The sequence below is a fragment of the Photobacterium alginatilyticum genome (assembly GCF_009910675.1).
In the GTDB taxonomy this organism is placed as follows: domain Bacteria; phylum Pseudomonadota; class Gammaproteobacteria; order Enterobacterales; family Vibrionaceae; genus Photobacterium; species Photobacterium alginatilyticum.
On sequence record NZ_RSEJ01000019.1, the window covers coordinates 1 to 57,671 of the forward strand.

The 57,671-nt window shown below is 51.2% G+C and carries 49 protein-coding genes, 14 tRNA genes, 1 rRNA gene and 1 other annotated feature (1 of these 65 running past the window's edge); of the genes, 9 read left to right on the top strand and 55 right to left on the bottom strand.

Going from position 1 to position 57,671, the window contains the following annotated elements; genetic code table 11:
• From EIZ48_RS17360 to rluD, 6 genes are all read right to left on the bottom strand, one after another.
• Positions 1-374, bottom strand: a 16S ribosomal RNA gene (locus EIZ48_RS17360); the annotation flags it as partial.
• A 370-nt stretch (positions 375-744) separates the two neighbouring features.
• Positions 745-1,413, bottom strand: coding sequence for a tellurite resistance TerB family protein (locus EIZ48_RS17365; protein ID WP_160654081.1), 669 nt, complete (start codon positions 1,411-1,413; stop codon positions 745-747).
• A 212-nt stretch (positions 1,414-1,625) separates the two neighbouring features.
• Positions 1,626-1,997 carry a hypothetical protein gene (locus EIZ48_RS17370; RefSeq protein ID WP_160654086.1) on the bottom strand — a complete coding sequence of 124 codons (372 nt, stop codon included), beginning with the start codon at positions 1,995-1,997 and terminating at the stop codon, positions 1,626-1,628.
• Positions 1,998-2,285: 288 nt separating this feature from the next.
• Positions 2,286-4,859: an ATP-dependent chaperone ClpB gene (clpB, locus tag EIZ48_RS17375; protein WP_160654089.1), complete on the bottom strand. Its 2,574-nt coding sequence runs from the start codon at positions 4,857-4,859 to the stop codon at positions 2,286-2,288.
• Between the two features lie 230 nt (positions 4,860-5,089).
• The gene (gene pgeF / locus EIZ48_RS17380; protein WP_160654093.1) at positions 5,090-5,821 is read right to left on the bottom strand and encodes a peptidoglycan editing factor PgeF; all 732 of its coding nucleotides are present in this window, start codon (positions 5,819-5,821) and stop codon (positions 5,090-5,092) included.
• 1 nt (position 5,822) lies between these two features.
• Entirely contained in the window at positions 5,823-6,797 is a 975-nt protein-coding gene (gene rluD, locus EIZ48_RS17385; RefSeq protein WP_160654095.1) for a 23S rRNA pseudouridine(1911/1915/1917) synthase RluD, read from the bottom strand.
• Positions 6,798-6,936: 139 nt separating this feature from the next.
• On the opposite strand from rluD, the gene bamD reads away from it, so the two are divergent.
• The 3 genes from bamD to pheA all read left to right on the top strand — a co-directional run bounded on the left by bamD (position 6,937) and on the right by pheA (position 9,894).
• Complete coding sequence (gene bamD / locus EIZ48_RS17390) at positions 6,937-7,662, top strand: outer membrane protein assembly factor BamD (RefSeq protein WP_160654097.1); 726 nt, start codon at positions 6,937-6,939, stop codon at positions 7,660-7,662.
• A 391-nt stretch (positions 7,663-8,053) separates the two neighbouring features.
• On the top strand, positions 8,054-8,401 hold the full coding sequence (gene hpf / locus EIZ48_RS17395; RefSeq protein ID WP_075763059.1) for a ribosome hibernation-promoting factor, HPF/YfiA family: 348 nt from the start codon (positions 8,054-8,056) through the stop codon (positions 8,399-8,401).
• A gap of 162 nt (positions 8,402-8,563) precedes the next feature.
• Positions 8,564-8,685 (top strand) — a sequence feature (Phe leader region).
• 33 nt (positions 8,686-8,718) lie between these two features.
• Positions 8,719-9,894 carry a prephenate dehydratase gene (pheA, locus tag EIZ48_RS17400; RefSeq protein WP_160654100.1) on the top strand — a complete coding sequence of 392 codons (1,176 nt, stop codon included), beginning with the start codon at positions 8,719-8,721 and terminating at the stop codon, positions 9,892-9,894.
• A 95-nt stretch (positions 9,895-9,989) separates the two neighbouring features.
• Here pheA and tyrA read toward each other — a convergent pair whose 3' ends face one another.
• Complete coding sequence (gene tyrA / locus EIZ48_RS17405) at positions 9,990-11,117, bottom strand: bifunctional chorismate mutase/prephenate dehydrogenase (protein WP_160654102.1); 1,128 nt, start codon at positions 11,115-11,117, stop codon at positions 9,990-9,992.
• 151 nt (positions 11,118-11,268) lie between these two features.
• Positions 11,269-12,336 (bottom strand): 3-deoxy-7-phosphoheptulonate synthase, encoded by a 1,068-nt coding sequence (locus EIZ48_RS17410; RefSeq protein ID WP_075763062.1) that lies wholly within the window; start codon positions 12,334-12,336, stop codon positions 11,269-11,271.
• Between the two features lie 224 nt (positions 12,337-12,560).
• Here EIZ48_RS17410 and EIZ48_RS17415 point away from each other — a divergent pair, with 224 nt between their 5' ends.
• Together EIZ48_RS17415 and btsR are read left to right on the top strand one after the other, a co-directional pair.
• Entirely contained in the window at positions 12,561-14,276 is a 1,716-nt protein-coding gene (locus EIZ48_RS17415; RefSeq protein ID WP_160654310.1) for a sensor histidine kinase, read from the top strand.
• Positions 14,273-14,986, top strand: a complete 714-nt coding sequence (btsR, locus tag EIZ48_RS17420; protein ID WP_160654104.1) for a two-component system response regulator BtsR — start codon at positions 14,273-14,275, stop codon at positions 14,984-14,986. The genes EIZ48_RS17415 and btsR overlap by 4 nt, the downstream gene beginning before the upstream one ends.
• 36 nt (positions 14,987-15,022) lie before the next feature.
• On the opposite strand, the gene EIZ48_RS17425 is transcribed toward btsR, so the two are convergent.
• Positions 15,023-15,415 (bottom strand): DUF2799 domain-containing protein, encoded by a 393-nt coding sequence (locus EIZ48_RS17425; protein ID WP_160654106.1) that lies wholly within the window; start codon positions 15,413-15,415, stop codon positions 15,023-15,025.
• A 329-nt stretch (positions 15,416-15,744) separates the two neighbouring features.
• Here EIZ48_RS17425 and EIZ48_RS17430 point away from each other — a divergent pair, with 329 nt between their 5' ends.
• The gene (locus EIZ48_RS17430; RefSeq protein WP_160654108.1) at positions 15,745-17,229 is read left to right on the top strand and encodes a carbon starvation CstA family protein; all 1,485 of its coding nucleotides are present in this window, start codon (positions 15,745-15,747) and stop codon (positions 17,227-17,229) included.
• Positions 17,230-17,602: 373 nt separating this feature from the next.
• Here EIZ48_RS17430 and rplS read toward each other — a convergent pair whose 3' ends face one another.
• The 5 genes from rplS to ffh form a co-directional block, all read right to left on the bottom strand.
• Positions 17,603-17,956: a 50S ribosomal protein L19 gene (gene rplS, locus EIZ48_RS17435; RefSeq protein ID WP_075763066.1), complete on the bottom strand. Its 354-nt coding sequence runs from the start codon at positions 17,954-17,956 to the stop codon at positions 17,603-17,605.
• 34 nt (positions 17,957-17,990) lie between these two features.
• On the bottom strand, positions 17,991-18,737 hold the full coding sequence (gene trmD / locus EIZ48_RS17440) for a tRNA (guanosine(37)-N1)-methyltransferase TrmD (protein ID WP_160654111.1): 747 nt from the start codon (positions 18,735-18,737) through the stop codon (positions 17,991-17,993).
• Between the two features lie 21 nt (positions 18,738-18,758).
• Positions 18,759-19,319 carry a ribosome maturation factor RimM gene (rimM, locus tag EIZ48_RS17445; protein WP_175577501.1) on the bottom strand — a complete coding sequence of 187 codons (561 nt, stop codon included), beginning with the start codon at positions 19,317-19,319 and terminating at the stop codon, positions 18,759-18,761.
• Complete coding sequence (gene rpsP, locus EIZ48_RS17450) at positions 19,319-19,567, bottom strand: 30S ribosomal protein S16 (RefSeq protein WP_075763068.1); 249 nt, start codon at positions 19,565-19,567, stop codon at positions 19,319-19,321. Before rpsP ends, rimM begins: the two co-directional genes overlap by 1 nt.
• 169 nt (positions 19,568-19,736) lie before the next feature.
• Positions 19,737-21,104, bottom strand: coding sequence for a signal recognition particle protein (ffh, locus tag EIZ48_RS17455; protein WP_160654113.1), 1,368 nt, complete (start codon positions 21,102-21,104; stop codon positions 19,737-19,739).
• A 212-nt stretch (positions 21,105-21,316) separates the two neighbouring features.
• Here ffh and EIZ48_RS17460 point away from each other — a divergent pair, with 212 nt between their 5' ends.
• Positions 21,317-22,114 (top strand): cytochrome C assembly family protein, encoded by a 798-nt coding sequence (locus tag EIZ48_RS17460; RefSeq protein ID WP_075763070.1) that lies wholly within the window; start codon positions 21,317-21,319, stop codon positions 22,112-22,114.
• A 90-nt stretch (positions 22,115-22,204) separates the two neighbouring features.
• Positions 22,205-23,482, top strand: a complete 1,278-nt coding sequence (locus tag EIZ48_RS17465; protein ID WP_160654116.1) for an HlyC/CorC family transporter — start codon at positions 22,205-22,207, stop codon at positions 23,480-23,482.
• An 88-nt stretch (positions 23,483-23,570) separates the two neighbouring features.
• On the opposite strand, the gene luxS is transcribed toward EIZ48_RS17465, so the two are convergent.
• From luxS to EIZ48_RS17610, 29 genes are all read right to left on the bottom strand, one after another.
• Positions 23,571-24,089: an S-ribosylhomocysteine lyase gene (luxS, locus tag EIZ48_RS17470; protein ID WP_160654118.1), complete on the bottom strand. Its 519-nt coding sequence runs from the start codon at positions 24,087-24,089 to the stop codon at positions 23,571-23,573.
• Positions 24,090-24,161: 72 nt separating this feature from the next.
• Positions 24,162-24,773: a transglycosylase SLT domain-containing protein gene (locus tag EIZ48_RS17475; RefSeq protein ID WP_160654120.1), complete on the bottom strand. Its 612-nt coding sequence runs from the start codon at positions 24,771-24,773 to the stop codon at positions 24,162-24,164.
• 149 nt (positions 24,774-24,922) lie between these two features.
• Positions 24,923-26,488, bottom strand: a complete 1,566-nt coding sequence (gene gshA / locus EIZ48_RS17480; protein WP_160654123.1) for a glutamate--cysteine ligase — start codon at positions 26,486-26,488, stop codon at positions 24,923-24,925.
• A gap of 201 nt (positions 26,489-26,689) precedes the next feature.
• Positions 26,690-29,545: an insulinase family protein gene (locus tag EIZ48_RS17485; protein WP_160654126.1), complete on the bottom strand. Its 2,856-nt coding sequence runs from the start codon at positions 29,543-29,545 to the stop codon at positions 26,690-26,692.
• Positions 29,546-29,559: 14 nt separating this feature from the next.
• Positions 29,560-29,988: a YqaA family protein gene (locus tag EIZ48_RS17490; protein WP_160654128.1), complete on the bottom strand. Its 429-nt coding sequence runs from the start codon at positions 29,986-29,988 to the stop codon at positions 29,560-29,562.
• Positions 29,989-30,053: 65 nt separating this feature from the next.
• A complete protein-coding gene (locus EIZ48_RS17495) occupies positions 30,054-31,013 on the bottom strand; it encodes an NADP-dependent oxidoreductase (RefSeq protein WP_160654131.1) in 960 nt (319 codons plus the stop codon).
• Between the two features lie 184 nt (positions 31,014-31,197).
• Positions 31,198-32,328 carry a sodium ion-translocating decarboxylase subunit beta gene (locus EIZ48_RS17500; protein ID WP_075763077.1) on the bottom strand — a complete coding sequence of 377 codons (1,131 nt, stop codon included), beginning with the start codon at positions 32,326-32,328 and terminating at the stop codon, positions 31,198-31,200.
• A 9-nt stretch (positions 32,329-32,337) separates the two neighbouring features.
• Positions 32,338-34,125, bottom strand: coding sequence for a sodium-extruding oxaloacetate decarboxylase subunit alpha (oadA, locus tag EIZ48_RS17505; RefSeq protein WP_160654135.1), 1,788 nt, complete (start codon positions 34,123-34,125; stop codon positions 32,338-32,340).
• Positions 34,126-34,169: 44 nt separating this feature from the next.
• The gene (locus tag EIZ48_RS17510) at positions 34,170-34,421 is read right to left on the bottom strand and encodes an oxaloacetate decarboxylase subunit gamma (protein ID WP_075763079.1); all 252 of its coding nucleotides are present in this window, start codon (positions 34,419-34,421) and stop codon (positions 34,170-34,172) included.
• A 685-nt stretch (positions 34,422-35,106) separates the two neighbouring features.
• A tRNA-Arg gene (locus EIZ48_RS17515) sits at positions 35,107-35,183 on the bottom strand.
• Positions 35,184-35,279: 96 nt separating this feature from the next.
• Positions 35,280-35,356 (bottom strand) — tRNA-Arg (locus tag EIZ48_RS17520).
• Between the two features lie 53 nt (positions 35,357-35,409).
• Positions 35,410-35,486, bottom strand: a tRNA-Arg gene (locus tag EIZ48_RS17525).
• Positions 35,487-35,581: 95 nt separating this feature from the next.
• Positions 35,582-35,658, bottom strand: a tRNA-Arg gene (locus tag EIZ48_RS17530).
• Positions 35,659-35,734: 76 nt separating this feature from the next.
• Positions 35,735-35,811: transfer RNA gene (locus EIZ48_RS17535), tRNA-Arg, on the bottom strand.
• 94 nt (positions 35,812-35,905) lie between these two features.
• Positions 35,906-35,982 (bottom strand) — tRNA-Arg (locus EIZ48_RS17540).
• A 115-nt stretch (positions 35,983-36,097) separates the two neighbouring features.
• A tRNA-Arg gene (locus EIZ48_RS17545) sits at positions 36,098-36,174 on the bottom strand.
• Between the two features lie 55 nt (positions 36,175-36,229).
• Positions 36,230-36,321, bottom strand: a tRNA-Ser gene (locus tag EIZ48_RS17550).
• Positions 36,322-36,332: 11 nt separating this feature from the next.
• Positions 36,333-36,409 (bottom strand) — tRNA-Arg (locus EIZ48_RS17555).
• Positions 36,410-36,465: 56 nt separating this feature from the next.
• Positions 36,466-36,542 (bottom strand) — tRNA-Arg (locus tag EIZ48_RS17560).
• Positions 36,543-36,590: 48 nt separating this feature from the next.
• A tRNA-Ser gene (locus EIZ48_RS17565) sits at positions 36,591-36,682 on the bottom strand.
• Between the two features lie 11 nt (positions 36,683-36,693).
• Positions 36,694-36,770 (bottom strand) — tRNA-Arg (locus EIZ48_RS17570).
• A 52-nt stretch (positions 36,771-36,822) separates the two neighbouring features.
• A tRNA-Arg gene (locus EIZ48_RS17575) sits at positions 36,823-36,899 on the bottom strand.
• A 21-nt stretch (positions 36,900-36,920) separates the two neighbouring features.
• Positions 36,921-37,012: transfer RNA gene (locus EIZ48_RS17580), tRNA-Ser, on the bottom strand.
• Between the two features lie 227 nt (positions 37,013-37,239).
• On the bottom strand, positions 37,240-37,437 hold the full coding sequence (gene csrA, locus EIZ48_RS17585) for a carbon storage regulator CsrA (protein WP_075763080.1): 198 nt from the start codon (positions 37,435-37,437) through the stop codon (positions 37,240-37,242).
• 97 nt (positions 37,438-37,534) lie between these two features.
• Positions 37,535-38,731, bottom strand: a complete 1,197-nt coding sequence (locus tag EIZ48_RS17590; protein ID WP_160654138.1) for an aspartate kinase — start codon at positions 38,729-38,731, stop codon at positions 37,535-37,537.
• Between the two features lie 58 nt (positions 38,732-38,789).
• A complete protein-coding gene (gene alaS / locus EIZ48_RS17595; protein ID WP_160654141.1) occupies positions 38,790-41,414 on the bottom strand; it encodes an alanine--tRNA ligase in 2,625 nt (874 codons plus the stop codon).
• A gap of 265 nt (positions 41,415-41,679) precedes the next feature.
• The gene (gene recX / locus EIZ48_RS17600; protein WP_160654144.1) at positions 41,680-42,141 is read right to left on the bottom strand and encodes a recombination regulator RecX; all 462 of its coding nucleotides are present in this window, start codon (positions 42,139-42,141) and stop codon (positions 41,680-41,682) included.
• Positions 42,142-42,226: 85 nt separating this feature from the next.
• Positions 42,227-43,273 (bottom strand): recombinase RecA, encoded by a 1,047-nt coding sequence (gene recA, locus EIZ48_RS17605; protein WP_160654145.1) that lies wholly within the window; start codon positions 43,271-43,273, stop codon positions 42,227-42,229.
• Between the two features lie 131 nt (positions 43,274-43,404).
• Positions 43,405-43,896: a CinA family protein gene (locus EIZ48_RS17610; RefSeq protein WP_160654146.1), complete on the bottom strand. Its 492-nt coding sequence runs from the start codon at positions 43,894-43,896 to the stop codon at positions 43,405-43,407.
• 207 nt (positions 43,897-44,103) lie between these two features.
• On the opposite strand from EIZ48_RS17610, the gene mutS reads away from it, so the two are divergent.
• Positions 44,104-46,668 (top strand): DNA mismatch repair protein MutS, encoded by a 2,565-nt coding sequence (mutS, locus tag EIZ48_RS17615; protein ID WP_160654313.1) that lies wholly within the window; start codon positions 44,104-44,106, stop codon positions 46,666-46,668.
• Positions 46,669-46,773: 105 nt separating this feature from the next.
• Here the strand turns inward: mutS and rpoS are convergent, their stop codons facing one another.
• The 12 genes from rpoS to relA all read right to left on the bottom strand — a co-directional run.
• Positions 46,774-47,760 carry an RNA polymerase sigma factor RpoS gene (gene rpoS, locus EIZ48_RS17620; protein ID WP_075763087.1) on the bottom strand — a complete coding sequence of 329 codons (987 nt, stop codon included), beginning with the start codon at positions 47,758-47,760 and terminating at the stop codon, positions 46,774-46,776.
• Positions 47,761-47,816: 56 nt separating this feature from the next.
• Complete coding sequence (locus EIZ48_RS17625; RefSeq protein ID WP_240153011.1) at positions 47,817-48,683, bottom strand: peptidoglycan DD-metalloendopeptidase family protein; 867 nt, start codon at positions 48,681-48,683, stop codon at positions 47,817-47,819.
• Between the two features lie 48 nt (positions 48,684-48,731).
• Positions 48,732-49,391 (bottom strand): protein-L-isoaspartate(D-aspartate) O-methyltransferase, encoded by a 660-nt coding sequence (locus EIZ48_RS17630; RefSeq protein WP_428454166.1) that lies wholly within the window; start codon positions 49,389-49,391, stop codon positions 48,732-48,734.
• Positions 49,364-50,113: a 5'/3'-nucleotidase SurE gene (gene surE / locus EIZ48_RS17635; RefSeq protein WP_160654150.1), complete on the bottom strand. Its 750-nt coding sequence runs from the start codon at positions 50,111-50,113 to the stop codon at positions 49,364-49,366. Before surE ends, EIZ48_RS17630 begins: the two co-directional genes overlap by 28 nt.
• Complete coding sequence (gene truD / locus EIZ48_RS17640) at positions 50,094-51,158, bottom strand: tRNA pseudouridine(13) synthase TruD (protein WP_192928620.1); 1,065 nt, start codon at positions 51,156-51,158, stop codon at positions 50,094-50,096. Before truD ends, surE begins: the two co-directional genes overlap by 20 nt.
• 84 nt (positions 51,159-51,242) lie before the next feature.
• Entirely contained in the window at positions 51,243-51,716 is a 474-nt protein-coding gene (gene ispF, locus EIZ48_RS17645) for a 2-C-methyl-D-erythritol 2,4-cyclodiphosphate synthase (protein ID WP_175577503.1), read from the bottom strand.
• Positions 51,717-51,721: 5 nt separating this feature from the next.
• Positions 51,722-52,429 (bottom strand): 2-C-methyl-D-erythritol 4-phosphate cytidylyltransferase, encoded by a 708-nt coding sequence (ispD, locus tag EIZ48_RS17650; protein ID WP_160654153.1) that lies wholly within the window; start codon positions 52,427-52,429, stop codon positions 51,722-51,724.
• A gap of 89 nt (positions 52,430-52,518) precedes the next feature.
• Entirely contained in the window at positions 52,519-52,791 is a 273-nt protein-coding gene (gene ftsB / locus EIZ48_RS17655) for a cell division protein FtsB (RefSeq protein WP_075763093.1), read from the bottom strand.
• Between the two features lie 250 nt (positions 52,792-53,041).
• Positions 53,042-54,343 carry a phosphopyruvate hydratase gene (eno, locus tag EIZ48_RS17660; protein ID WP_160654156.1) on the bottom strand — a complete coding sequence of 434 codons (1,302 nt, stop codon included), beginning with the start codon at positions 54,341-54,343 and terminating at the stop codon, positions 53,042-53,044.
• 80 nt (positions 54,344-54,423) lie between these two features.
• Positions 54,424-56,064 (bottom strand): CTP synthase, encoded by a 1,641-nt coding sequence (pyrG, locus tag EIZ48_RS17665; protein ID WP_160654159.1) that lies wholly within the window; start codon positions 56,062-56,064, stop codon positions 54,424-54,426.
• 210 nt (positions 56,065-56,274) lie between these two features.
• A complete protein-coding gene (mazG, locus tag EIZ48_RS17670; RefSeq protein ID WP_160654161.1) occupies positions 56,275-57,078 on the bottom strand; it encodes a nucleoside triphosphate pyrophosphohydrolase in 804 nt (267 codons plus the stop codon).
• An 81-nt stretch (positions 57,079-57,159) separates the two neighbouring features.
• Positions 57,160-57,671, bottom strand: the 3' portion of a protein-coding gene (gene relA, locus EIZ48_RS17675) for a GTP diphosphokinase (RefSeq protein WP_160654164.1). It continues 1,714 nt past the right edge of the window; 512 of the gene's 2,226 nt are visible here — the last part of the coding sequence; its start codon lies off the right edge, out of view; the stop codon is at positions 57,160-57,162.

A 57,671-nucleotide genomic window follows, 5' to 3' on the forward strand; every position in this document is an offset into this window, starting at 1 on the left:
TTGTGCAATATTCCCCACTGCTGCCTCCCGTAGGAGTCTGGACCGTGTCTCAGTTCCAGTGTGGCTGATCATCCTCTCAGACCAGCTAGGGATCGTCGCCTTGGTGAGCCSTTACCCCACCAACTAGCTAATCCCACCTGGGCTAATCTTAGCGCGAGAGGCCCGAAGGTCCCCCTCTTTGGCCCGTAGGCATTATGCGGTATTAGCTATCGTTTCCAATAGTTATCCCCCACACTAAGGCATATTCCCAGGCATTACTCACCCGTCCGCCGCTCGCCGCCCAACAAATCTCAATGTTGTCGCTGCCGCTCGACTTGCATGTGTTAGGCCTGCCGCCAGCGTTCAATCTGAGCCATGATCAAACTCTTCAATTAAAGTTTTGTTGTTACCGAAGTAACGGCTCAATGAATACTGATTGTTCTAACTAAGTTAGAACGAATTGACTGTGCCAAATAATAAGTAAACTTAGTATTTGTATTGGTCACTCAGTTCATTGATATAATCTTTTCGACTATTCATTTCACGAGTGCCCACACAGATTGCATGGTCAAATTGTTAAAGAACAATCCGATACGTTGCTGGCTTAAGTTGCCGTGCTCCGTGTCGGTGAGGCGGCATTATAGAGACTTGGATTCCGTTGGCAAGGCTATTTTTGAAATAAATCACCAAAAACAACCCAACCGGACAAATTGTGAACAACAAGCTTAATTTGACACAATAAATCACCAATATTGACGCAGTGATTTATAAGTTAGCCTGCTCTTGGATACGTAGAGCCAGTTCTTGCGGCAAAGAAAGCGCACTCGCCAATTGATCTAGATATGCCTTCTCTAAAAAATGGTCGACATCGATTGCCAGTAGTGAGACTAAGTACACTTCCGATGCCTGCTCGAGATTTGATACCTCAGAAGCAATCACTTGTGGGTCAAGTGGTTCATTTATCCAACGGTTTATCAGCCCTTCCACATCTTGAGCGATATTCTGCTGTTGCAACCATTGCGCTATGGCTTGTTTTTCATTGCTATCAATATGTCCATCTGCTTTCGCCGCAAAAACCATGGCTTTAATCAGTATTTGTGGGTCAACAATCGACGTATGGTTATAAGACAGCGACTCAGATGGCCGGCCTTCCTCGTTGTTTGAGGCCGGCTTCCATTCAACGTTCTCTCCCTGCTGCCATTTTTTATACGCCTGGTAAGCCAGCGTACCAACGACAGCGGTCCCTCCTAGCATGGCAGCTTTCTTCCCATATTTCGTCGCCAGCTTACGGCTTTTTTTATTGCCTAGCACCGCGCCCATTAGCCCACCAGCAGCAGCCCCTTTTAGCAAGTCAGTTTTACCAGACGACGGCTTGGAAGAACTATCGACATATTTACTGGCCTGATTCAACAATTGATCCATAAGGCTTTTCATAGATTCTCCTTACTATTCGCAAACTCCACAATGCTCTCAACCAACAGAGCAACAATGACAACATTGTGACAAAACAGAAATCCCCAGAAATCAAAAGCAGACTAACGCAGTCAAAATGAATCGAATATGAATCTTCAGTAAAGCTAGGTAAAGGAGCGTCAACACTATCGCACCAAGCTCCATTTCACCTACTTCTCATTCAACATGCAGAATTACGGTTGGCACTGTGAAATATCTATAGAAACATGCCCTTTACTGTTCATCAATTCAGTCATGGCGTCATAAGAACCTAAGTACTCACTACTCAGAGTGATCACTAACTGTTCCTCACTATCAGAATCAGCATAATAAGAAAGGCTGACATTGACTGCCGATCTTTCTTCAAAGGCACTACTGGCCATTATCCCCTTCAGGTAATCGACTTTTTGTTTAACGATTTGTCCAGCACTCGAACCTTTTGCATAGTCCTCCAAATAAATTAACGTGACTTGCGCCCCCGAGGCTAAATCACATTTCGCAGCCCAGCCTGTTACTGGCAGCATCCCTATAACAGCGATAAAGCAACATAACCACTTACCAACCATACAAATGACTATCCTTTCAGAACTTTTAACTTTGTCTACGACAATAAGAGTGGGCAAAGTTTCTACGGGTTTAGTGCTTTTCAAAAGAACGACTAGTTATTGTTGCGAGATGATTCCCTTCGCCTTAAAGGTTTATATAAGAAATTTCATGAAAACTGCATAGCACATACAAGATCGCCAGAAATTAACGAACCATGCGGCATAGCTAGCAATAAAAAGCCCCCGCTTTAACTTAAAGCGAGGGCTTTAGATCTCAGTAACGTTCGATATCCATCGAACCATCAGCAGTTATTGCTTGGCTGTGATCCGATCGTTTTCAGCAACCAGATTAATCACTTTCCCCGTTACGAACTTACCCGAGAGAATATCTTGAGCTAACGGATTCTCGATATAATGCTGGATAGCACGTTTTAACGGTCTTGCTCCAAAGACAGGATCAAAGCCCGCCTTAGCAATCAATTCCAACGCACTCTCATGCAACGCAAGCTGGTAGTCTTTCTCTTCCAGCCGCTTAATCAAACGTGTGACCTGAATATTGGCGATATTCTTGATGTGCTCTTCACCAAGCGGATGGAATACCACCGTTTCGTCAACCCGGTTAATGAACTCGGGGCGGAAATGATGGCCGACCACTTCCATTACGGTATTTTTGATCCCCTCATAATCAAGCTCACCAAAGTGCTCCTGAATGCGATCAGAGCCAAGGTTGGACGTCATGATAATGACGCTATTTCGAAAGTCGACAGTTCGCCCCTGCCCATCGGTCAGGCGCCCGTCATCAAGTACCTGCAACAGAATATTGAACACATCAGGATGGGCCTTCTCGACCTCATCAAGCAAAATCACAGAATATGGCCGACGGCGAATAGCTTCTGTCAGGTAGCCGCCTTCTTCATAGCCGACATAACCTGGAGGAGCACCAACCAAGCGGGCAACGGAATGCTTTTCCATAAATTCGGACATGTCGATCCGCACCATGGAATCTTCACTGTCAAACATAAAGTGCGCCAAGGATTTACAAAGCTCTGTTTTACCAACCCCGGTCGGGCCAAGGAATAAGAAGGAGCCTATCGGTCGGTTTGGATCAGAAAGTCCGGCACGACTACGACGAATCGCATTGGCTACCGCCTCGACAGCCTCATCCTGACCAATCACACGTTTGTGCAGTGCCTGCTCCATTCGCAGTAGCTTGTCTCGCTCTCCTTCCAGCATCTTGGCAACAGGAATACCAGTCTGGCGTGATAGTACTTCGGCAATTTCTGCATCGGTAACCTTGTTTTTCAACAAGCTCATCTCCTGCATCTCAGCCTGAGCAGCCAGATCCAGCTGTTTCTCCAGCTCAGGGATTTTGCCGTACTGGAGCTCTGACATCCGGTTGAGATCACCGGCACGACGCGCTATTTCCATATCGGTACGCGCTTGCTCCAGCTCCGTCTTAATATACTGAGTACCAGAAAGAGCGGCCTTCTCGGCATTCCACACCTCTTCCAGTTCAGCATATTCTCGCTCTTTGGTATCCAGCTCTTCGGATAAATCCTTTAATCGTTTCTGGCTTGCCTCATCACTTTCTTTTTCCAGCGCCTGCTGCTCGATCTTAAGCTGGATAATCCGGCGATCGAGGCGGTCCAATGACTCTGGCTTGGAATCAATCTGCATACGGATACTGGAGGCGGCCTCATCGATCAAATCAATTGCCTTATCCGGTAATTGTCTGTCTGAGATATAGCGGTGTGACAAACCAGCCGCAGCAACAATAGCAGGATCGGTAATTTCAACATGGTGGTGAAGCTCATAACGCTCTTTCAGACCACGTAAAATCGCAACGGTATCTTCGACTGTCGGTTCATCCACCAGCACCTTCTGGAATCGTCGTTCCAATGCTGCATCTTTTTCGATGTACTGACGATACTCATCCAGCGTCGTGGCGCCCACACAGTGCAGCTCACCTCGCGCCAGGGCCGGCTTGAGCATATTACCGGCATCCATCGAGCCTTCGCCTTTTCCGGCACCGACCATAGTGTGCAGTTCATCGATAAATAATATGATGTTGCCTTCTTCCTGAGAAAGCTCGTTGAGGACCGATTTTAGTCGCTCTTCGAATTCACCGCGATATTTTGCCCCGGCGATGAGCGCCCCCATGTCCAGAGACAGGACGCGTTTATGGCGAAGTCCTTCCGGTACCTCCCCATTAATAATTCGCTGCGCAAGCCCTTCAACAATAGCGGTTTTACCGACACCTGGCTCACCAATAATCACCGGGTTATTTTTGGTACGACGCTGAAGCACCTGGATTGTGCGCCGAATTTCATCATCACGACCAATCACAGGATCAAGCTTGCCCTGCTCTGCCCGTTCAGTCAGATCAATGGTGAACTTTTCCAATGCCTGACGGTTTTCTTCGGCATTGGGATCATCAACCTTCTGACCACCACGGACTTGCTCGATGGCCTTTTCGATCTTCTCGTCTGTCAGTCCTTTCTGTTTCAACAACTGCCCCAACGGACCTTTGTCGTCAACGGCAGCCAAAATGAATAATTCAGAAGAAATGTATTTGTCTTTACGCTTTTGGGCCAGCTTGTCGCACATGTTCAGGAGCATCCCCATCCCATGAGACAGCTGCACATCACCACCGATACCACTGACTTTAGGCAAGTGATCCAGTAACTCGGACAAGCCAGAGCGTAATTGGGAAATATCGACATTCAGCATTGTCAGCAACGGGCGAATCGTACTGCCATCCTGATTAAGCAACGCCACCATCAGGTGGGTCGGCTCGATATACTGATGGTCTCGCCCTAAAGCCAGCGACTGTGCATCAGATATCGCCATTTGAAACTTGCTGGTAAATCGGTCAAGACGCATAAGTCCTCCATATATCATCCTTTCTCTCGATAGATATGGTGGTACACAAAACACTTTTCAACCAATGAATCCTTTCATTCTTTCTATGTTACGCAGAAATTCACGAGCGTAATTCTTTACAGATAACAGAGTGTGTGGGCCAACTTTCCCATAGATACCAAAAGCCCCCGTATCACTACGAGGGCTTCATTATTTTGCCAAAACTCAGGGTATAACGATTCAAAATCAGGCTATTGGCTTGTAATCCAAATCAGCGAGGCCTGCCTGCCTGTTACTCCGTCTCGTCGGTATGAGTAAAAACGCTCCGGACTGCTGAATGTGCAGAAATCACCGCCATAGATCTTGCTAACCCCGGCTCGATACAACCGTTGGCGGGCCAGCACATACAAATCAGCCAGCCATTTATCACCGTAAGGTTTAAAGGCCTGCTCGGCCTGGGGCAAGTCGGCAACAAATTGCTCCCGAACTTCATTCCCCACTTCAAAGGCATTCGGCCCAATTGCCGGCCCGAGCCAGGCTAGGATCTGATCAGCCGGTGCATGGAAGGTATCCAGAGCAGCCTCGATGATCCCATCAGCGGCACCACGCCAGCCGGCATGTACTGCAGCAACCTGAGTACCGGCACTATCACACAGTAAAATAGGCAAACAGTCGGCCGTCATCACTGCACAAGCTATATCTGCAACACGGGTATAGCTTCCGTCGGCATCCGGTGTTGCCGCCAATGGCGCATTCACCCCGATAACCGTCGTGCTATGGGTTTGGTTTAGCCAAGCCGGCGATTCTGCCAGCCCGAGTTCTTGCTGTAATTGAGTGCGATTACACTGAACGTGTTCTATGTTGTCCCCGACATGCAAGCCTAAGTTCAGCCCCTGATAAGGCTGTAGACTTATCCCTCCCTCACGGGTGGTCGAAACGGCTTTAATATTGGCCGGAGCCGGCCAGTCAGGAACAATAAACACCTTAGTAATCGTCCTCGTGATGCTCTTCTTTGTCTTGGCGCAGAATATTGATCATTGCAACCATATCGATAGGAAGCGGCGCATGCCATTCCATCAATTCACCCGTGATTGGGTGGTCAAGACGCAGCATACGCGCATGCAGAGCCTGACGATCAAACGCACGAAGCGCCTGGATCAGCTCGTCAGATGCATGACGAGGCGGACGCGGACGACCACCGTAAGTTGCATCACCCACCAGCGGATGCGTCAGGTAAGACATATGAACACGGATCTGGTGAGTTCGCCCCGTTTCAAGACGAAGAACAATACGCGTATGCTCACGGAAGTGTTCAGCAACCCGATAATGCGTAATCGCCGGCTTGCCCAGTTCATGGACAGCCATGCAGGTACGCTTGGTCGAATGACGGCCAATCGGCTTTTCTACTGTACCGCCTCCGGTCATCTTACCCATCGCAATCGCTTCATATTCACGGGTAATTTTACGCTTCTGCAACGCGCGAACCAGACGGGTCTGGGCTTGAATGGTTTTAGCGACAACCATCAGGCCTGTCGTATCTTTATCCAGACGGTGAACAATCCCCGCACGAGGTACTTCTGCCAACTCAGGGCAATGATGCAGCAAGGCATTCAATACCGTACCATCTGGTGTACCGGCTCCCGGGTGGACAACAAAATCACGTGGCTTGTTGATCACCAGGATATGTTCATCTTCATAAACAATATCGAGCGGAATGTCCTGGGCCTCCCAGCGCACTTCGTCCTCGACTTCTGCCTGAACGAAAAGTGCTTCTCCGCCCATCATTTTTGTACGTGGTTTATTAACGACTTTGCCGTCAACGGAAACCATGTCATTCAAAATCCATTCTTTGATCCGCGAACGCGAATAATCCGGATATAATTCAGCGAGAACCTGATCAAGTCGAAGACCTAGCTGGCTCTCATTTACTGTATTTGTTAACTCAATTTGCTGTGCCATAGCGAACTTTTTCAAAAAGCGTGGGACTAAACGTCAAACGCTGCGTAAAATAACCTAATAGTGTCATTGTATCTGTTAACGGCTCCGTCCGTAATGGATCCACAGAAATAAAATTTTTATCAAGGAAACAGACACCGCAATGAAACGCCTGACAATTACGACTTTTCTTGCCGTTGCCATTCTTTCAGGCTGTTCAAGCACTGAAGAAGTAGTGCCAGATGTACCGCCATCAGAGCTGTATGCAACTGCTCAGCAGGCACTACAAAGTGGAAGCTGGATAACCGCAATCGAACAACTGGAAGCATTAGATTCTCGCTATCCGTTTGGCGCCTACTCAGAACAAGTGCAGCTTGATCTGATTTATGCCTACTACAAGAACGATGATTTAGCGCTTGGCGAAGCAACGATTGACCGCTTTAACCGTCTGAACCCAGCCCATGAAAAAGCAGATTGGGTTCTGTATATGCGTGGCCTGACCAATATGGCGCAGGACCGCAGCTTTATGCACGACCTGTTTAGCATCGATCGTCACGACCGGGATCCCGAGCCGTCACGCAAGGCTTTCCGTGACTTCAAGCGCCTGATCGAGCGCTATCCAAATAGCCATTATGCCGCTGATGCCAAAGCACGAATGACCTACCTGAAGAATCGACTGGCCGATTATGAGCTGGCAACTGCCGACTTCTATATTCGCCGCGAAGCCTGGGTTGCCGCAATCAATCGTGCCCAACTTATCCAGCGCCAGTACCCGGACACCCGCGCAGCCCGCCAGTCTCTGGAGCTAATGGTCGTTGCCTATGAACAGCTCGGCCTGCAGGAACCGCTTGAACACACCAAGCAACTTATTGCCCTCAACCCGCAATAAGCAAATACCATCACCGAAATGAAAAACAGCAGCCTAATGGCTGCTGTTTTTTTATCAATAATTTTGCGTGATGTTGGGCTCAAGCCATAAACGGGTATTGATTAACACTATAAAAAAGCGGACAATTTTCACCCAAGCTATTGTTATAGTTCGAATTTAATCCCTAGTTAGCACCAGCCACCAGCGTTCCTAATACCTTCATACTGCCTTAATTAATTCATCCTCGACAAGCACTTTCGTCAAACTTTTTTGCAACAAGCAAAGCCGGATCACAGAATTTTTCTAGACATTATCGCAAGCACCCAAGTGTGACTACCGTCACATTATTAAGCCGGAATTTTAGTAATCTGAAGTTAACCCAACGAAGGGTAGCAAAAGAGGAAAGATAATTATGACAGTAAACATCACCGGCAAAAACCTTGATATCACCCCTGCTATCCGCGAACGTATTGAGTTTAAATTCAAGAAGTTAGAAAAGTACCAAGTTCCACTAATCAGTAAAAATGCAGCTATCAGTACAGAACCTGGCAAACAATTCAAAATTGAAGCATCTGCTGCCATTCCAGGAGGTCAACTAGTCGCCTCAGCAGAGCATGACGATATGTACGGTGCCATTACTGAGGTTTACCAAAAACTGGAACGCCAGCTGAAGAAACAAGCTCATAAGCCAACAGCACGTCGCGCCAGCCATAGCAGCAAGCCCGGGGTTGAAGAAACAGAAGAAGAAGCTGAAGCATAATTATTTAAGAGGATTACAGCGTTGTTTACCTTCTAGTATGAAAGGGTAAACAATCCCAAGCAGCCCTGCCCATGCAGGGCTGTTTACTTTCTGCTTGACAAGGCCTTACCGGCTGAATAATGTTGAGTCATATTCATCACAAAATACACCGTTATTACCAATGCGATTACTTAACCTGTTTTTCTTTAGCTTCTTTTTTATGTCACCTTAACGGGGGCTATTCGTTACGCGAGAAATAAGCTAAAGACGAACAGACAGCCTCCTTCCCGGGAGGCTTTTTTGTATCGGTTGCAGTTGCAGACAGACAGGGACTAACAATGACAGAGCAACAGTATTCACTGGACGACATCAGAAAAAATGTCAGCCGTATAGACAATGAAATTATCAAGCTACTGGCCGAGCGCCGCCAGCTAAGCCTGGAAGTCGCGAAAAGCAAAATTGAGACAGCCAAGCCTGTTCGCGATCAAACCCGGGAACAAGAACTCTTGCTAAGGCTGATTGAAACGGGCAAACGCGAACAGCTCGATGCCCAGTATGTTACCCAAATCTTCCATGCGATTATTGAAGATTCCGTCTTGTTCCAGCAGGCCTACCTGCAAAAACTCACCAACCCGGACAGCTTGCAGCCCGTCGCCCGAGTCTCGTTTCTCGGTGCCAAAGGCTCCTATTCGAACCTTGCCAGCCGCAACTACTTCAGCAAAAAGCAAACCAAGCTGGTCGAAATCAGCTGCTCGACGTTTCGGGATGTCCTGAGCGTGGTTGAAACCGGCAATGCCGATTACGGTGTCCTGCCAATTGAAAACACCAGCTCAGGCTCGATCAACGAAGTCTACGATCTGCTGCAGCACACCAGCCTGTCGATTGTCGGCGAGATCACCCAGCCGATTGAGCACTGCTTGCTGACTGCGGTAGATACCAGCCTCGATAATATCGATACCCTGTACTCACACCCGCAGCCACACCAGCAATGCAGCGAATACTTGCACTCGATGGGAAATATTACCCAGGAGTACTGCTCCAGTACCGCCGAGGCAATGAAAATGGTTGCCGAACTGAAGCAGCCTAATATTGCTGCTATCGGCAATGCCTCCAGCGGAGAGCTTTACGGCCTGACGCCGCTCAAGACCAATATTGCCAACCAGCAGGAAAACTTTACCCGCTTTATCGTCGTTGCCCGCAAGCCAGTGGAAGTGACGTCGCTGATCCCGGCCAAGACCACGCTCATTATGTCGACGGCCCAGAAGGCCGGCTCACTTGTGGAATGCCTGCTTGTTCTGCGTAACCTCAACATCAATATGACCAAGCTGGAGTCCCGTCCGGTGATCGGCAATCCTTGGGAAGAGATGTTCTATGTCGATGTCGAGGTAAACCTGAAATCGGACGTGATGCAAGAAGCCCTCGAAGAGCTCACCCGGCTAACCCGCTTTATTAAAGTGCTTGGATGTTATCCGAGTGAGAATGTTAACCCGACAGAAGTCGAGATAAACGAGTAACGCCCCTGAGGCTATCTAGTTGCTGTCATGCAAAAAGCCCACGATCGTGGGCTTTTTTCGTTCAAGTGCTCGGGCTTCTGCCCGTGGCACATATGTTACTTTCTATGCGTTGAATCGTTCGCCTGTCTAAGCAATCCCTGGCTCTCGATTAAAAAATGCTGCGCATAGTCTCCAAACCAATGCTCGACCTGGCCAAAGGCCTGCTTGAAGGTTTGCTTGTCCTGGCTATCGAGCATTTCTATCGCTTCGCCGAAGCGCTGATGGAAGCGCTTGATCATCGCCAGATTCTGCGGTGAGGACATAATAATATCGGCATACAACTGGGCATCCTGGGCAAACAGGCGCCCGACCATCGCCAGTTCCAGACGGTAAATCGGCGAGCTCAGTGACAGCAACTGCTCCAGCTTCGGATCCTCTTCGGCCAGGTGCAGGCCGTAGACAAAGGACGTAAAGTGGCGCAATGCCTGAATGAGCGTCATTCCCTGATCGTGCTCAATGGCACTGATCCGGTTCAGGCTGGCTCCCCAGATCTGCAACTGCTCCAACAGCCACTGGTAACTCTCGGGGTTGCGACCGTCACAGTAGGCAATCACCTGTTTGGCTAGGCTGGCAATGTCAGGTCCAAACATCGGGTGCAGGCCAACAACCGGGCCATTGTGGACTTCCAGCATCGCCTGAAGCGGACCGCTTTTAACCGACGTCAGGTCAGCCAGAATACAGTCCTCCGGCAGGTTTCCTAACTTGGCGATCACCGCTTCGGTGAGGTTAATCGGCACCGACACGACCACCATACCGGCATCAGCCAGCAGCTCATCGGCCCGATCCCAATCCTGGCTGCCCAGTTTACGAACTTCATAGCCCGACAATTCAAACAGCCGACAAAACAGGCCACCCAGCTGGCCATAGCCGCCGACAACCACTACCGGACGTAAATCCGGCTTCAGGCACTTAAAGCCAGAGTCATTTTCACTGGCATAAGATTCACGCATGGTACGGCGTAAAATATCTTCAATAAGATCAGGTGGGACCCCTTTGCTCTCCGCCTCCTGACGGCGTGAAGCCAGCATGGCTGCTTCACGATCCGGCGCATAGATCGGCAGGCCATGCTGACTTTTGACATGACCCACTTCCTCGACCAATGCCAGACGACGAGCAAGCAGCTCGACCATCTGCTGATCAACATCATCGATTTGATCTCGTAATTTACTTAGTTCGGCAACCATGATTTTGCGATCCGTATTAATTCTGTATTTGTTCCGCCACAGCTCCCCAGCAACTATCCAGAGACAAGTAACCGGTACAGAACTAACTGTACCGGTTAATCTGCCTAAATTGCTGGTTGAGCACTCCCTCAAACAACTCCGTCGTTACCGGTTAGTTTCGCTCGGCCAAAAACGGCTCCAACTCTTGATGAGTATGGCGAAGCAATGTTTCCGTTGTCTCCCAGCTGATACAGGCATCGGTAATTGAAATGCCATAGGCCATCTCATCACGCGACAAGTCTGCACTCTGGCTGCCCTCGTTCAGATGGCTTTCCAACATTAGACCGATGATTGACTGGTTGCCTTCGCGGATCTGGTGGATCACATCTTCGGCCACCAGCGGCTGGCGACGGTAGTCCTTTCTGGAGTTAGCGTGGCTACAGTCTATCATCAAGGACGGAGAAAGGCCTGATGCTGCCATCTCGTTTTCACATTCCGTCACTGAAACAGAATCATAGTTGGTCTGCTTGCCGCCACGTAGGATCACATGCCCATCCGGGTTACCCTGAGTATTAAGCAAGGCCACCTGTCCCTCGCGGTTGATCCCCATAAAACGGTGACCCGAAGCAGCAGCCTGCATGGCATTGATTGCCGTTCCCAGGCTGCCGTCAGTACCGTTTTTAAATCCAACCGGCATCGACAGACCACTGGCCATCTCGCGGTGAGTTTGTGACTCGGTGGTACGGGCACCAATCGCCGCCCAGCTGAACAAATCTCCCAGGTACTGAGGGCTGATAGGATCCAAGGCCTCGGTAGCCAGCGGGATCCCCATCTCCACCAGGTCGATCAACAGCTGACGGGCAATATGCAGACCTTCCTCGACTTCAAACGAGCCGTCAAGGTGCGGGTCATTGATCAATCCCTTCCAGCCAACGGTAGTACGTGGTTTTTCAAAATACACCCTCATCACAATATACAGCTGATCACTCAGCTCGTCTGACAGCTGCTTAAGCTTTACGGCATAGCTTTTTGCCGCTTCGATATCGTGGATCGAGCACGGCCCGCACACCACCAGCAGACGGTGGTCACGCTTGTGGATAATGTCGGCAATTGTCTGACGGGACTGACGCACGAAATCCAACCCTGCATCACTGACAGACAGCTTGCTGCGCAGCTCTTTCGGCGTGATCAGGACAGATTCATCTTGAATATGGACATTATTCAGCTGGTCTTTTTGCATATTGGCTTCCCTGTAATTTTAAAATATTCAAATTATTCTGATGAGGTTAAAACAGGATTGCCCTGCTACATGGCGTCACAATAGCAAGGGATTTCGCCCCTTGGCAACACCGTGTAAAGAAAAAACACCACTCGTAAAGAAAAATTTACAGTTAAGTGTTTTTGGCCATTGGCATCAAACCCAGTTACCATAATTGCAATGCCCACTCGCACTCCCTAATGGCAATGGAACTTATATTTTCTCTTCTTCAGCAGCTCAGCGTGTATCTGGTTATTGCATACCTGCTCAGCAAAACGCCGTTATTTATGCCAATCACCACGGTATCAGGACGGCTGTCGCAACGATTCTCGTGCTACGTTCTGTTTACCCTCTTTTGTATTTTAGGCACTTACTTCGGACTTCACATAGAAGATGCTATAGCCAATACCCGGGCAATCGGTGCAGTCATGGGTGGGTTGCTTGGTGGACCGGTGGTCGGTTTCGCCGTCGGCCTCACCGGCGGCATGCATCGCTACAGTATGGGCGGCTTTACCGATGTCGCCTGTGCGATCTCTACCACCGTTGAAGGCTTGATAGGTGGCTTAATGCACAGTTACTTTGTCCGCCGCGGGCAGAGTGACCAGATTTTTAAACCCTTCACCGTTTTTACCATTACGCTGGTAGCCGAAATCATCCAGATGTTCATTATCCTGGTGGTCGCCGAACCGTTCGACAAGGCGCTTCACCTGGTCAGTGCCATCGCGTTGCCTATGGTTATCGCCAACTCCGTCGGTGCCGGCCTGTTTATGAGCATCATTCAGGATCGCAAAACCATCTACGAGAAATATTCCGCGGCCTTTTCCAGCCGGGCACTCAAGATCGCCCAGCGCTCCGTCGGGATCATGAGCCAGGGCTTTAACGAGGAAAGCACCAAAAAAATCGCCAAGATTGTGTATGAAGAAACCGGGGTCGGGGCTGTCGCCATCACCGATCGCGATAAAATTCTGGCCTTCATCGGGATCGGGGATGATCACCACCTGCCTGGAACGCCTATCTCTTCCGGCTATACCCGCCGGGCTATCGATGACTGCGAACTGGTCTATGCCGACGGCTACGATATCCCCTACTGCTGCTCGCTGCACCAGAAATGCAAGCTCGGATCGGCACTGGTGATCCCGCTGGTCGGCGGCAACAACGAGGTACTGGGGACCATCAAGCTCTACGAGCCGAAAAGAAAACTGTTCTCGACCGTCAACCTCACCCTCGGAGAGGGGATTGCCAAGCTGCTGTCAAACCAAATTCTGACTGGCCGTTATGCCCAGCAGCAAGCCCTGCTGACCCAGGCCGAACTGCGACTGTTGCAGGCACAGGTTAATCCTCACTTTCTGTTCAATGCGCTCAATACCATTAACTCTGTCGTTCGTCGCGATCCGGACAAGGCCCGCCAGCTGATCCAGCACCTTTCCCAGTTCTTCCGCCGCAACCTGAAACAGAATATAGAGACGGTAACACTCGAAGAAGAGCTCCTGCATGTTAATGCCTACCTTGAGATTGAACTGGCCCGTTTCTCTGACCGGCTCCAGGTGGATATCTGTGTGGCTCCGGAGCTTATGAACATCAAACTACCGACATTTACCCTGCAGCCGCTGGTTGAAAATGCCATAAAACACGGCACCTCTTCGTTATTGGAAGATGGTAAAATAATGATTCACGGATACTGCGACAAAGCATGCATTGTGCTTGAAGTGGAGGACAACGCCGGTAACTACGCCCCGGTTGGTGAAGAAAGTGGATTAGGTATGAAGATTGTCGACAAGCGCCTGAAAAACATGTTTGGCAAGCAATACGGACTGACCATGGCCTACCACCCCCGGGAATGGACCCGAGCGACAATTACTATCCCCACTGATACCCAGCAGCCTAGCCACGCCAACGGAACGAATGGAGAAACCGCAGCATGATCAAGGCACTCGTTATTGACGATGAACTGTATGCCAGAGAAGAGCTCATCGACCTACTGCATGACACCGATGAGGTGGAAGTCATCGGCAGTTGCAATAACGCTATCGAAGGACTGAAAAAAATCAACACCCTCAAGCCCGATGTTATTTTTCTGGATATCCAGATGCCGCAAATTACCGGCATTGAAATGCTCGGCATGCTTGATCCCGATACCATGCCCAAGGTGGTCTTTGTCACCGCCTATGATGAATATGCCCTCAAAGCGTTTGAGGACAATGCCTTTGATTACCTCCTCAAACCGGTCGAGACATGTCGCCTGGCAAAAACCATCAAGCGGCTAAAAAAAGAGTGTCAGGAGCAGGACTATTCACCGCTGGTCAACGAAATGCTGGAACTGATCCCTTGCACCGGCCACAACCGGATCCTGCTTATTGCTCCGGCCGATATTGAAATTGCCTATAGCGATCTCTCCGGGGTCCATATCGTGGCCAAAGACACCAAGGCCACCACCCAGCTAACTCTTAAAGTGCTGGAGGAAAAAACGCCGCTGATCCGCTGCCACCGCCAGTACCTGATCCACCCGCAGGCGATCCGCGAGATCAAGCTGCTGGAAAACGGCCTGGCGGAAATTACCACTCAGCTCGGCCACCAGGTCCCGGTCAGCCGCCGCTACCTCAAAGAACTAAAGGACCGATTCGGTCTCAGCTAAGGCAGCCTCTCGCTGATCCTTGTCAACCGGCAAGGATCAGTGACCAGTGACGCCGTCAAACGCCATACTACGCTCGAAGCCCTGCTGCCAGAACATCTTATACAGCCCGCCGTCGTCACGGCGGAATTCACAAACACCCCAGTCCGTTTTCATTTCCAGGCCCATTTGCCTTAGCTGCTCAAGCGTGCAATATGATTCCAGGCCTTTCTGGTACCCACGGAGGTAGGCATCATAGTCCAGTGCCATGGTGGCATCCGACACCTCAGCCTGCAGGGTTGGCTCTGCCGTCGCCTTTTCTCCCCATCGCCCCTTGTTAAAACCCAGCTTGAACCAGTTGCCATCGGCTATTAACACCTGCTTGGTACTCGTTGTAGAACATCCCGCCAGTAGCACAAGCAAGGTGACAGCGACAATTATCTTCTTCAGCATCATACGCCCCTTCGATAACAGTTCTTGATTTACAATAGGTTAAAATACTTAACCTGCACTGAACCCTCTACACCAACGACAGATATGCCTCGCAAAGGCACAAAATTTCTCATCGAACCGCTAATTTTTGCCTAAAACCACTCAGTCAACTCATCGACCGCTTACCCCGCCATAGAACCACTCACTGGTTTATCGCGTGCATCTGTTTCCCGACGCTTTAACATGGCAACCAATAAAAGAAGTTTTGCGAGTGTTTGGCCGAGGGTGAAATGGCGCGATAGTCGCAAAGCTAGAAACTGGAAGTCCAATCTTAAAAGAGAGACAAGAGTATGACCTGGTTCCTGATGTGCGTAGCAGCGCTAGTAGGTGGCTACTTTATCTACGGTGCGTTTATCGAAAAAGTTTTTGGCGTTAACGAAAAACGTCAAACCCCTGCCTATACCAAGCAAGACGGCGTTGACTATGTGCCGATGTCAAACAAGAAGGTATATCTGGTACAGCTGCTGAATATCGCCGGTGTCGGTCCGATCTTCGGCCCGATCATGGGTGCCCTGTACGGCCCGGCCGCGATGTTGTGGATTGTACTGGGCTGTATCTTTGCCGGTGCGGTGCACGACTACTTCTCCGGTATGTTGTCCGTGCGTAACGGCGGTGCCTCGGTACCGACGATCACAGGCCGCTACCTGGGTAATGGTGCCAAACACTTTATGAACATTTTTGCCATTATCCTGCTGCTGCTGGTTGGTGTGGTCTTCGTATCGGCTCCTGCCGGCATGATCACCAACCTGGTCAACGAGCAAACCGGTATGGGCATGTCGATGACGACGATGGTGGTTATCATCTTCGCCTACTACATCATCGCAACCATTGTCCCGGTTGATAAGATCATCGGCCGTTTCTATCCGCTATTCGGTGCCCTGTTGATCTTCATGTCTGTTGGTCTAATCACGGCGATTGCCTTCTCGAGCGAGCACTCGCTGCTGGGTGACTACGAGATGAGCCAGATGTTTACCAACATGAACCCGAATAACCTGCCGCTGTGGCCAGCCCTATTCATCACCATTGCCTGTGGTGCTATCTCCGGCTTCCACGCAACCCAGTCGCCGCTAATGGCCCGTTGTATGGAAAACGAGAAGAACGGTCGCTTCGTGTTCTACGGTGCGATGATTGGTGAAGGTGTTATCGCCCTGATTTGGTGTGCTCTGGCCCTGTCGTTCTTCGGTTCGGTTGACGCACTGAAAGAAGCGGTTGCCAACGGCGGCCCGGGTAACGTGGTATACAGCTCTTCAATTGGTCTGTTGGGCGTCTTCGGCGGTATCGTTGCCTTCCTGGGCGTGGTTATCCTGCCTATCACTTCAGGTGATACCGCTTTCCGCTCTAGCCGTCTTATCCTGGCTGAGTACTTCAACATGGAGCAGAAGACACTGCGCAACCGTCTGCTAATGGCCATCCCGCTGTTCGTTATCGGTGGTATCCTGACTCAAGTTGACTTCGGTATTATCTGGCGCTACTTCGGCTTTGCCAACCAGAGCACAGCCGTAATGATGCTATGGACGGCCTCGGCCTACCTGCTTCGCCACAACAAGCTACACTGGGTTACCACAGTTCCGGCTGTATTCATGACCACGGTATGTATTACCTTCATCCTGAACAACAGCCAGCTAGGCTTTGGTCTGCCGATGATTGTGTCAACCATTGCCGGTGTAGTTGGTGCCCTCAGCATCGCAGGCTATGTTATCAAGCGCTCAAAAGGCAAAGGTGAAACTGACCTGGCTGACGAAGAAGAAGCAAAAGGCAAGCTAGAGACAGCTTAACAACCTCCTCTTCGGCCCCGCAATTACGAAACCAGCCATCGGCTGGTTTCTTTTTATCTGATGCAAATAATACTATTCCCCCATCTTGCTGCCACCCTGCTCAGCATGCAGCGACACCTTTTTCTGCAAATGCCAGCAGCATCCGCTTCTCATACAATAAAGCGATTCCGGTTTCCTGTAAGACAGCGAGACAGCGAGACAGCGAGACAGCGAGACAGCGAGACAGCGAGACAGCGAGAACAATAGCTGGACCTGTCCAAACTGGCTATAACGATTGTTTTCACCCAGGCCAGGCTACAGAGGTTATGGGGTAGCGATATAAAAAAAGCCCACCTTGCGGTGGGCTTTTTCAATAAACGTCTTACGCTTAAGATTACTTGCGAGCAAGCTTCTCTTTGATACGTGCTGCTTTACCAGAACGCTCACGTAGGTAGTACAGTTTGGCACGACGTACTAGACCACGACGCTTAACAGTAATGCTGTCAACTAGTGGAGAGTGTGTCTGGAATGCACGCTCAACACCTTCACCGTTCGAGATTTTACGAACTGTGAATGCAGAATGTAGACCACGGTTACGCTTAGCGATAACAACGCCTTCGAACGCCTGTAGACGCTCACGGTCACCTTCTTTTACTTTAACCTGAACAACAACAGTGTCGCCCGGTGCAAAAGTAGGTAGGTCTTGTTTTAGTTGCTCGTCTTCGAGCTGCTTGATGATGTTACTCATTGGTATACCCTAGAATAAACTGATACTAAATTAATTAATTGCTTGCTTTATATTCGCGTATAAATTCCGCGAGCAAGAATTCCTGATCGTCAGTCAGAGCTAGGTTTTCCAGGAGCTCTGGTCTTCTCAGCCAGGTTCGGCCCAGCGATTGTTTCAACCGCCAGCGACTAATGTCCTTGTGGTTGCCAGACAACAAGACCCTAGGGACTTCCTGCCCGTCCAACAGTTCGGGACGCGTATAATGCGGACAATCTAGCAAGCCATTGGCAAAAGAATCTTCTTCTGCAGACGCAAAGTCACCCAGTACACCCGGTACAAACCGGACTACTGCATCAACTAGCGTCATGGCAGGCAGCTCGCCCCCAGTCAGCACAAAATCCCCGATAGACCATTCTTCGTCTACCTCTTGCTGGATAATGCGCTCATCCACCCCTTCATAGCGGCCACAGATCAGAATCAAATTCTCATTCTGTGCCAGCTCCTCAACACCGGCTTGATCAAGCTTACGGCCCTGAGGCGAAAGGTAGATGACTTTAGCCTGGCCTTCAACAGACTGCTTGGCAGCATGGATAGCGTCGCGCAAAGGCTGTACCATCATCAGCATGCCAGGTCCGCCACCATAAGGTCGATCATCAACCGTACGGTGTTTGTCATGGGTAAAATCACGGGGATTCCATGTTTCTACCGACAAAAGGCCTTTTTTTACCGCCTGGCCTGTCACCCCAAAATTGGTAATGGCATTAAACATGTCAGGAAACAGGCTGATTATGCCTACCTTCATTTGTTCACCTATTACCGGGGATTAAAATCCAGGATCCCAGTCAACTTCGATCCGCTGAGCAGTGCGATCAATCGACTTGATGACCTGCTCATCGAGGAACGGGATTAGTCGTTCCTTCTGTCCAAAAGCATCTTTCAGGTTAGCCTTAACCACCAGGACATCGTTTGAACCTGTTTCCAGGATGTCTGTGACTTTACCCAGGTCGTAACCTTCGGTTGTTACCACAGCCATACCAAACAATTCGCGCCAGTAGAACTCTTCATCTGACAACGCCGGTAGTTTATCGGCCTGTATAGCGACTTCTGCGTTAGTAAACATTTGAGCGTCCTCACGAACGTTCAGGCCTTCTAACTTCGCCACCATACCCTGACCATGACGTTTCCACGACTCAACGCGGAACTCTTTCCACTCACCCTTAACTTTCACAAGCCAAGGCTGATAGGAAAAAATGCTTTCGGAATCTTCTGTGTAGGAAAAAACTTTGAGCCAACCCTTGATACCGTAGGAGGCACCCAGTTTACCGACAACAATGTAGTCTTGGTTATTTGAACTCATCGCTTCTTTGCTACCAGACATGCTAATTAAGCCGCTTTAGCAGCGTCTTTGATTAGCTTAGCTGCGCGGTCAGACACAGTTGCGCCTAGACCAACCCAGTGGTTAACACGGTCAAGGTCTAGACGTAGACGCTCTTCCTGACCCTTAGCTAGCGGGTTGAAGAAACCAATTTTTTCGATGTTACGACCGTCGCGTGCACAGCGAGAATCAGCAACAACGATTTGATAAAATGGACGCTTCTTAGCGCCGTGACGTGCCAAACGAATGGTTACCATATCGTCCTCTTTGCATTACTGTAAATTAAAGTGGCCCCGCTTGAAATAAACGGGGCCCGTGCCAAATTAAGCTCGGGAATTTTACTCTTTAAACTGACGAATGCAACCGCTTTAGCTACTTTTTCACCAGTTAAGGGAAAATAACCCCAAGGCCTAAGTAATAAATTGCCTAGCGACCAGGGAACATGCCGCCACCCGGCATCATGCCTTTCATATTGCGCATCATGTTCTTCATCCCGCCCTTCTGCATCTTCTTCATCATCTTCTGCATCTGGGTGAACTGTTTCAGCAAACGGTTAACATCCTGTACCTGGGTACCTGAACCCATGGCGATACGCTTCTTGCGCGAACCCTTGATGATTTCCGGACGCTCACGCTCTCCCGGTGTCATCGAGTTAATGATAGCCTCCATCTGGACGAACATCTTGTCGTCGACCTGATCTTTGACATTGTCAGGCAGCTGGGACATACCCGGCAGCTTGTCCATCATGCCCATCATGCCGCCCATATTTTTCATCTGCTGCAGCTGGCCGCGGAAATCTTCCAGGTCAAAGCCTTTCTTCTCTTTGAATTTCTTCGCAAGCTTCTCGGCTTTTTCCTTATCAACGTTACGCTCAAGATCTTCGATCAGAGACAGAACGTCACCCATGCCCAGAATACGTGAGGCAACACGATCAGGGTGGAAAGGTTCCAGAGCATCGGTTTTCTCACCCACACCCAGGAATTTAATTGGCTTACCGGTAAGATGACGTACCGATAGCGCCGCACCACCACGGGCATCACCGTCAACCTTGGTCAGGATCACACCGGTCAGCGGCAGGGCCTCGTCAAACGCCTTGGCGGTATTGGCCGCATCCTGACCGGTCATGGCATCAACCACAAACAGGGTTTCTACCGGATTGATGGTCTGATGGACGTCTTTGATCTCGCCCATCATTTCTTCGTCGACATGCAAACGACCGGCGGTATCGACAATCACCACGTCGTAGAACTTCAGCTTACCGTGATCCAATGCGGCCTTGGCAATATCGACCGGCTTCTGATCCGGTGATGACGGGAAGAAATCAATGCCAATGTCGCTAGCCAGCGTTTCCAGCTGTTTGATCGCTGCCGGGCGATAGACATCGGCAGAAACAACCAGAACCTTCTTCTTCTGGCGCTCTTTTAATAATTTACCCAGTTTACCGACACTGGTGGTTTTACCCGCACCCTGCAGGCCTGCCATCAAGATGACTGCCGGCGGCTGGCATGACAGGTCGAGGTCTTCGTTGGACGCTCCCATCACCGCTTCAAGTTCAGCCTGAACTATCTTGATGAACTCCTGCCCCGGCGTCAGGCTTTTCGATACCTCGGTACCGACAGCGCGCTCTTTGACACGCTTAACAAAGTCACGGACAACAGGAAGCGCAACATCGGCTTCGAGTAACGCCATACGTACTTCACGCAGCGTATCCTTGATGTTGTCGTCCGTCAGACGACCACGGCCGCTGACATTCTTAAGCGTTCGCGATAAACGCTCCGATAAATTTTCGAACATGTGCTACTCGCTCGTTACGCAACAAAATCTGAGAGATCTGGCTAGTATACCGCATAACCCCGCCCGCTTTCATGTTATCGCGACCACTTTAGGCCCAGTTCTCTATCGAACTGCGTCATGTCCCACAGATTCAGGTGGGCATTACATTGGCGGCGAGACATTGAGCAAGGTATAATTGCCGATTCTAACCATCTTAAATAGTTAAGTTTACTATGGATATGTTGATAGCCTTAATGGCTGCTTGCTTATATTTCCTAGCCCTCGGGCTGGTCGTGCCAGGACTTACAAACAGTAATGGTATTAAAACCAAACCAGTGTTCCTGTGTGCGCTGGCAGCTATTGCCCTGCATATCCTGCTCTTAAAAGACTTAATTCATGGCGGTCCGGGCCAGAATTTAAGTATTTTGAATGTGGCATCTTTGATCAGCCTGATTATTTCGCTGCTGACCACGCTGGCAATGCTGCGGATACGGGTTTGGTTCCTGCTACCTGTCGTATACAGCTTCGCGGCGATTAACCTCTCCGCGGCCACCCTGCTTCCGGGCACCTTTATCACCCATCTGGAAGCCCATCCGCAGGTGCTGCTGCATATTTCGCTGGCGCTGTTTTCGTATTCAACACTGATGATTGCCACCCTGTATGCCATTCAGCTGGCCTGGCTCGACCACAAGCTGAAAAATAAAAAAAGCCTGCTGATCAATCCGAACATCCCCCCTTTAATGATGGTCGAGAGGCAGCTTTTCAAGATCATTCTGGTCGGAAACTCGCTGCTGACCGTGACACTGATCACCGGCTTTGCCTTTATTCAGGATATGCTGGCGCAGGGGAAACTCCACAAAGCCGTCCTTTCATTGCTGGCCTGGGTGGTATACAGCGTCTTGCTTTGGGGGCATTACCAGCTCGGTTGGCGAGGTCGCCGGGTAGTATGGTTTAGCCTGGTAGGTGCCTTCCTGCTCACGCTGGCATATTTCGGCAGCCGCTTCGTCAAAGAGATCATCATTGGGGCATAAAAAGTGCCCCTTTTATTGTCATGCTAACATTGACACCTACCCACTCAGGGTACAAAGTACTTGTAACAGAAACGTTAAGGAAATAGTTTTTTGGACGACATATCCACGGGAGTCTTATTCTCCCTCCTGATATTACTACTCGTCATTTCCGGATACTTCTCCGGTTCTGAAACCGGCATGATGTCACTCAACCGCTATAAGCTGAGACATCTTGCCAACCAGGGACACAGGGGAGCCAAGCGGGTTGAAAAACTGCTTTCGCGTCCCGACCGGCTGATCGGTCTTATCCTGATCGGCAACAACCTCGTCAACATTCTCGCGTCGGCGATTGCGACCATTCTCGGCATGCGCCTGTACGGCGATCTGGGTGTCGCCATTGCGACCGGTGCCCTCACCCTGGTCGTCCTGGTCTTTGCCGAGGTCACACCGAAAACCCTTGCCGCCCTCTACCCGGAACGCGTCTCCTACACCAGCAGCGTCGTACTGAATATTTTGATGAAGCTGCTGTATCCGCTGGTCTGGTTCGTCAATGGCATTACCAATAGCTTTCTGATGTTGCTGGGACTCAGGGTCGACAACATGAACGACCCCAAGCTCAGCTCAGATGAACTGCGGACCGTGGTGAACGAAGCCGGTGGACTGATCCCCCGACGTCACCAGGATATGCTGCTGTCTATTCTGGATCTGGAAAACGTCACGGTCGAAGATCTGATGGTGCCGCGCAGCGATATCGCCGCCATCAACATCAACGATGACTGGAAGTCGATTGTCCGCCAGCTGAGCCATTCAGCCCATGGCCGGATCGTGCTGTATCGCGACACTATTGACGAAGTCGTCGGAATGCTACGAGTACGCGAGGCGTACCGGCTAATGATGGATAAAAACGACTTCAGCAAAGCCAACCTGCTACGTGCCGCCGACGAGGTGTACTTTATTCCGGAGGGCACCCCGCTCAATATTCAGCTGCTGAAATTCCAGCGCAACAAAGAGCGTATTGGCCTCATTGTCGATGAATACGGCGACATTCAGGGACTGATCACCCTCGAAGATATTCTTGAGGAGATCGTCGGCGAATTTACCACCTCGATCACCCCGACCCTGGCAGAAGAAATCACCCCGCAGGCGGATGGCAGCCTGATGATAGAAGGCAGTGCCAATATCCGGGATCTCAACAAGAGTCTGAACTGGAACCTGCCAACCGATGGGCCGCGCACCCTCAACGGTCTGATCCTGGAGCACCTGGAGGATATCCCGGACAGCCAGCTCAGTATCAAAGTCGGCGGCCACCAGATGGAAATCATCGAGGTCTCCGAGAATATGATCAAACTGGTCAAAGTCCTGCCGACTCCGCTCCAGAAAACGGGCTAGAGCGACACTTGCCACCAATAACGTTCAGAGACAACAAAGCCGGCATTCGCCGGCTTTATTCTTTTCAAGTTGCACTATCTGTATGCTGTTACTTCACGCTCAGCTCGTTGAGCATGGCTTCCGGCAGCGCCAGATCATCATTCTTATTGACATCAATACCCTGCTCAAGAATGGATTTGGCTATCTGCTTGGCATCATCCAGCGAATGCATGCTAAAAGTGCCGCACTGGTATTCATTCAGCTCGGGGATCTTGTCCTGCGACTCCACCTTCAGCACATCTTCCATGGCCGCCGTCCAGCTCGCAGCCACATCCTGCTCGCTCGGGGTACCAATCAGGCTCATGTAAAAACCGGTACGACAGCCCATCGGTGAAATATCGATAATCTCGACATTATCCGAATTAAGGTGGTTACGCATAAAGCCCGCGTAAAGATGCTCAAGAGTATGGATACCACGCTCGCTCAGAATGTCCGCATTGGGGCGACAGAAGCGCAGATCAAAAACAGTGATGGTATCCCCTTTCGGAGTCTGCATCGTTTTGGCCACACGCACAGCCGGTGCATGCATGCGGGTGTGGTCAACGGTAAAACTATCTAATAATGGCATTACATCCTTCTCCTTTGCCAAGTCTTCTCACTAGGTTAATCATAGCCCAGCCGCTGACACCGTCAGCGCTGGCTAAAACGGCCACCAGCTACGGTTATCTTCCAATTCTTGCCGGCACTGCTTGAGTTGCCAGCCATAGTCCTTCGCCTGCTGTTCAACCTTGCGCGATATTTTCATCAGGGTCGGTTTGGAGCGGTAGGTGCCACGGCTATAGCCGCCACGCCCGTCATGGTAGGCCAAGTATTGATTGTAGGCATCCCACTTGGATATTCCCAGCTGCCGCTGGGTCTCACTGGTATACCAGCCAACAAACATCATCGAGTCAGCAAAGTCGGTACGCGAGCCGCCATTGCCCGTTGCCTTCTGGTAGTCCTCCCAGGCAGGATCCTGGGCCTGGGCGTAACCATAGGCGCTGCTGACCCTACCCCAGGGAATAAATCCCAGGACATAGTCCTTCGGTGGGCGGGCATCATGACGAAAACTGCTTTCCTGCTTGATAAACGCCATGGCGACATGCATCGGCGTCCCCCATTCTTCCTGCATATCAAGCCCCGCTTCATACCAATCCGGCTTTTCACGGAAAATACTGCACAGGTTAGACTGATCTTTGGGAGGAGGCGTCGCACAGCCGGCCAGCGTGACGGCCAGGCCTGAATACAGTATCAAACGGGAAACAAAGCGCATTTTTTCATCCAAGTCGGAACCAAACGACAAATTAACGGTCAGAACCTATGACTGACAGCCGTGCTGTCATCATCCCTGCGAAATTATATTACCGGGCAGCAAGGTAGCTGCCCATTTTTTTATCTCAAATTGAGACCGATACCGACCCCCTATTTCAGGTCGGCAAAATAATCATCCAGAAACTCATCAAAAGACTGGCTGTCATTCTGTTCTATCTGAGCCTGCCTGATTCTCGACGCTTCGACTTCCTGCTCAAACTCTTGTTGTGAGTAGAATGCAAAGTCGCGATCTTTAATCTCACCGGCGTGAGCATTGGCCAACTCCAATCCAACCCGACCAATTCCTTCCTGTTGTTTGATCTGGTTCAGCAACCGGGCTGACAATGTCAGTTCAGGATCATCAATCCATTTTTTCAGGCGCAAGATAGTCTGCTGGTAGCTGTCATTTCCGGCAGCGGCGTCCATCGCCAGAGCAACCTGTTCCAGTTCGGCAAACACACGCTGGCCCCACTTCTGAACAGTCAGACGTTCACCGTTACAGCCGATCTTTAGCAGCAACTCGGGATTACGGCCATCAAGCACCACACGGTTCCAGTTATCGCGCCAGCATTCAAGCTCGGCATCGTCCATCTGATCCGACGGTGACAACACAGCCCAGGTCAGGAACAAGTCCAGGAAACGGACCTGATCGGCCGTTATCCCAATCGGACTGAACGGGTTCACATCCAGCGAGCGCACTTCAATATACTCAACACCGCCACGGCTCAACGCTTCGGAAGGTTTCTCGCCGTCGGCAGCAACACGCTTAGGACGGATTGGTGCATACAGCTCGTTCTCGATTTGCAGCACGTTAGTATTTAGCTGACGGTACTCTCCGTCGACCTTCACCCCGATGCTGGCAAACTCTTCGGACGGAGTACGAATCGCTTTCTGCAGTCCTTCCAGATACTGGTCAAGGCTGTTGAAGCCAATCTTCAGCGAACTTTGTTCATGGTTGGTGTAACCAAGATCACTCAGGCGTAATGCCGTTGCATTAGGCAAGAAATACGTTCCGCACCCCACTTTTTCAAAATTGAGTGCAGAGGCACTCTTGTTGAGGAACGAGCCGCACAGCGCCGGAGAGGCACCGAACAGATACGGGATCAACCAGCCAAAGCGGTAGTAGTTACGGATCAGGCCAAAATAGGCATCTGACACGGAATCGCGGCGCTCCTGTTCGGCCTGATCGCCAAACAGCTGCTGCCAAAATTCATCCGGAAACGAAAAGTTAAAATGCACCCCGGAAATCACCTGCATCACGCTGCCGTAGCGGTGCTTCAGCCCCTCGCGATATAGCGTCTTCATGCGGCCGCTATTCGAGCTACCGTATTGCGCCAGGGTAATATCGTCTTCCTTACCGACAAAACACGGCATCGACATTGGCCACAGGCTTTCCTGATCCAGTTTACTGTAGGTGAACTGATGAATATCACTTAGCTGCGTCAACAAACTGTCAACATCATGCGACACCGGCGTAATAAACTCCAACAACGACTCGGCAAAATCTGTCGTTACCCATTTGTTGGTTAATGCCGAACCCAGTCCGGCAGGGTGCGGCTGTGCAGACAGGTCTCCTTGCGGTGTCATACGTAGCGCTTCTCGTTCCAAGCCACGCCCTATCTGAGTCAGTGCATCAGGATTAGCAGAAATCTGCTGCAACCTTTGTGAAAAATCCATCAAGGCCATTCTCAATCATTAACTTAATAAGTGAGCTAGAGTAATCATTATTTTTTACGATTACCACGATTATTAGTGCGAAACAGTTTTACAGGCCAGAAACAATCATGACCATCCGCACTTTGCTCTCTGTTACATAAAAGCAGTAAAAAGCCAGCACTTTGCATGCTGGCTTCATTCAGGGTAAGACCACTATCGCCGCTACTTCTGCGGCTCCAGCACCTTAATCGGGATCCCCAGCGTTTCAAACTGCGGCGTCAGCGACTTGGCATCACCGACAACGATTATTTGATAATCCTTTGGATTAAACCAGGTTGACGCCAGCTCATTGAGTCGTGACTTGCTGATACTCACAACAATATCGTTACGGGTATCGACAAAGTTCTCCGGCAGTGAATAGGTCAGGATCTGCCCCAGTAGCTGGGCCTTCTTACCCGGCGTTTCATAGTTCAGGGCATCTTTCTGTCCGACCGCCAGGCGCATAAAGGCCACTTCCTCGTCAGTGACGCCCTCCGAGCTCATTTTCTCCAGCTCGGCAAGAAACTCCTTGAGCGAGGCCAGGCTGGCATCGGCGCGAACCTGGGCATAGTAGACAGACAACCCGACTTCCTTGCCGCCACTCTGGTAACCGCCGGCACCATAAGTGTAGCCTTTGTCCTCACGCAGATTTAAGTTGATACGGCTATTGAAGTTACCGGCCAGATTGAAGTTCGCCAGCTGGGTTTCAAACAGTTCCCCGGTCGCATCAAACGGCAGCCCCTGGCGCACCAGGCGGATCACGGTTTGTGGTGCGCCCGGTTTGTCGACCATCCACAGCGTCTGCTGGGGAAGGTTCGGCAGTCCCTGCGGCGCATATGTCGGCTCGGGCATGCCCTGCCAGTTAGCCAGGAAGTCGAGCTGAGAGGTCAGCTGCTTCGAGTTGATATCGCCAACCACCACAATATCGGCCCCGTTCGGGGTGTAGTATCGACGATAGAAGGCTTTGACATCATCAAGCGAAATCGCTTCCAACGAGTCCTTGGTGCCTTCCGGCGGCAAGCTAAAGCTGGTTCCGCGGAACAAGACTTCACGGGTTGCCTGGCCAGCAAGCCACGACGGGCGCTGGTGCTCATAAACAACGCCTTCAAGGGCCTGCTGTTTGACGCGCTCAAAATCAACCGGATCAAAGGCCGGGTTGAACAGGCGCTCCTCCATGATGGCCAACGTCTGAGGCAGGTTCTTCTCCAGTGACGTGACAGACACAACCGTGCCATACAAACCGGCACTGAAGCTCACCGTACTGCCCAGGCTATCTAGCCGTGATGACAGCTCCTCGGCAGAAGACTTTGTACTGGCCTCGCCCATCATCGAGGCAGTGAGCTGCGCCAGCCCGGTTTTCCCGGCAGGCTCGAAACGTCGGCCGGCTGGGATCACCATTTGCAGTTCGACTGTCGGCGTTTCACGGTATTTGGTTCCCAGTACCTTGATCCCGTTCGCCAGCTCAAACTGATACAGTTCGGGCATCACAGACTCAACCGGCGAAGACGGTTGTGGCATCACCGAACGGTCGAAGTCATCAGCCGGCTCCCTGAGCAGCAACTCGTTATCTGCCACTTTCTGGTGCTCGCCGATGATCCGGGAAGGCGGTGCATAGTTAGGCTTGGCGGCCTGAATCGCCGTATTCCCCTTGGGAACAACACTCAGGGTGACGCTAGGATTACCGTTGATGTAACGCATGTAGGCCTGCTCCATACTGGTGGTTGTCACCGCCCGGAGATTGCCCAGCTCGACACTCAGGTAATTCGGGTTATCAAAGAAAGTCTGGTAGGCCGCCAGCTGAGAAACTTTGCCACTGACACTCTGCAGACCAAAGATCGCGTTGGCTTCAACCATGCCCTTGAGCTCGTTAAGCTCTTTGCTGTTGATACCGCGCTGCTCAAGTCCGTCCAGTACCGTCGTGACTTTCTGGCGCAGATCTTTCAGGTTTCCTTTATTGCCGCTCTGCCCCATGGCGTAGACATACATGGTACAGGCCAGCTCGGCACAGTCATGAAAGGCACCGGCGTCGACCACTTCGCCCGTCTTGACCAGGTTCTGGTACAACAGGCTGTTCTTGCCACCGCCGATAACCCGCGCCAGCATATCCAGCGAGGCTTCATCCTCGGCACCGTTATAGGAAGTCGGCCACGCCATCAGCAGCATAGGTTGCTGAATTTTGTCTTCCAGGGTCAGATAGCGATCGGCGTCGATCGTCACTGGTTTCTTCGCCGACTTTTCAACTTCAGGACCACGCGGGATCGAGCCGAAATACTTGCTCACCCAGGCCAGCGTCTGCTCGACATCAATATCACCGCCAATGGTCAGCGTGGCATTGTTCGGTCCGTACCAACGCAGGAAAAATGCCTTTAGATCGTTGACATCTACCCGATCCAAATCCTCGATATAACCGATTGTCTGCCAGGAATAAGGGTGGGTACGGGGAAACAGTGCTTCCCCCATACGTTCGTAAACCAAGCCATATGGCCGGTTTTCGTAACGCTGGGCGCGTTCGTTTTTCACCGTCGAACGCTGAATTTCAAACTTGCGCTGCGAGACAGCCCCTAACAGGAAGCCCATTCGGTCCGACTCCAGCCAAAGCATTTTCTCCAACTGGTTGGAAGGAACAGTCTGGAAGTAATTGGTCCGGTCGCGGTTGGTGGTACCATTGAGGGTTCCACCTGCCTCGGTGATCAGGCGGAAGTGTTCCTGATCGCCGACATGCTCGGAACCCTGGAACATCATATGTTCAAAAAAATGGGCAAAACCTGACTTGCCCAGCTCTTCACGGGCCGATCCCACATGGTAGGTCATGTCGACATGAACCAGCGGATCAGACTTGTCTTCGTGCAGCAGCACAGTCAGCCCATTGTCGAGGGTATATTTGGTATAGGGAATAACAGGCTCGTCAGGCTGTCCGCCTGTCACCTGTTCAATAAACGTTACCCCTTCAGGTAACTCGGGAGCCGCGTCTCTCTGCGCCAACTGGGCTCCACACCCAGCAAGAGAAAATAGCGCAACGCCTAGAATCCACTTTTGCACGTAAGCATTCCTTATTATAAACCTTGTACGATCAGAGCCAGTACAGCATAACGTATGGCCTTTCCGATCATGACGATCAGAAAACTCAGCCAATGGCGCATACGCAACCAGCCTGCCGCCAAACACAAAGGATCCCCGATAACGGGTAACCAGCTGAAAAACAATGACCAGTAGCCATATTTTTTCAGCCATTGCAGGGCTTTATGACCATGTTTTTCATCAGAAGTTTTATCTGGCAGTAATCTTCCCAGCCAGTAGTTCGTCATTCCCCCCAGGGTATTGCCCAACGTCGCCACAGCCACGACGAGCCATACCGCATTATCGCCGAGCTTGAGGGTAGCAATGAGACTCGCTTCCGAGCCTCCGGGGAGCAAGGTGGCACTCAAAAAACCAGTGGTGAACAACACCCAAAGTGCCGATTCACCATTCATTAACTCTAGCATTGAAACAACTTATTGATAATCAGGCAGATTGTATTCTACCTTTTGAGAAAGTCACCGTGCAGGCTTTACTCGCCGCTATCTACAGCCAGTACGATCTTGCCTCGGGTATGGCCTGCCTCAATGTCGCTGTGCGCCTGCGCCCCGTCAGACAGCGGATATTGTGAAGCGATATGCAGTTTTAGCTGTCCGCTCTCCAGCATGGCCATCATAGCATTGTTCTGCTCGACAGACGGCGACACCAGCATCCCCTCTGCCTGTAACTCCCGCTGCCGGGCCTGCTCGCAGACGGCATCGGCGGTAATCGTCGGAATGGTCACCACCCGCCCCCCCGGTTTTACACAATCCAATGCCGCGATACCAACATCACCGCCCATGAGGTCAATCAGTACATCGACAGGTTCGATCTGCTCAGCCAATGGCGCCCGGTGATAATCCACCGCCGTTGCCCCCAGGTCGTTAACAAACGCCATATTGGCCGCCGAGCAACTGGCCATCACATTGGCTCCCCGGGCAACCGCCAACTGGATCGCAATATGACCGACGCCACCGGCACCGGCCAGGATCAGCACCCGATCATTCTCGCCTGCCTGTCCCTTATCGAGCGCCTGCCATGCCGTTTGCCCGGCCAGCGGCAGTGCTGCTGCACTGGCCAGATGGATGCCTTTCGCAACTCGGCTCAGCGCATCGGCCTCGACAGCCACATATTCACTGTAGCCACCACCTTTAAGGGGAAAACCGACAAACCCCGCCACACTCTCTCCAACAGCGAAGTCCTGTACGTTCGCACCAACTTTCACCACCTTGCCGGCAATGTCATAGCCCGGCACCCAGGGCAGGTTATCTTTGTTCTGCTGCGCAGCCCACCCCAGCCCGGCACGGGTTTTGGCATCTATCGGGTTCACGCCGGCATAGGCGACCCTGACCAGCACCTGGCTATCAGACGGTACAGGTATTTCGGTAGTTTGCATCGCCAATACCGAAGGCTGACCAAACTGGGTTATTGCGAGTTGCTGACAAGCGTTCATTCCCTTTTCCTTTTTATCTGATTTATACCGGTATGTGATCATTGATGTAAGAGAGCATATACCTAATTGCCACCATAAAAAAACGGGTAGCATATTGCTACCCGTTTCAATGTGTTTCAAACCAACAAGGCTTATCTGGCATCCAAGCGGCTTCTCACCGGTGTATTGCCTAGTCGATATGCTGTTAGCCAACCAGAGCCAGCAAAATACCGGCCGCAACCGCCGAACCCAGTACCCCGGCCACGTTAGGGCCCATGGCATGCATCAGCAGGAAGTTGTGCGGGTTAGCCTCGAGGCCGACCTTGTTAACAACCCGTGCCGCCATCGGTACCGCTGATACGCCCGCCGCACCAATAAGTGGGTTGATATCTTCCTTGCTGTAGCGGTTAAGCAATTTGGCCATCAGGACACCACCGCCGGTACCGACACTGAATGCCACCGCACCCAGCACCAGGATCCCCAGGGTTTCGAACTGCAGGAACTTGTCTGCTTCCAGCTTTGAGCCGACACCCAGTCCAAGCATGATAGTCACAATATTGATCAGCTCGTTCTGAACCGTGTTGGACAGGCGATCGACGACCCCGGACTCACGCATCAGGTTACCCAGACAGAACATACCGACCAGCGGCGTCGCCGAAGGCAGGAACAAGATAGTCATCAACAGTACTGCCAGCGGGAACAGCACCTTCTCGGCCTTGCCGACATGGCGAAGCTGCTCCATCTGGATCACACGCTCTTCCGGTGTAGTCAGCGCCTTCATAATTGGCGGCTGAATGATCGGCACCAGTGCCATATAACTATAGGCAGCTACCGCAATCGCACCGAGCAGATCCGGTGACAGACGACTTGCCAGGAAGATGGCCGTCGGGCCGTCGGCACCACCGATGATCGCGATAGATGACGCATCTGCCAGGGTAAATTCCATCCCGGGCACCATGTTGAGCAAGATTGCCCCGAACAGGGTGAAGAAAATACCAAACTGGGCCGCAGCACCGAGCAGCAGGGTTTTCGGGTTCGCAATCAACGCCCCGAAGTCCGTCATTGCTCCGACGCCCATGAAGATCAACAGCGGGAAGACCCCGGTTTCAATCCCGACATAGTAGATGTAATAGAGCAGACCGCCCGGCTCGGTAAAGCCGGCATTCGGAATGTTTGCCAGTATTGCACCAAAGCCCATCGGCAACAGCAGCAAGGGTTCGAAGCCCTTGCGGATCGCCAAGAAAAGCAGGCCGGCACCGACCAGGATCATTACAAGCTGTCCGAACTCGAAGTTCGCAATCCCGGTCTCTGACCAGAGTTTTAATAAACCGTCCATGGTACCCTCTTACGCCAGGCTCAGGATCGGTGATCCCACCGCTACCGAGTCGCCTTCCTTGACGTGCAGATCCTGCACCACACCACTGCGGGCAGCCCTGACCTCAGTCTCCATTTTCATCGCTTCCAGCACAACCAGCACATCACCTTCAGCAACCGTATTGCCCGGCTGAACATTGATTTTGAAAATGTTACCGGCCAGCGGTGCCGAGACTGGCTCGGCAGTACTTGATGCAGCAACAGGCGCGGCTGCCGGAGCTGACGCGGCTACAGGTGCGATTGCCGATACCTCGCCCGCCGGGCCAACCTCGACATCATAAACCTGACCGTTTACGCGCACGCTGTATGACTCGCTGACGCCAGTTGCGGCTACCGGCGCAGCCGCCGCTGCAGGAGCCGGTGCTTCCTCGGTACCCGGAACCGGCTCGAAAGCCTCTGGGTTATTTCTGTTCTTCAGGAAGTTAAGGCCAACCTGAGGGAACAGGGCATACGTCAAGACGTCATCAACCTGATCGGTCGCTAGCGTGATCCCGTCCGCTTTGGCCTTGGCCACCAAGTCATCAGTCAGGCTCGCCAACTCATCCTCGATCAAATCAGCCGGTCGACACGTTACCGGCTCGGCACCGTCGAGTACTTTTGCCTGCAGTTCGGCATCCACCGGCGCAGGTGCTGCACCATACTCGCCTTTCAGGACACCCGCCGTTTCCTTGCTGATGCTCTTATAGCGCTCGCCGGTCAATACGTTCAGTACCGCCTGCGTACCGACAATCTGCGACGTCGGTGTTACCAGCGGAATAAAACCGAGATCCTTGCGAACGCGAGGGATTTCTTCCAGCACCTCGTCAAAGCGATCCGATGCACCCTGCTCTCTGAGCTGGCTTTCCATATTGGTCAGCATACCGCCCGGTACCTGAGCCAGAAGAATACGGGCATCAACGCCCTTCAGGCTTCCCTCGAACTTGGCGTACTTTTTACGCACATCGCGGAAGTAGCTGGCAATCGGTTCCAGTTGCTGCAGATCCAGATTCGTATCACGCTCTGTACCTTCCAGCATAGCGATCACAGTTTCTGTCGGAGTGTGACCGTAGGTCTGGCTCATCGACGAAATTGCGGTATCCAGAATATCCAGACCGGCCTCGACCGCTTTCACCGCTGTCGCCGTAGACAGACCAGTCGTAGCGTGACAGTGCAGCGCCAACGGCACATCACAGGACGCCTTAATACGCTTGACCAGTTCCTCTGCCTCATAAGGCTTAAGCAAACCGGACATATCTTTGATACAGATAGAGTGACAGCCCAGATCTTCGAGGCGCTTGGCCAGATCGGTCCAGGTATCCAGGTTATGAACCGGACTGGTGGTATAGGAAATTGTTCCCTGGGCATGGGCACCGACATCAACGGTTGCCTTTACGGCTTTTTCAAAGTTGCGGACATCGTTCATCGCATCGAAGATACGGAACACATCCATACCGTTGGCATGTGCACGCTCGACAAACTTCTCCACGACATCGTCGGCATAATGACGGTAGCCTAGTAGGTTCTGACCACGCAGCAGCATCTGCATCGGTGTTTTCGGCATCGCCTGCTTCAGGGCACGCAGACGCTCCCAAGGGTCTTCGCCCAGATAGCGAATACAGGAATCAAACGTAGCACCACCCCATGTTTCGAGAGACCAGTAACCGACGTTATCCAACTGTTCGGCAATGGGCAGCATATCTTCAATACGCAAACGGGTCGCAAAAAGAGACTGATGGGCATCACGTAACACAACGTCAGTGATCGCTAAAGACTTGGACATGCTCACAAACTCCTTGTAATAAAAATCGTCCTGGAAATCACAAATTATGCATTACGGTTACGATACTGATGTATCGCAGCGGTAATGGCAGCCACGACATCGGACTGAACACCATTGTGATTTGAAGCAACTGTTGATGCAGGTTGTGGCTTTATCGCAGGTAATTCTTCCTTCGGCGCCAGTTTTGCTAACAGTTGGACTAAATAGATCAGGGTGCTGAGAAAAACAAAAACCACGACCATACCGGTGGTCATGATTGTTGCAGCTTCCCATAGCAAACTACCTAAATCTGCCATTATTGCTTCCTTTCATTCATATTGTGATTGGCAAACTAAGAATTATCATGACAAGCCAAAATATGTCAAATTGATTAACAAGCGAGACTAAATTACGGTCACTTTGTCTTTTCTTTTTCCAATTTAACCCAAAAATGTTAACTAACGCAGTAATTTATCACAACTGACTGAAAAATAACCAGCTAAAATCATTACCCTGCTCGCAGCAAACTAATAAAAACACTGAGTTATCAAGTTTTCCGGACACTGATATGACGCTTACGTAAACGTAAGCAAAATAATCTGTAATGACGTCTTTTGGGTTAAAGTAATGACATATCAGTTAGTTATAAGAGGTGAGAATTTATTCACGAGCTATTCGATAATTTTGTGGTTATTTCTTATAAATAGACGCGGTTGACAGCAGCATTCACCATAATGAGGCCAGAAGGTCAGCCCTTTGTTACTACATGACTATACCGCGACAGAACACGAGGCATACATGAATTCCATTCGTAAATTCAGTATTGGCTCAAACAGCATAGAAGCGCTGTATCAGAAACATTTACACCTCGCCAGGGGTATATCTTCATACCAATCTGGATAAGTCGTTGTTCAGAGAATTGCGTAGTAATAGGCGATTGTAACCAGCTAGAAGGGAAAGGTAAAAACGAAAAAAGCCCAGCCGAAGCTGAGCTTTAAATAATGGCGCGTCCGGGAGGATTCGAACCTCCGACCGCCTGGTTCGTAGCCAGGTACTCTATCCAGCTGAGCTACGGACGCGCAGGCTTTCTTTACTCTGTTTCTGATAAACATCAGGAGCAGGAAAGAATGATGTCGATTAAAACCCAAAAGGCTCCAACGGACATCTGAAAATAATGGCGCGCTCGGGAGGATTCGAACCTCCGACCGCCTGGTTCGTAGCCAGGTACTCTATCCAGCTGAGCTACGAGCGCGCAGAATCTCTTTGTCGCTCTACAACAACATAATGGCTGCTGTAGTCAAAATATGGCGCGYCCGGGAGGATTCGAACCTCCGACCGCCTGGTTCGTAGCCAGGTACTCTATCCAGCTGAGCTACGGACGCGCAGGCTTTCTTTGCTCTGTTTCTGATACATACCAAGAACAGGAAAGAATGATACCCGTTAAAACCAACACGGTTCCAACTGATACCTTAAATAATGGCGCGCTCGGGAGGATTCGAACCTCCGACCGCCTGGTTCGTAGCCAGGTACTCTATCCAGCTGAGCTACGAGCGCGCAGGAATTGCTTTATACCGAATCGTCAATCCGATTCGGTTATCAATAAGTAACATTCCATGATACTTAGAAAATATGGCGCGTCCGGGAGGATTCGAACCTCCGACCGCCTGGTTCGTAGCCAGGTACTCTATCCAGCTGAGCTACGGACGCGCAGGCTTTCTTTGCTCTGCCTCTGAACAATATCAGGACAGGAAAGAATGATACCCGTTAAAACCGAAACGGTTCCAACCGATATCGAGAAGAATGGCGCGCTCGGGAGGATTCGAACCTCCGACCGCCTGGTTCGTAGCCAGGTACTCTATCCAGCTGAGCTACGAGCGCGCAGAAATCTTTGTAAACCGAAACCAAATAAAGGCTCCAGTTATTGTCAGTAACAGTCCATTGGTATTTAAAAACAATACCTTAAAAACCATACCTTAATCATCTCAAAAAGAGATGGCGCGTCCGGGAGGATTCGAACCTCCGACCGCCTGGTTCGTAGCCAGGTACTCTATCCAGCTGAGCTACGGACGCACAGGTTTTCATATTCAAAGAACTAAGACTAACTTACTTCAAAGAAGAGAAAGAATGGCGGTGAAGGAGGGATTCGAACCCTCGATACGGGATAAACCGTATACTCCCTTAGCAGGGGAGCGCCTTCAGCCTCTCGGCCACCTCACCACACAAATTAATGGCGCGCTCGGGAGGATTCGAACCTCCGACCGCCTGGTTCGTAGCCAGGTACTCTATCCAGCTGAGCTACGAGCGCACACTTAATTCGGTTTTACTACACCGTATCTATGTCGATACCATGCGTTTCAATAATGGCGCGTCCGGGAGGATTCGAACCTCCGACCGCCTGGTTCGTAGCCAGGTACTCTATCCAGCTGAGCTACGGACGCGCAGGCTTTCTTTGCGCACTCCTGATAAATTTCAGGAACGAGAAAGAATGGCGGTGAAGGAGGGATTCGAACCCTCGATACGGGATAAACCGTATACTCCCTTAGCAGGGGAGCGCCTTCAGCCTCTCGGCCACCTCACCACACAGATTAATGGCGCGCTCGGGAGGATTCGAACCTCCGACCGCCTGGTTCGTAGCCAGGTACTCTATCCAGCTGAGCTACGAGCGCACACTAATATCTTTTTATCAATACCGCCAACTTGGGCCATATTGTGAATAACTGGCGCGTCCGGGAGGATTCGAACCTCCGACCGCCTGGTTCGTAGCCAGGTACTCTATCCAGCTGAGCTACGGACGCGCAGATAATCATTGCAAGAAATGGCGGTGAAGGAGGGATTCGAACCCTCGATACGGGATAAACCGTATACTCCCTTAGCAGGGGAGCGCCTTCAGCCTCTCGGCCACCTCACCGTCTTGCGGGGGCTCATATTACTGCTAGCCGAAAATAAGTCAAACACTTTATCGTCAAAAAACGACATTCACGGCGCAGGTGCACACTTAATAGCCAACAAGACAATTAAACCTGCGTAAACGCAATAGTATCTTGTCTTTTTTCAAATAAATGGCGCAATGAGCCGAATAAATCCGGGCATATTCCAGAGACAAAAAAGGCCAGCGATAGACTGACCTTTTTCGATTTAGAAGTTACCAGAACCCTGAGAGCCGGTTTCTTTTTCCGCTTGAATTCGCATGTAGATTTCTTCACGGTGAACAGATACTTCCTTTGGCGCGTTAACACCAATGCGAACCTGGTTCCCTTTAACGCCAAGTACAGTAACAGTCACTTCGTCACCGATCATTAGCGTCTCACCTACGCGACGTGTCAAAATTAGCATTCGTGTGCTCCTTGAGTAATCTCAGTCTATTAAGAGTTAAAGTTTATTATCCAACAATATTTATGCCTCCGGTCACGAAGGCATAAATGGTCACTGCTCAAGAAACAGCGAGAAGTGGTCGATTATCCAGACTTTCTGGCTCAACCACAAACCTTTTGTGGACGATATCTACAGCTAATTGATGATCATCCTCATTTATCAACAAAGAAAGACAATGAGCCGACCGTTTATTTTGGCGCACGCGGATGCCAGCTTCCGCCAGCACGGCACAGATATTATCTGCCAGATCAGAGACATCCTCCCCTATTACGGATAGGGTCGACACCGTCGCGATCGGGTGCATTTTATTACCCAGCACGAGCTTTAATCGTGCCAAATCTTCATTTGCTGTAACAATTTGTGTTGAATCAGCAGCAACGGCCTTACACCAGCACTGCATGCCGAACAGGTTTAGCTGCTCCTGCAACTCAGGCAGAGGCATATCGACATCAAGCAGTGTCTGCTGATTCTTTAGCGCTACCCCCACAACATTCGCTGCGGCAGAGGAATCAAAACTAACCAGCGTCCCCTTCCCCTCTTCGAACGAAGACAGGACCCTCAGTGGGACTCTATGCTGTCGAGCATATTCAACTGACTGTAATTGTAGCACTTTCGCACCGTTTCGCGCCATGGATGTCATATCATCAAAATGAACGACATCCAGGCGTCGAGCTTGCGGTACGAGTCGCGGATCGCACGTATAGACGCCGTCCACATCGGTGAAAATCTGACATTCGTCTGCGCGTAAGGCACCTGCCAGTGCAACTGCCGTGGTATCTGAGCCCCCACGGCCAAGGGTGGTTATATCCCTTTCATCATTAATGCCTTGAAAACCAGCAACTATCACTATTTGGTCTTGTTCGAGCAATTGCTGAATGTAGCTAGGGTCAATGTCAGTGATCTTCGCATCATTGTGCTGACTGCTGGTTTTAATCCCTGCCTGCCAACCCGTTAGCGATATCGCTTTATGCCCCAGCCTGTTCAACATCATTGCGAGCAAAGCCATAGAGACTTGTTCGCCCGCTGACAAGAGAACGTCAAGTTCTCGCTCTGCAGGCACAGCATCAACTTGCTGTGCAAGGCCTAGTAGACGATTTGTCTCACCAGACATGGCAGAAACAACCACAACCAGTTGCTTGCCCTCTTCTTTAGCTTTAATGACTCGTTCGGCGACAGCCTGGATACGCTCTATCGAACCTACAGACGTACCACCAAACTTTTGCACTATTAGCGAATTACGCGCAATCTGCGTCACTTTACTTCACCTTCCTGGGGCTAATACCCCGTTACCTAACTTTTTGATAAAGAGCGCCTTACAGGCGCTCAGCGATCCATGCTTGTGCCGACTCTAGCGCAGCTGGCAATGCACTTGCATCCGTACCGCCAGCTTGTGCCATATCCGGGCGACCGCCACCTTTACCACCAACTTGCAGGGCGACCATGTTAACAAGCTCTCCGGCCTTCACTTTACCGACAAGATCCTTGGTAACACCTGCAATCAAACCAACTTTGTCGCCATTGACGTTACCCAATACAACGATACCGCTGCCCATCTGGTTTTTCAGCTCATCAACCATACCGCGCAGGGCTTTGTTGTCAGCGCCGTCTAGCTTGGAAATCAAGACTTTGACACCGTTGATGTCTTGCGCCTGATTGATAAGACCGGCACTTTCCTGCGCTGCCAGCTTATCTTTCAGTTGCTGAATTTCTTTCTCTAACTGCTTGCTATGTGCAACCAGTACACTTACTTTGGTTGCTACTGATGCCGCATCAGACTTCACCAGCGCCGCGGTTTCAGACAGCAGCGCTTCTTGCTTATGCAGTGCCTCGATAGCCGCTTCACCCGTTACCGCTTCAATACGGCGGATACCGGCAGCGATACCACCTTCAGAGACAATTTTGAACAGGCCGATATCACCGGTATTGTTGGCGTGAATACCGCCACACAGCTCAGTCGAAAACTCGCCCATGCTCAGCACGCGAACTTCATCGTCGTACTTCTCGCCAAACAGTGCCATCGCCCCTTTTTCTTTTGCCGCCTCGATATCCATAATGTTGGTATCGATAGAATGGTTCAGGCGGATCTGCTCGTTCACAACACGCTCGATTTCACGTAGCTGCTCAGGCTTCACGGCTTCCAGGTTCGAGAAGTCAAAACGCAAGGACTCAGGCTTAACCAGCGAGCCCTTCTGCGCAACATGCTCGCCCAGAAGATTGCGAAGTGCCGCATGCAACAGGTGCGTTGCCGAGTGGTTCAGGCTGATTGCCGCGCGACGCGCCGCATCGACTGTCGCTGTCAGCTTATCGCCCACTTTCAGCGCGCCTTCCGCCAGCGTACCTTTGTGACCGATAGCATCACCGAACTTCTGGGTATCAGCTACGTCAAACTGGATACCAGCCGCTGTCATGACGCCGGTATCACCGCACTGACCACCTGATTCGGCATAGAAAGGCGTATTGTTCATCACCACCAGCGCTTCTTCACCGGCACTGATGCTGTCCACGGCTTCACCGCCGCGATACAGGGCAACCACCTCGCCTTCACCGTCGGTACCTGTGTAACCACAGAACTCGGTGCTGGCGTCTACCTTAATCGCTTCGTTATAGTCAACCCCGAACTGACCCGCTTCACGGGCACGCTGGCGCTGGGCTTCCATTGCATTATTGAAGCCTTCTTCATCGATAGAGAAGCCACGCTCACGAGCAACGTCATTGGTCAAATCAGCCGGGAAACCATAGGTGTCATACAGCTTGAATACCGTCTCGCCGTCCAGTACTTTGCCGTCTAGGCTATCGAGCGCGTCGTTCAAAATTGTCATACCACGGTCAAGAGTACGGCCGAAGTTGTCTTCCTCGATCTTCAGTACTTTTTCAACCATCGCCTGCTGTTTCTTCAGTTCTTCACCGGCTGTACCCATGATCTCTGCCAGCGGGCCAACAAGCTTATAGAAGAAGGCGCCCTGGGCACCCAGCTTGTTACCATGACGAACAGCACGACGGATAATGCGGCGCAGTACGTAACCACGACCTTCATTTGACGGCATTACGCCATCGACAATCAGGTAGGCACATGAACGAATATGATCGGCAACTACTCGTAGCGACTGGTTCGACAGGTCTTCATAGCCAATCACGTCGGCGGCTTTTTTAATAAGGGTCTGGAAAATATCAATCTCGTAGTTCGAGTGTACGCCCTGCATGATCGCGGCAATACGCTCGATCCCCATACCGGTATCTACCGACGGCTTAGGTAGCGGCTCCATGGTACCGTCAGCCTGACGGTTGAACTGCATGAAAACGTTGTTCCAGATCTCAATGAAACGGTCACCGTCTTCTTCCGGAGTGCCCGGACGGCCGCCCCAGATATGCTCGCCGTGATCGTAGAAGATTTCGGTACACGGGCCACAAGGGCCGGTATCACCCATCTGCCAGAAGTTGTCTGACTCATAAGGCTTGCCGCCTTTCTTGTCGCCGATACGCACGATGCGATCTGCCGGGATCCCCATCTCTTTGTTCCAGATGGCGAATGCCTCGTCATCGGTCTCGTAGACAGTCACCAGCAGGCGGTCCTGAGGAAGCTTAAGCACGTCGGTCAGAAACTCCCACGCGTACTTGATCGCGTCTTGTTTGAAGTAGTCACCGAAGCTGAAGTTACCCAGCATTTCGAAAAAAGTATGGTGACGGGCGGTAAAGCCGACATTTTCTAGGTCATTGTGCTTACCACCGGCACGTACACAGCGCTGAGCTGTTGTCGCTCGAGTGTAGCTGCGCTTTTCCAGACCTAAAAATGTATCTTTAAATTGGTTCATACCTGCGTTGGTAAACAACAGTGTTGGGTCGTTAGCAGGTACAAGAGAAGAGCTTTCTACGATCTGGTGACCTTTGCTCTCAAAAAACGCAAGAAACGCACGGCGAATCTCATCAGTGCTCATGTACATTGGCAAATCCTGAATAAATGCTTTTATAAACCGAAAAATCGCACTTAAGCGATGATGTAACTGCTTTGAATATGCATCCGGGCCACACGGCTCGACGCTTATGTCAGCAGGCTTTAATCGAACTAAGATAAATTCTTTGGCGGCTATTGTAAAACAACGGCAGGCGCTACGGGAAATGTTATGTTAAGAATTAACGCAATTTATATAGGGTAGTGCTGCCAAGCCAGACCTGTTGGCAGCAAGAGGCTAGTTGAGACTGGTGAGGTTATTCGTCGTCATCGGTATCCAATGCGTATTTGATCTGCTCGAAATCAAAGCCACGGTACTGCATAAAGCGAAAACGGCGGGCTTTTTCCTTGGGGGTGTCCATCTCGCTATTACCAAACTTGCGCCGGGCGACTTCACGGGCTTGCTCATACCAGTCCGTATCATTTTCTTCGAAGATCTGGCTGACAATGGTACCGTGCACCCCCTTCATCTTCATTTCCTGCTTGATCCGCAGCTCCCCCCATCCCTTGGCAATGCCGTTGCGCATCATCATGCCCGCGTAGCGAGCATCATCAAGCCAGTTGTAATCCTGACAAAAATCAATCGCCTCGGTAATATCTGACTCGCAATAGCCACGCGTCTTTAATTTCTGTCGCAGCTCTTTCTCGGCATGGTCCCGGCGTGACAGGTAACCGATAGCCGCCTCTTTGGCGCTTTGCTTTGGTGCTTGCTTTTTCATTGCTCTCAGGCCTTACATAGACAAAACGGGCCGAGTACTCGCGTACCGGGCCCGTTGCTGTCAAGATTCTAGATGATCAGAGTGTTTAGAATGCCTGATCTTTCTCAGCATCTTTCTCTTCTGCCGCATCTTCCTGCTCGACTGGTGTCGTTAGCAGTAGTTCACGCAGTTTCTTATCAAGCTCTTCGGCAATCTCTGGGTGCTCAGCCAGGAATTTACAGGCATTTGCCTTACCCTGGCCAATCTTGTCACCCTGATAGCTGTACCAGGCACCCGCCTTTTCAACCATCTTGTTCTTCACGCCAAGGTCAACCAGCTCGCCCAGGCGGTTAAAGCCCTGACCATAAAGGATTTGGGTTTCAGCCTGCTTGAACGGGGCAGCAATTTTGTTCTTAACAACCTTGATACGCGTTTCGTTACCCACAACTTCGTCACCGTCTTTGATGGCACCGGTACGGCGGATATCAAGACGAACAGAAGCGTAGAACTTCAGGGCATTACCACCTGTAGTCGTTTCCGGGTTACCGAACATCACACCAATCTTCATACGGATCTGGTTGATGAAGATACACATACAGTTTGATGCTTTCAGGTTACCGGTGATCTTACGCATCGCCTGCGACAACATACGAGCCTGCAAGCCCATGTGGCTGTCACCCATCTCACCTTCAATTTCGGCTTTTGGTGTCAGGGCGGCAACGGAGTCGACGACCAGAATATCAACCGCGCCTGAACGTGCCAGCGCATCTGCAATTTCCAGTGCCTGCTCACCGGTATCTGGCTGAGACACCAGCAGATTATCGATGTCCACACCCAGCTTCTGGGCATAGATAGGGTCAAGGGCATGCTCGGCATCGATAAATGCACATGTTTTGCCCTGCTTCTGGGCCGCGGCAATCACTTCAAGCGTCAGCGTCGTCTTACCGGATGATTCTGGACCATAGATTTCAACGATACGTCCCATTGGTAAGCCGCCTGCGCCCAGCGCGATATCAAGCGACAGGGAGCCAGTCGAAACCGTTTCAATATCCATAGTACGGTTATCGCCCAACTTCATGATGGAACCTTTACCGAACTGCTTTTCAATCTGGCCTAACGCTGCGGCAAGAGCCTTCTGTTTGTTGTCGTCCATTCGACTCTCCAACGGATGCTTAAATTAAGTACTGATAATGATGATTAGTATACTGTCTATTCATACAGTGTCTAGCACTGTATGAAAATTTTTTTGCCCGATGCCACTCTCGCGATGACATCATTTTCCGCTCAGCCCAGCAGTTGCAGGCGTTGCAACATACCTGACAGGGCTTTTTGGCAAGCTTGCTGTCTTACCGCATTGCGATCACCATCAAATAAACAGGTTTCGCACTGTATCCAGCCGGAGGTATCAGCCCAGGCAAAACACACTGTTCCGACCGGCTTATCTGGCGTCCCTCCTCCCGGACCGGCAATGCCGCTAATCGCCACACTGATCGTCGCAGCAGAATTTCTCAATGCGCCCAGTGCCATCTGCTCGGCGACAGGCTCGCTCACTGCGCCATTCGCTTCGAGCACGTCACTTCCCACACCGAGCATCTGCTGCTTCGCGTCATTGCTGTAGGTAATAAACGCACGATCAAACCAAGCTGAGCTACCGGCAATATCAGTAATAGCTGCAGACACACCGCCACCGGTGCAGGACTCTGCCGTGGTTGCGACGCCCCCGTGCCGGCTCAGAGCCGTACCAAGTTCCCGAGACAATTGCTGGATATCCGTCATCCCTTCCTCCCGTCGATAATTCCTGCCCAACCATACTCTGCCACGCCTTCGGCAGCAACTCTACCCAGCCTTCAGAGGCAAGGAAATTGTGCGCAAGAGAGCCAATTGCGACTTTGCTCCCTGAACCGATTCACGTATCCTAAGCCTCCAGAAATTTACCCGGTACGTTTTCAATTCCGGCATCAATAAGCAGGCAATATCGTGACAGTGAAAGGTTTAGAAAAGCACACCCCCATGATGCAGCAATTTTTGAGGATCAAGGCAGAAAACCCTGATGTTCTACTGTTCTATCGTATGGGCGACTTCTACGAACTATTTTTTGATGACGCCAAACAGGCCTCTCAACTGCTGGATATTTCCCTGACTAAACGCGGCTCCTCCAACGGCCAGCCGATCCCGATGGCCGGTGTTCCCTACCATGCGGTCGAAGGCTATCTCGCCAAGCTGGTCCAGCAGGGCGTATCGGTGGCGATCTGCGAGCAAATCGGCGATCCAGCCACCAGTAAAGGACCGGTCGAGCGCCAGGTAGTGCGTATCGTGACACCGGGTACGGTCAGTGACGAGGCACTGCTCAACGAGCGCCACGACAACCTGATTGCGGCGATTTACCAGAATAACGACGGGTTCGGCTATGCTACGCTGGATATTACCTCCGGCCGCTTTATGCTGACCGAACCTGAAACCGAAGAAGCCATGCAAGCCGAGCTGCAACGTACCAGCCCTGCCGAGCTGCTCTACCCTGAGGATTTTGCCCTGCCGGGCCTGCTGCAGTCGCAGAAAGGCACCCGCCGCCGTCCGGTCTGGGAATTCGATTTGGACACCGCGCGCCAACAACTGACCATGCAGTTCGGTACCCGCGATCTGGTCGGCTTCGGGGTCGAAACAGCCGAGCGCGGTCTGTGCGCTGCCGGCTGTCTGCTGCAGTATGTCAAAGATACCCAGCGTACCGCGCTACCGCATATCCGCGCGATCACCCAGGACACCAAAGATCATGCAGTGATCTTAGATGCAGCTACCCGCCGCAACCTGGAACTGACCCAGAACCTGGCTGGCGGGTTTGACAACACGCTGGCCTCGGTATTGGATCAGACCGCGACCCCAATGGGAAGCCGATTGCTCAAGCGCTGGCTGCATCAACCGATCCGCGATCCGCAGCAGCTCAATAACCGCTTTGATGCCATCGCCGCCTTTAAGGATACCGGTTTCTTTACCGATCTAGCCGGTGTCCTGCGCCACATGGGCGATCTGGAACGTATTCTGGCGCGCCTGGCCCTGCGCTCAGCCCGACCACGAGATCTGGCCCGCATGCGCACCGCCTTGCAGCATCTTCCTGAGCTGGCTGAGCTGCTGGCAGAAATCAACCAGCCGCGGATCGGCGAGCTGGCCCAGTTTGCCGCACCGATGGATGAGCTTTGCGAGCTGCTGGAACGGGCAATTATCGACAATCCGCCGGTGGTCATTCGTGACGGTGGCGTTTTAGCTCCGGGCTACAATGCCGAACTGGATGAATGGCGCGATCTGGCTGACGGCGCATCAAAATACCTTGATGAGCTTGAGGCCCACGAACGTGAACACCATGATATTGACAGCCTGAAAGTTGGCTTCAACCAGGTCCACGGCTTCTTTATTCAGGTCAGCCGCGGCCAGAGCCATCTGGTACCGAGCCATTATGTCCGCCGCCAGACACTGAAAAATGCCGAACGCTATATCATTCCCGAGCTCAAGGAGCACGAGGACAAGGTACTAAACTCCAAGTCCAAGGCGTTAGGACTAGAGAAAAAGCTGTGGGAAGAGCTGTTTGACTTGCTGCTGCCTCACCTGGAACAGCTGCAAAATGCAGCCAATGCCCTGTCTGAGCTCGACGTGCTGGCCAACCTGGCCGAGCGGGCCGATACCCTCAACTACTGCCGTCCGGAGCTCACAGCCGAGACCGGGATTGAGATCAATGCCGGCCGTCATCCTGTGGTCGAGCAAGTCCTGAGCGAACCATTTATCGCCAACCCGATTTCCCTGCATCATGATCGCCGGATGCTGATCATTACCGGGCCGAACATGGGCGGTAAGTCGACCTATATGCGCCAGACAGCACTGATCGCCCTGATGGCACATGTCGGATCGTTTGTACCGGCCGAGTCAGTCAAGATCGGACCGCTGGATCGTATTTTCACTCGTATCGGCGCTTCGGATGATCTTGCCTCCGGCCGCTCAACCTTCATGGTGGAAATGACCGAAACCGCAAACATCCTCCACAATGCAACCCAGCATAGTCTGGTATTGATGGATGAAATCGGTCGCGGTACCAGTACCTACGACGGCCTGTCGCTAGCCTGGGCCAGTGCCGAGTGGCTGGCCGAGAAAATTGCGGCCATGGCCCTGTTTGCAACCCACTACTTCGAACTGACCGAGCTGCCGTCGATGATGGAAGGACTGGCTAATGTCCACCTGGATGCTGTCGAGCACGGCGACGAGATCGCCTTTATGCATGCCGTACAGGAAGGCGCTGCCAGCAAGTCTTACGGTCTGGCAGTTGCCAGCCTGGCCGGTGTACCGAAGTCCGTGATCAAGCGTGCGAAGATCAAGCTTCAGCAACTAGAGGCCAGCGGTCACCAGCAGGCGAGCGCTCCAGCCAACATCGCGCCCAAAGCCGAACAGCAACTGAGCCTGATCCCCGAACCGAGTGAGGTGGAAGAGGCGCTGGCGAACGTCAATCCTGACGATATGACCCCGCGTCAGGCACTGGAAGAGCTCTATCGCCTGAAAGCGCTTCTGTAGCAGTGACAGAAACCGGAAAGAGAAAAGGACGCATCATGCGTCCTTTTTTGTTCTGAAGCCGGAGACTGGTGTGTTTCTCAGCAGATATCGGCTTACGTATCTTGTCTACATGTCCTGATTAAACAGCGACTCGATATTCAGCCCCTGATGCGTCAGCATATCACGCAGACGTCGCAGGCCTTCAACCTGGATCTGACGCACACGCTCACGGGTCAGACCGATTTCGCGACCAACATCTTCAAGGGTTGATGCCTCATAACCCAGCAAACCAAAGCGGCGAGCCAGCACTTCACGCTGTTTCGGGTTCAGCTCCTGCAACCAGGTCACAATCGAGGTTTTGATATCGTCATCCTGAGTCGATGTCTCCGGGCCGCCTCCTTTCTCATCCGGAATGATATCGAGCAGGGCTTTTTCCGAATCACCGCCAATTGGGTTATCAACCGAACCGACACGTTCGTTCAAACGCAGCATGCGATTAACATCATCGACAGACTTATCCAGTTTCAGGGCGATATCTTCCGCCGTCGGTTCGTGATCCAGCTTCTGGGCCAACTCACGGGCAGTACGGAGGTAAACATTCAGCTCTTTGACGACGTGGATAGGTAAACGGATAGTTCGGGTTTGGTTCATGATAGCCCGTTCAATGGTTTGACGGATCCACCATGTTGCGTAGGTAGAAAAACGGAAGCCGCGTTCCGGATCAAATTTCTCGACGGCGCGGATCAAGCCAAGGTTACCTTCCTCTACCAAATCCAGCAAAGCAAGGCCACGGTTGCTATAGCGACGGGAAATCTTCACCACCAGTCGCAGGTTACTTTCAATCATTCGCTTGCGGGCTACTTCGTCGCCACGCAATGCCCGACGGGCATACAGAACTTCTTCTTCCGCAGTCAGAAGCGGAGAAAAACCGATCTCCCCCAGGTAAAGCTGTGTCGCATCAAGGGCTTTCTGCGTGGCCCCATATTGCGAAATATCGACTTCATCACTCGTTGTTTCCGTCGATGCAGCTTTTGCCTCAACCTCTGCCGAGTCTATTTCCACATCATCAAAGTCAAAGTTCTCGATATTTGTAGCAGTATTGCTTCTACTCATAGCGCCTCCCAGATGGCGAGTTAGCAAGACATTACAACTTCACTATGCCATGTTGTCTATTTCGGCAAGTACCGAAGCGGATTAACCGACTTACCTTTGTAACGGATCTCGAAATGTAGGCGAACACTGTTGCTACCGGAGCTTCCCATTGAAGCAATCTTCTGCCCCGCTTTTACCTTCTGTTGCTCTTTGACCAGCACTTTCTCATTGTGGGCATAAGCACTGAGATAATCATCACTATGCTTAATAATCACTAGGTTGCCATAACCGCGCAGGGCGTTACCTGCATATACAACCGTTCCTCCAGCTGATGCCTTGACGGCCTGGCCTCTTTTCCCGGCAATATCTATGCCTTTGTTACCGTTTTCTGCGCTGGAGAACTTAGCAATAACGCGACCTTTTGTCGGCCATGACCAGCTGGCCACCTTGTTGCTATTATTCGCCTTACTTGTAACAACTTTGTTACTATTTGAATTTTGAGAGTACTCTTTTGTGCGAGCGTGATCAACATTTTTATTGGCTGTTTTTTGTTCGTTCGGCTTCGGTTTTGGCACCGGTTTGACCACCGGCGTTGGGGGTGGTTTAGGCTTGGCTGCATTAGTCACTGTTTTTACTGGGGGTTTGACAACAGCGACGGTGCCGGCCTTTCCGTATGCAGGAGCAACATACTTCGGTTTCCAGAGCTGGAGAGTCTGCCCCGGGTAAATAGTATAAGGAGGAGAAAGCTTATTACTGGCAATAATATCTTTTACTTCACGACCGGTTATATAAGAAATGAAATACAGAGTATCCCCTTTCTCTACCTGATAATAACTGCCACGAAAGCTTCCTCGCTTCAGGCTGTTGTAATCTTTTTCCAGACTGGTTACAGGCGCTGGTATATGGGTGCTACAGGCTGACAGCAGTAGACATGCGACTGCCATAGTCGTTACTCGCCAGTTCGATCTATTCACCATCACACCCATCGGAATTTACGCCAGCTCTCCTGCGACCAGAGGAACAAAACGAACTGCCTCAATGTCCTGGGAAAGGTATTGCTCACCGTTACGTACAATCTGCTTCAGTACCTGATACTCGTCACCGACCGGAATGATCAGGCGACCGCCATCAGCCAGCTGAGCCAGCAACTCTACCGGGATATCATCGGCAGCAGCCGTTACGATAATCGCATCGAATGGCCCTTTGCTCGGCCAGCCGAGCCAGCCGTCACCGTGCTTGGTCGAAATATTGTGAAGATCGAGCTGCTTGAAGCGGCGCTTTGCCTGCCATTGCAAGGCTTTGATCCGCTCAACAGAAAACACATGTTCAACAATATGTGCCAATACCGCGGTCTGATAACCCGAGCCCGTCCCGATTTCCAGGATCCGGGAGCTCGGCTTCAGGTCCAGCAGCTCCGTCATTTTCGCCACAATATATGGCTGCGAGATCGTCTGTCCGCAACCAATAGGCAAGGCGTTATTCTCATAGGCTTTGTGGGATAAAGCCTCGTCGATGAACAGCTCTCTGGGAACTGCAGCCATCGCCTGCAACACGTTATCGTTACGGATACCCAGCTGATGCAAAAATGTCAGCAGACTATGTCGTTCTTCCGCATAGCGCATCCTTAATTTGTCTCCACTTGTGTTAGCCATTGTTCAATGCCGTTAATCGCATCATGTGCAGTAAGATCAACCTGTAGCGGCGTGATCGATACATGGTTGTGCTCTATAGCATAAAAATCCGTCCCCGGGCCGGCGTCCTGACATGCCCCCGGCGGGCCCAGCCAGTATATCGCCTTACCGCGCGGATCCATGGCCTTTTCCATTTTCTCGGCGCGATGGCGGGCACCCAGGCGTGTCACCTGCCAGTCACCCAGCTCGGAAAAGGGGACATCAGGAACATTGATGTTCAGTATCTTGTTGGTCGGCAACGGCTGTTCCGTCAACTTACCTACAATGTCTTTGATAACCAAGGCCGCTGTATCAAAGTGTCGCGAGCCAACCAAAGAGACAGCAATCGCCGGGACACCCAGAAAGTGACCTTCTGTCGCCGCGGCAACCGTACCGGAGTAAAGCACATCATCACCGAGATTTGCACCATGGTTAATACCGGCAACAACAATATCCGGGCGGTACTCCAGCCATTCGTTCAGCGCAAAGTGAACACAGTCTGTCGGTGTGCCTTCAACCGAGACCCGGCGCTCGCCTTCCTCGCGAATACGCAGCGGGTTATCTAACGTGAGGGAGTTCGAGGCACCTGAACGGTTCCGATCCGGTGCCACAACGGTCACCTCGCCGATCTCTTCCAGCGCTGCTGCCAGCGTATTTATTCCGTCGGCAAAGATGCCATCATCATTACTGATCAAAATTCGCATGGTCGCCATCCTCTAGCTCACGCTCAATCATTAGTTCACGCACCACGGCAGTCGCGAAACAGCCAGCCGGCAACGAAAACGACACAGTCAGATCATTACCATCCTGCTGCCACTCCATCTGCAGGGGTTTTAACAACAAGGTGCGACGCTCATGACGCATCCGGTTATCACGGATCAGCTTAAGCAACAGCGGCTCCTGCTCAACAACGGCCATCTCAAACGCCTCGGCATCAGCGGTAGTTGGCAGGGCATTATCCCCCATCATCGGAGCAGTGATGGCCATACTGCCGTCATCTACCTGCTGCTGCAGCTCGGCAGAGACCGACTCAACAATCTGACCACGCTCGTCACCGTCCTGCTGCAGGCTATCGCCCGCCAGCAAGGTATGTACCTTGCCTTGTTCGATACGGGCTGAGAGCACCATATTAAACAACCAGGAGCGTGCTGCAGACAAATAGAAGCTGCGCTTGCTCTTGTCACGAACGCGGAATTCGTCATTGCCCCAGCTGCGCGCCTTAACCACATTATTACCGTTGTGGCCAAACCGTTGCTCGCCAAAATAGTTAGGCACCCCATGCAGGTTAACCTGCTCCAGACGGGTGATGACATCCTGCGGCATGTCCAAGTCAGTCAGGCGCAGTTGAAACCAGTTGCCGACAAGATCACCCGGTCGTAATTTTTTATCATGGCGGGCTGTTTCCAGCACCTCGACGCCAGGGTGTTCGGCAACAAACTGCGTCAAGTCAGGATCCGGCTTGCCCGGCAGATGGACACTTAGCCACTGCTCGGTCACGGCATGGCGATCTTTCAAACCAGCCCAGCTGACATCCCGGGACTTAACTCCGCAGGCCTTGGCCAGTTCATTGACAACATATTTGGTGTTCTCACCCGTTTTGCGGACTTTCACCATAAAATGTTCACCGCTTCCGGCAAAATCAAAGCCTAAATTTTCTTTAACCACAAAATGTTCAGGCAGGACTTTGATTCGCCCCTGGCAACCAGGCTTACCGTATAACCAGTTAAAATTGTCCATTACGTTAGACATAAATACACCGTTTGTTAGCGGCAAAACACTTGCCGCGAAACCTGCTGCTAACTTGCAGACAAAACGAGCAGCAGGGAAATAGTCTTATTGTTTGTTAAGGAGGACAACCGCCTCACAAGCAATCCCTTCTTTACGCCCGGTAAAACCCAGACGCTCTGAAGTCGTTGCCTTTACATTAATATTATCAATCTCTGTTTCCAGATCATCGGCTATGGTCTGACACATCGCCTCAATGTAAGGCGCCATCTTCGGTGCCTGGGCAATAATCGTGACGTCCAGGTTACCCAGGCGATAGCCCTTCGCCTTCACTTTACTATAGACATCCCGCAGCAGAAAACGGCTATCGGCCCCTTCCCACTCGGCATCGGTATCGGGAAAATGACGGCCAATATCACCGGCGCCGATCGCCCCAAGCAAGGCGTCACAAACCGCATGCAAGGCCACATCCCCGTCAGAATGCGCGATCAGCCCCTGCTCATAGGGGATTGCCACACCGCCAATGATCACCGGCCCTTCACCACCAAACTTGTGTACATCAAAACCGTGTCCAATTCGCATCATGGCTAATCCTTCGTTATTTGCTGTAAATAAAAACCGGCCAGAGCCAGATCCTCGGGCTGGGTCACTTTCAGGTTATCAGCCCGCCCTTTTACTAATTGCGGCACATATCCGCAAAACTCAAGGGCCGATGCCTCATCGGTGATCACTGCCCCCTTCTCCAGCGCATACCGGAGCGAGTCGCGGAGTTGTCTGACCTTGAACATCTGCGGCGTCAGGGCATGCCAGAGGTTCTCGCGATCCACGGTTTCGCGTATCCCCTGCTGGTTATCACCGGCAAGCACCACACCACGCTTCATCGTATCCCGTACCGGTGCCGCCAGAATGGCACCGCTCTCGCTCTGCAGCGCGGCATTAATCAAACGATCCAGATCGGCGAGCTGCAGGCAAGGCCGGGCGGCATCATGAACCAGCACCCAGCTGTCTTCATCGTCAATCGCTGCCAGCCCGGCAAACACCGAATCAGCCCGTTCCGCCCCGCCGTCGACACGAGTGATCCGCGGGTCATGTGCCAGCGGCAGCGCCTCGAAGTAGGGATCACTATTGCTGATCACAATGATCACGCGCTCTATTGCCGGATGGCAAAACAAACGATCAATGGTGTGTTCTAAAATTGTCTTTCCTGCTATCTGCAGGTATTGCTTCGGACGGTCTGCTGCCATTCGGCTGCCAACTCCAGCAGCAGGTACAACTGCGGTGATCTTTTCGGTCATGAGTAAGGTATTTACGCTCAGAGTTAAAGTAATATCAGTTACATTATCAATGCCAATGCCTGCGTTCAGGCGTATTGAGCAAGGCGGGGCTATTCACCCACAATTCGAAAGAAGGTCTCTCCCGGCTTTATCATGCCAAGCTCATTGCGCGCCCGCTCTTCGACAGCTTCCTGACCGCGATGGAGATCATGAATTTCAGCATACATTTGCTGATTCCGCTGCTTTAGCTCGGCATTGGCCTGCTGCTGGATGGCAACATTATCTCTTGCAGCCAAATAATCCATCATGCCATTTTTACCAAGCCAAAAATCATACTGAAGCCAGCACAGTACCGCCAGCAGCAAGACAGTTAACAAGCGCATGCCGCTCCCCGTTATTTCATGCAATTAGTTCAGTGACGGCAATTTTCCTAACTAATAGTACTTATTTACGCCAGATAGAATAGCGCAATTAGTTAATAAAATTGCAATGGAGTAATAATCCCATAAAGCGCAAGATGTGACTAGCGCCGAATGCCAAACTCATCATGTATTCGGACATAAAAAAACCGCCTCACGAGGAGGCGGTTCGATAACTCAGAGTGATAGCTTCACTCCAAAGGCAAGCTAATGATTAAGCTTGGCCCTTAACTTCTTTAAGACCGTTGAAAGGTGCTTTTTCACCTAGCGCTTCTTCGATACGAATTAGCTGGTTGTACTTAGCAACACGGTCAGAACGGCTCATAGAACCAGTCTTGATCTGGCCAGCAGCAGTACCTACCGCTAGGTCAGCGATAGTTGCATCTTCAGTTTCACCAGAACGGTGAGAGATAACAGCTGTGTAGCCTGCGTCTTTAGCCATCTTGATAGCAGCCAGAGTTTCAGTTAGAGAACCGATCTGGTTGAACTTGATAAGGATAGAGTTAGCAACGCCTTTCTCGATACCTTCAGCTAGGATCTTAGTGTTTGTAACGAACAGGTCGTCACCAACTAGCTGAAGCTTGTCACCTAGAAGTTCAGTCTGGTGCTTGAAGCCAGCCCAGTCAGACTCGTCCAGACCGTCTTCGATAGAAACGATTGGGTACTGGTTAGCAAGGTCTTGTAGGTAGAAGTTAAACTCTTCAGAAGAGAAGATTTTGCCTTCGCCTTTCATGTTGTAGTTGCCAGCTTCTTTGTCGTAGAACTCAGATGCAGCACAGTCCATTGCTAGAGTAACGTCAGTACCTAGTACGTAACCTGCAGCTTCAACCGCTTCTTTGATTGCAGCAAGTGCAGCAGCGTTTGATTCTAGGTTAGGAGCGAAACCACCTTCGTCACCAACAGCAGTGCTTAGGCCTTTAGCCTTAAGAACTTTAGCTAGGTTGTGGAATACTTCAGCACCGATACGTAGACCTTCTTTCAGAGTCTTCGCGCCAACTGGCTGAATCATGAACTCCTGGATGTCAACGTTGTTGTCAGCGTGCTCACCACCGTTGATGATGTTCATCATTGGTAGAGGCATAGAGAACTGACCAGCAGTACCGTTTAGCTCAGCGATGTGCTCGTAAAGAGGCATGCCTTTAGCCGCTGCAGCAGCTTTAGCATTCGCTAGAGAAACAGCTAGGATAGCGTTAGCACCAAAGTTAGACTTGTTTTCAGTACCGTCTAGGTCGATCATCACCTGATCGATTGCAGCTTGGTCTTTCGCATCTTTACCAACAAGAGCTTCAGCGATAGCACCGTTCACAGCTTCAACAGCTTTAAGAACGCCTTTACCTAGGAAACGAGACTTGTCGCCGTCACGTAGCTCAAGAGCTTCACGAGAACCAGTTGATGCGCCAGATGGAGCAGCAGCCATACCTACGAAACCGCCTTCTAGGTGAACTTCAGCTTCAACAGTTGGGTTACCACGTGAATCGATAATTTCACGACCTAGAACTTTAACGATCTTAGACATTATGTTTCCTCTTGCTTTATCTTCAATTTAAAAGCTAAAAAAATAGCTGCAGCCATAACCGCTACAGCTATCCGTAATCCTTACTTATTCAGTTCACCACGCTGGTTTGCACCAGCCGCTTTCACAAAGCCTTCGAACAGCGGGTGACCATCGCGAGGCGTTGAGGTGAACTCAGGGTGGAACTGAGCAGCCACAAACCATGGGTGGTTAGGGATCTCGATAATTTCCACCAGCTTCTTGTCTGCAGATAGACCAGAAATCTTCAGACCTGCCTTCTCAAGTTTCGGCAGCAGGTTGTTGTTTACTTCATAGCGGTGACGGTGACGTTCGTGAACGGTTGCATCACCGTATAGTTCACGTGCTTTTGAACCGTCCGCCAGGTGACATAGCTGAGAACCAAGGCGCATGGTTCCGCCTAGATCCGAGTTTTCAGTACGCTCTTCAACTTTACCTTCACCGTCAACCCACTCCGTGATTAGGCCAACAACCGGGTTCTTCGTTTCTGCATCGAACTCTGTTGAGTGCGCGCCTTTAAGACCCGCAACGTTACGTGCAAACTCAATCAGTGCCACTTGCATACCCAGACAGATACCCAGGTATGGTATTTTGTTTTCACGGGCGTATTGTGCAGTCAGGATTTTGCCTTCTACACCACGACCGCCGAAACCACCAGGAACCAGAATAGCATCAAGCCCCTGAAGCGCTTCTGCGCCTTTAGACTCAACGTCCTGAGAGTCAACGTACTTGATCTTCACAGACAGGCGGTTTTTCAGGCCTGCATGCTTTAGTGCTTCGTTGACTGACTTGTAAGCATCCGGTAGTTCGATGTACTTACCCACCATACCGATAACCACTTCAGCTGTCGGATTGGCTTCTTCGTAGATAACCTGTTCCCACTCAGTCAGATCCGCTTCTGGTGCTGTAATACCAAAACGCTGACAAACAAGATCATCCAGACCCTGGGCCTTGATAAGCTGTGGGATTTTGTAGATTGAATCTACATCTTTCATTGAGATAACGGCTTTTTCCTGCACGTTACAGAATAGCGCAATCTTCGCACGCTCGTTAGCAGGGATCATACGGTCAGAACGACATACCAGAATGTCAGGCTGAATACCGATAGAAAGCAGTTCTTTTACTGAGTGCTGTGTAGGCTTGGTTTTTACTTCACCAGCAGCTGCCAGGTAAGGAACCAGCGTCAGGTGCATAAACATCGCACGCTCGCGGCCTAGCTCTACAGCCAACTGACGGATAGCTTCCATGAACGGTAGTGATTCAATATCACCGACTGTACCGCCCACTTCCACGATAGCTACATCATGTCCTTCAGCACCAGCAATCACACGCTCTTTGATAGCGTTAGTGATGTGTGGGATAACCTGAATCGTTGCACCTAGGTAATCACCACGACGCTCTTTACGCAATACGTCCGCATAGACACGGCCAGCCGTAAAGTTGTTGCGTTTCGTCATCTTGGTACGAATGAAACGCTCGTAGTGACCTAAGTCAAGGTCGGTCTCTGCACCGTCTTCCGTAACGAATACTTCGCCGTGTTGAATTGGGCTCATTGTGCCTGGGTCAACGTTGATGTAAGGGTCTAGCTTCATCATAGTCACGTTAAGACCACGTGCTTCTAGAATAGCTGCCAGAGATGCTGCAGCAATACCTTTACCTAGTGAGGATACGACCCCGCCCGTAACAAAAATATAATTCGTTGTCATGTTTAACCTGGAAGATTGGTGTAGAGGATTAAAATGTATCTGGACGGGAAATTAGTATACCAGACACAGTTTATCGCCACAACGTGAAATCTATCACAGCATTGGCTGTTTTTTTTTGTCTCAAATCAAATATACCCAATAGCATGACTCACTTACCACAACAGCCCTGTGCATAGTTACATGGACACCATTGCCAATTAGACGAGTAAGCTAGCCTTCCCGCTTTTTCACTTTCTCCCACTCGCTATCGAGCATTTCCAGCGAACAATCGTCAAATTGCTTCCCTTGTTCTAGCACACTTTTTTCAACTTCGCGAAACCGACGCTCAAACTTTTTGTTTGCCCGCTGCAGGGCAGACTCCGGCTTGACCTTGAGGTGACGACTCAAGTTAACGACAGCAAACAGTAAATCCCCGACTTCTTCTTCGATCTTACCCTGATCTGGTGACACTTGGATGACTTCCTCCATCACCTCATCAATTTCTTCTTTCACTTTTTCGACGACCGGGCCGACCGTATTCCAGTCAAAGCCATGCTTGGCACAGCGCTTCTGGATTTTGTCAGCCCGTGTCAGCGCCGGAAGGGCCTGGGGAATATTGGCCAGAAGGCTGGTATCTTCCCCTTTCGCCGTCCGTTCCTTGGCCTTCTCAGCCTCCCAGTTGGCATTGATGGCTTCGTCATCGGCAAACTCGGCCTCGCCAAAAACATGGGGATGACGACGGATCAGCTTGTCGTTGATACCGGCAACAACCTCATCAAAATCAAACAGTCCCTGCTCTTTGCCCAGCTGGCTATAGAAAATCACCTGAAACAGTAAGTCTCCGAGCTCTTCACGCACGTCATTCCAGTCCTGCTGCTCGATGGCATCGGCAACCTCATAGGCCTCTTCGATGGTATGGGGCACGATAGAGGCAAAGTTCTGTTTGAGATCCCACGGACAGCCTTTGTTCGGGTCTCGCAATGTTGCCATTATTTCAACCAGCTGCTCGATCGGGGTGCGCTGTTTATCACTCATAGTCACTGTTCTTCTGTTCTTTAATGTCCATTAAAAAAACGGGCGGCATCAGGCCACCCGCTTTTGATATTTAGCATAACGTTAGTACAGGCGCTTGGCTTCAGCGACGTCCTTCACCTGCTCAATACGCTTGAGTACCCGGCTAAGAACTTCGAGATCCGTCAGTTCCAGGTCAAAGTCCATGATTGACATCTGCTTCTTGAAATCAATCCGGCTCTTCATGCCCGAGACCTTGACTTTCTCGTTGGCAAAGGTGTTCGTCAGCTCCTTGATCAGGCCATTACGCTCCGACGCCGTCACTCTGACCGTGATATTGTAGTTGCCGACAAAGCCGCCGCCCCACACCGTATCGATGATCCGCTCAGGCGCAACATGGCGTAACTCTTCAAGCTGTTCACAATCGCTACGGTGTACAGAAATACCCCGCCCTTGCGTTACGAAACCAATAATTTCATCACCAGGAATTGGCTGGCAACAGCGTGCAAGATGCGTCATCAGGTTATCGACCCCTTCAACGACGACGGCATCACGCTGAGGCTTCTTGCTGGTTTCAACCTTGGTACTGGCCTCGGCCAATTTCTCCAACAGCTGTT

Excerpts from the sequence above, each read along its gene's own strand:
- EIZ48_RS17365 (WP_160654081.1), bottom strand. The coding sequence starts at position 1,413 with ATGAAAAGCCTTATGGATCAATTGTTGAATCAGGCCAGTAAATATGTC.
- EIZ48_RS17370 (WP_160654086.1), bottom strand. The coding sequence starts at position 1,997 with ATGGTTGGTAAGTGGTTATGTTGCTTTATCGCTGTTATAGGGATGCTG.
- clpB (WP_160654089.1), bottom strand. The coding sequence starts at position 4,859 with ATGCGTCTTGACCGATTTACCAGCAAGTTTCAAATGGCGATATCTGAT.
- rluD (WP_160654095.1), bottom strand. The coding sequence starts at position 6,797 with ATGGCACAGCAAATTGAGTTAACAAATACAGTAAATGAGAGCCAGCTA.
- bamD (WP_160654097.1), top strand. The coding sequence starts at position 6,937 with ATGAAACGCCTGACAATTACGACTTTTCTTGCCGTTGCCATTCTTTCA.
- hpf (WP_075763059.1), top strand. The coding sequence starts at position 8,054 with ATGACAGTAAACATCACCGGCAAAAACCTTGATATCACCCCTGCTATC.
- pheA (WP_160654100.1), top strand. The coding sequence starts at position 8,719 with ATGACAGAGCAACAGTATTCACTGGACGACATCAGAAAAAATGTCAGC.
- tyrA (WP_160654102.1), bottom strand. The coding sequence starts at position 11,117 with ATGGTTGCCGAACTAAGTAAATTACGAGATCAAATCGATGATGTTGAT.
- EIZ48_RS17410 (WP_075763062.1), bottom strand. The coding sequence starts at position 12,336 with ATGCAAAAAGACCAGCTGAATAATGTCCATATTCAAGATGAATCTGTC.
- EIZ48_RS17415 (WP_160654310.1), top strand. The coding sequence starts at position 12,561 with ATGGAACTTATATTTTCTCTTCTTCAGCAGCTCAGCGTGTATCTGGTT.
- btsR (WP_160654104.1), top strand. The coding sequence starts at position 14,273 with ATGATCAAGGCACTCGTTATTGACGATGAACTGTATGCCAGAGAAGAG.
- EIZ48_RS17425 (WP_160654106.1), bottom strand. The coding sequence starts at position 15,415 with ATGCTGAAGAAGATAATTGTCGCTGTCACCTTGCTTGTGCTACTGGCG.
- EIZ48_RS17430 (WP_160654108.1), top strand. The coding sequence starts at position 15,745 with ATGACCTGGTTCCTGATGTGCGTAGCAGCGCTAGTAGGTGGCTACTTT.
- rplS (WP_075763066.1), bottom strand. The coding sequence starts at position 17,956 with ATGAGTAACATCATCAAGCAGCTCGAAGACGAGCAACTAAAACAAGAC.
- trmD (WP_160654111.1), bottom strand. The coding sequence starts at position 18,737 with ATGAAGGTAGGCATAATCAGCCTGTTTCCTGACATGTTTAATGCCATT.
- rpsP (WP_075763068.1), bottom strand. The coding sequence starts at position 19,567 with ATGGTAACCATTCGTTTGGCACGTCACGGCGCTAAGAAGCGTCCATTT.
- ffh (WP_160654113.1), bottom strand. The coding sequence starts at position 21,104 with ATGTTCGAAAATTTATCGGAGCGTTTATCGCGAACGCTTAAGAATGTC.
- EIZ48_RS17460 (WP_075763070.1), top strand. The coding sequence starts at position 21,317 with ATGGATATGTTGATAGCCTTAATGGCTGCTTGCTTATATTTCCTAGCC.
- luxS (WP_160654118.1), bottom strand. The coding sequence starts at position 24,089 with ATGCCATTATTAGATAGTTTTACCGTTGACCACACCCGCATGCATGCA.
- EIZ48_RS17475 (WP_160654120.1), bottom strand. The coding sequence starts at position 24,773 with ATGCGCTTTGTTTCCCGTTTGATACTGTATTCAGGCCTGGCCGTCACG.
- gshA (WP_160654123.1), bottom strand. The coding sequence starts at position 26,488 with ATGGATTTTTCACAAAGGTTGCAGCAGATTTCTGCTAATCCTGATGCA.
- EIZ48_RS17490 (WP_160654128.1), bottom strand. The coding sequence starts at position 29,988 with ATGCTAGAGTTAATGAATGGTGAATCGGCACTTTGGGTGTTGTTCACC.
- EIZ48_RS17495 (WP_160654131.1), bottom strand. The coding sequence starts at position 31,013 with ATGAACGCTTGTCAGCAACTCGCAATAACCCAGTTTGGTCAGCCTTCG.
- EIZ48_RS17500 (WP_075763077.1), bottom strand. The coding sequence starts at position 32,328 with ATGGACGGTTTATTAAAACTCTGGTCAGAGACCGGGATTGCGAACTTC.
- oadA (WP_160654135.1), bottom strand. The coding sequence starts at position 34,125 with ATGTCCAAGTCTTTAGCGATCACTGACGTTGTGTTACGTGATGCCCAT.
- EIZ48_RS17510 (WP_075763079.1), bottom strand. The coding sequence starts at position 34,421 with ATGGCAGATTTAGGTAGTTTGCTATGGGAAGCTGCAACAATCATGACC.
- csrA (WP_075763080.1), bottom strand. The coding sequence starts at position 37,437 with ATGCTAATTTTGACACGTCGCGTAGGTGAGACGCTAATGATCGGTGAC.
- alaS (WP_160654141.1), bottom strand. The coding sequence starts at position 41,414 with ATGTACATGAGCACTGATGAGATTCGCCGTGCGTTTCTTGCGTTTTTT.
- recX (WP_160654144.1), bottom strand. The coding sequence starts at position 42,141 with ATGAAAAAGCAAGCACCAAAGCAAAGCGCCAAAGAGGCGGCTATCGGT.
- recA (WP_160654145.1), bottom strand. The coding sequence starts at position 43,273 with ATGGACGACAACAAACAGAAGGCTCTTGCCGCAGCGTTAGGCCAGATT.
- EIZ48_RS17610 (WP_160654146.1), bottom strand. The coding sequence starts at position 43,896 with ATGACGGATATCCAGCAATTGTCTCGGGAACTTGGTACGGCTCTGAGC.
- rpoS (WP_075763087.1), bottom strand. The coding sequence starts at position 47,760 with ATGAGTAGAAGCAATACTGCTACAAATATCGAGAACTTTGACTTTGAT.
- EIZ48_RS17625 (WP_240153011.1), bottom strand. The coding sequence starts at position 48,683 with ATGGCAGTCGCATGTCTACTGCTGTCAGCCTGTAGCACCCATATACCA.
- EIZ48_RS17630 (WP_428454166.1), bottom strand. The coding sequence starts at position 49,391 with ATGGCTAACACAAGTGGAGACAAATTAAGGATGCGCTATGCGGAAGAA.
- surE (WP_160654150.1), bottom strand. The coding sequence starts at position 50,113 with ATGCGAATTTTGATCAGTAATGATGATGGCATCTTTGCCGACGGAATA.
- truD (WP_192928620.1), bottom strand. The coding sequence starts at position 51,158 with ATGTCTAACGTAATGGACAATTTTAACTGGTTATACGGTAAGCCTGGT.
- ispF (WP_175577503.1), bottom strand. The coding sequence starts at position 51,716 with ATGCGAATTGGACACGGTTTTGATGTACACAAGTTTGGTGGTGAAGGG.
- ispD (WP_160654153.1), bottom strand. The coding sequence starts at position 52,429 with ATGACCGAAAAGATCACCGCAGTTGTACCTGCTGCTGGAGTTGGCAGC.
- ftsB (WP_075763093.1), bottom strand. The coding sequence starts at position 52,791 with ATGCGCTTGTTAACTGTCTTGCTGCTGGCGGTACTGTGCTGGCTTCAG.
- eno (WP_160654156.1), bottom strand. The coding sequence starts at position 54,343 with ATGTCTAAGATCGTTAAAGTTCTAGGTCGTGAAATTATCGATTCACGT.
- pyrG (WP_160654159.1), bottom strand. The coding sequence starts at position 56,064 with ATGACAACGAATTATATTTTTGTTACGGGCGGGGTCGTATCCTCACTA.
- mazG (WP_160654161.1), bottom strand. The coding sequence starts at position 57,078 with ATGAGTGATAAACAGCGCACCCCGATCGAGCAGCTGGTTGAAATAATG.